The sequence below is a fragment of the Acinetobacter sp. CFCC 10889 genome, assembly GCF_003268395.1.
In the GTDB taxonomy this organism is placed as follows: Bacteria; Pseudomonadota; Gammaproteobacteria; order Pseudomonadales; family Moraxellaceae; genus Acinetobacter.
In genome coordinates, this window is record NZ_LQXQ01000006.1 from 1 (window position 1) to 57,671 (window position 57,671).

General features: G+C 36.4%; 60 protein-coding genes (1 of these 60 running past the window's edge). 34 read left to right on the forward strand and 26 right to left on the reverse strand.

Annotated features, from left to right (window positions below):
• From AVJ19_RS03210 to AVJ19_RS22755, 8 genes are all read left to right on the forward strand, one after another.
• The coding region (locus AVJ19_RS03210) for a hypothetical protein (RefSeq protein ID WP_213067186.1) at nucleotides 1-412 on the forward strand (412 nt) is incomplete at its 5' end.
• Nucleotides 413-580: 168 nt separating this feature from the next.
• A complete protein-coding gene (locus tag AVJ19_RS03215) occupies nucleotides 581-934 on the forward strand; it encodes a YnfA family protein (RefSeq protein ID WP_111858373.1) in 354 nt (117 codons plus the stop codon).
• 357 nt (nucleotides 935-1,291) lie between these two features.
• Nucleotides 1,292-3,280 (forward strand): transketolase, encoded by a 1,989-nt coding sequence (tkt, locus tag AVJ19_RS03220; RefSeq protein WP_111858374.1) that lies wholly within the window; start codon nucleotides 1,292-1,294, stop codon nucleotides 3,278-3,280.
• A gap of 391 nt (nucleotides 3,281-3,671) precedes the next feature.
• A complete protein-coding gene (locus AVJ19_RS03225) occupies nucleotides 3,672-4,196 on the forward strand; it encodes a hypothetical protein (protein ID WP_111858375.1) in 525 nt (174 codons plus the stop codon).
• 171 nt (nucleotides 4,197-4,367) lie between these two features.
• Nucleotides 4,368-4,583, forward strand: coding sequence for a hypothetical protein (locus tag AVJ19_RS03230; RefSeq protein ID WP_068976156.1), 216 nt, complete (start codon nucleotides 4,368-4,370; stop codon nucleotides 4,581-4,583).
• 96 nt (nucleotides 4,584-4,679) lie between these two features.
• Nucleotides 4,680-5,132, forward strand: a complete 453-nt coding sequence (locus AVJ19_RS03235) for a DUF3916 domain-containing protein (RefSeq protein ID WP_228203273.1) — start codon at nucleotides 4,680-4,682, stop codon at nucleotides 5,130-5,132.
• Between the two features lie 114 nt (nucleotides 5,133-5,246).
• Complete coding sequence (locus AVJ19_RS22750) at nucleotides 5,247-5,522, forward strand: hypothetical protein (protein ID WP_322873938.1); 276 nt, start codon at nucleotides 5,247-5,249, stop codon at nucleotides 5,520-5,522.
• Nucleotides 5,512-5,736: a hypothetical protein gene (locus tag AVJ19_RS22755; protein WP_322873939.1), complete on the forward strand. Its 225-nt coding sequence runs from the start codon at nucleotides 5,512-5,514 to the stop codon at nucleotides 5,734-5,736. Before AVJ19_RS22750 ends, AVJ19_RS22755 begins: the two co-directional genes overlap by 11 nt.
• Before the next feature lie 61 nt (nucleotides 5,737-5,797).
• Here AVJ19_RS22755 and AVJ19_RS03245 read toward each other — a convergent pair whose 3' ends face one another.
• Both AVJ19_RS03245 and AVJ19_RS03250 read right to left on the reverse strand, forming a co-directional pair.
• Nucleotides 5,798-7,069 (reverse strand): mechanosensitive ion channel family protein, encoded by a 1,272-nt coding sequence (locus AVJ19_RS03245; protein WP_111858376.1) that lies wholly within the window; start codon nucleotides 7,067-7,069, stop codon nucleotides 5,798-5,800.
• Nucleotides 7,070-7,230: 161 nt separating this feature from the next.
• Nucleotides 7,231-7,641, reverse strand: a complete 411-nt coding sequence (locus AVJ19_RS03250) for an OsmC family protein (RefSeq protein ID WP_111858377.1) — start codon at nucleotides 7,639-7,641, stop codon at nucleotides 7,231-7,233.
• Nucleotides 7,642-7,955: 314 nt separating this feature from the next.
• On the opposite strand from AVJ19_RS03250, the gene AVJ19_RS03255 reads away from it, so the two are divergent.
• The 4 genes from AVJ19_RS03255 (at nucleotide 7,956) to AVJ19_RS03270 (ending at nucleotide 11,586) form a co-directional block, all read left to right on the forward strand.
• Nucleotides 7,956-8,540: a YceI family protein gene (locus AVJ19_RS03255; protein WP_111858378.1), complete on the forward strand. Its 585-nt coding sequence runs from the start codon at nucleotides 7,956-7,958 to the stop codon at nucleotides 8,538-8,540.
• A 365-nt stretch (nucleotides 8,541-8,905) separates the two neighbouring features.
• On the forward strand, nucleotides 8,906-9,955 hold the full coding sequence (locus tag AVJ19_RS03260) for a hypothetical protein (protein WP_111858379.1): 1,050 nt from the start codon (nucleotides 8,906-8,908) through the stop codon (nucleotides 9,953-9,955).
• Nucleotides 9,956-10,245: 290 nt separating this feature from the next.
• Entirely contained in the window at nucleotides 10,246-10,623 is a 378-nt protein-coding gene (locus AVJ19_RS03265; protein WP_213067187.1) for a hypothetical protein, read from the forward strand.
• A gap of 492 nt (nucleotides 10,624-11,115) precedes the next feature.
• Complete coding sequence (locus AVJ19_RS03270) at nucleotides 11,116-11,586, forward strand: Lrp/AsnC family transcriptional regulator (protein WP_065993943.1); 471 nt, start codon at nucleotides 11,116-11,118, stop codon at nucleotides 11,584-11,586.
• Nucleotides 11,587-11,657: 71 nt separating this feature from the next.
• On the opposite strand, the gene AVJ19_RS03275 is transcribed toward AVJ19_RS03270, so the two are convergent.
• On the reverse strand, nucleotides 11,658-12,563 hold the full coding sequence (locus AVJ19_RS03275) for a LysR substrate-binding domain-containing protein (RefSeq protein ID WP_162626528.1): 906 nt from the start codon (nucleotides 12,561-12,563) through the stop codon (nucleotides 11,658-11,660).
• 81 nt (nucleotides 12,564-12,644) lie between these two features.
• On the opposite strand from AVJ19_RS03275, the gene trpB reads away from it, so the two are divergent.
• Both trpB and trpA read left to right on the forward strand, forming a co-directional pair.
• On the forward strand, nucleotides 12,645-13,853 hold the full coding sequence (gene trpB / locus AVJ19_RS03280) for a tryptophan synthase subunit beta (protein ID WP_111858381.1): 1,209 nt from the start codon (nucleotides 12,645-12,647) through the stop codon (nucleotides 13,851-13,853).
• Between the two features lies 1 nt (nucleotide 13,854).
• Nucleotides 13,855-14,634 (forward strand): tryptophan synthase subunit alpha, encoded by a 780-nt coding sequence (trpA, locus tag AVJ19_RS03285; RefSeq protein WP_111858382.1) that lies wholly within the window; start codon nucleotides 13,855-13,857, stop codon nucleotides 14,632-14,634.
• 111 nt (nucleotides 14,635-14,745) lie between these two features.
• Here the strand turns inward: trpA and AVJ19_RS03290 are convergent, their stop codons facing one another.
• The 5 genes from AVJ19_RS03290 to purT form a co-directional block, all read right to left on the reverse strand.
• Complete coding sequence (locus tag AVJ19_RS03290; protein WP_111858383.1) at nucleotides 14,746-17,874, reverse strand: efflux RND transporter permease subunit; 3,129 nt, start codon at nucleotides 17,872-17,874, stop codon at nucleotides 14,746-14,748.
• A gap of 1 nt (nucleotide 17,875) precedes the next feature.
• Nucleotides 17,876-19,072, reverse strand: a complete 1,197-nt coding sequence (locus AVJ19_RS03295; protein ID WP_111858384.1) for an efflux RND transporter periplasmic adaptor subunit — start codon at nucleotides 19,070-19,072, stop codon at nucleotides 17,876-17,878.
• A gap of 168 nt (nucleotides 19,073-19,240) precedes the next feature.
• The gene (gene dapC, locus AVJ19_RS03300; protein WP_111858385.1) at nucleotides 19,241-20,410 is read right to left on the reverse strand and encodes a succinyldiaminopimelate transaminase; all 1,170 of its coding nucleotides are present in this window, start codon (nucleotides 20,408-20,410) and stop codon (nucleotides 19,241-19,243) included.
• A 49-nt stretch (nucleotides 20,411-20,459) separates the two neighbouring features.
• On the reverse strand, nucleotides 20,460-23,126 hold the full coding sequence (gene glnD, locus AVJ19_RS03305) for a [protein-PII] uridylyltransferase (RefSeq protein ID WP_111858386.1): 2,667 nt from the start codon (nucleotides 23,124-23,126) through the stop codon (nucleotides 20,460-20,462).
• A gap of 31 nt (nucleotides 23,127-23,157) precedes the next feature.
• The gene (gene purT, locus AVJ19_RS03310; RefSeq protein WP_162626529.1) at nucleotides 23,158-24,372 is read right to left on the reverse strand and encodes a formate-dependent phosphoribosylglycinamide formyltransferase; all 1,215 of its coding nucleotides are present in this window, start codon (nucleotides 24,370-24,372) and stop codon (nucleotides 23,158-23,160) included.
• Between the two features lie 203 nt (nucleotides 24,373-24,575).
• On the opposite strand from purT, the gene AVJ19_RS03315 reads away from it, so the two are divergent.
• Nucleotides 24,576-25,109 (forward strand): GNAT family N-acetyltransferase, encoded by a 534-nt coding sequence (locus AVJ19_RS03315; RefSeq protein ID WP_228203274.1) that lies wholly within the window; start codon nucleotides 24,576-24,578, stop codon nucleotides 25,107-25,109.
• A 9-nt stretch (nucleotides 25,110-25,118) separates the two neighbouring features.
• Nucleotides 25,119-25,364: a hypothetical protein gene (locus AVJ19_RS03320; protein WP_111858389.1), complete on the forward strand. Its 246-nt coding sequence runs from the start codon at nucleotides 25,119-25,121 to the stop codon at nucleotides 25,362-25,364.
• A 49-nt stretch (nucleotides 25,365-25,413) separates the two neighbouring features.
• Here the strand turns inward: AVJ19_RS03320 and AVJ19_RS03325 are convergent, their stop codons facing one another.
• From AVJ19_RS03325 to AVJ19_RS03335, 3 genes are all read right to left on the reverse strand, one after another.
• Entirely contained in the window at nucleotides 25,414-25,884 is a 471-nt protein-coding gene (locus AVJ19_RS03325) for a hypothetical protein (RefSeq protein WP_228203275.1), read from the reverse strand.
• A gap of 152 nt (nucleotides 25,885-26,036) precedes the next feature.
• Nucleotides 26,037-26,957, reverse strand: coding sequence for an ornithine carbamoyltransferase (gene argF / locus AVJ19_RS03330; protein ID WP_111858391.1), 921 nt, complete (start codon nucleotides 26,955-26,957; stop codon nucleotides 26,037-26,039).
• 127 nt (nucleotides 26,958-27,084) lie between these two features.
• Nucleotides 27,085-27,741 carry a TetR/AcrR family transcriptional regulator gene (locus tag AVJ19_RS03335; RefSeq protein WP_111858392.1) on the reverse strand — a complete coding sequence of 219 codons (657 nt, stop codon included), beginning with the start codon at nucleotides 27,739-27,741 and terminating at the stop codon, nucleotides 27,085-27,087.
• A 237-nt stretch (nucleotides 27,742-27,978) separates the two neighbouring features.
• Between AVJ19_RS03335 and prpB the strand changes: the two genes are divergently transcribed.
• Both prpB and prpC read left to right on the forward strand, forming a co-directional pair.
• Nucleotides 27,979-28,863, forward strand: a complete 885-nt coding sequence (gene prpB / locus AVJ19_RS03340; protein ID WP_111858393.1) for a methylisocitrate lyase — start codon at nucleotides 27,979-27,981, stop codon at nucleotides 28,861-28,863.
• Between the two features lie 3 nt (nucleotides 28,864-28,866).
• Nucleotides 28,867-30,003 (forward strand): 2-methylcitrate synthase, encoded by a 1,137-nt coding sequence (prpC, locus tag AVJ19_RS03345; protein WP_087550153.1) that lies wholly within the window; start codon nucleotides 28,867-28,869, stop codon nucleotides 30,001-30,003.
• A 293-nt stretch (nucleotides 30,004-30,296) separates the two neighbouring features.
• On the opposite strand, the gene accC is transcribed toward prpC, so the two are convergent.
• Genes accC through aroQ form a run of 3 tightly spaced genes read right to left on the reverse strand, consistent with a single transcriptional unit; the run spans nucleotide 30,297 to nucleotide 32,571 of the window.
• Nucleotides 30,297-31,661, reverse strand: a complete 1,365-nt coding sequence (gene accC / locus AVJ19_RS03350) for an acetyl-CoA carboxylase biotin carboxylase subunit (protein WP_111858394.1) — start codon at nucleotides 31,659-31,661, stop codon at nucleotides 30,297-30,299.
• Nucleotides 31,662-31,677: 16 nt separating this feature from the next.
• Nucleotides 31,678-32,097, reverse strand: a complete 420-nt coding sequence (gene accB, locus AVJ19_RS03355; protein WP_111858395.1) for an acetyl-CoA carboxylase biotin carboxyl carrier protein — start codon at nucleotides 32,095-32,097, stop codon at nucleotides 31,678-31,680.
• Nucleotides 32,098-32,115: 18 nt separating this feature from the next.
• Nucleotides 32,116-32,571, reverse strand: coding sequence for a type II 3-dehydroquinate dehydratase (gene aroQ, locus AVJ19_RS03360; protein ID WP_111858396.1), 456 nt, complete (start codon nucleotides 32,569-32,571; stop codon nucleotides 32,116-32,118).
• Nucleotides 32,572-33,535: 964 nt separating this feature from the next.
• Between aroQ and AVJ19_RS03365 the strand changes: the two genes are divergently transcribed.
• Both AVJ19_RS03365 and AVJ19_RS03370 read left to right on the forward strand, forming a co-directional pair.
• The gene (locus tag AVJ19_RS03365; protein WP_111858397.1) at nucleotides 33,536-33,874 is read left to right on the forward strand and encodes a hypothetical protein; all 339 of its coding nucleotides are present in this window, start codon (nucleotides 33,536-33,538) and stop codon (nucleotides 33,872-33,874) included.
• 61 nt (nucleotides 33,875-33,935) lie between these two features.
• A complete protein-coding gene (locus tag AVJ19_RS03370) occupies nucleotides 33,936-34,322 on the forward strand; it encodes a hypothetical protein (protein WP_228203276.1) in 387 nt (128 codons plus the stop codon).
• Between the two features lie 145 nt (nucleotides 34,323-34,467).
• Here AVJ19_RS03370 and AVJ19_RS03375 read toward each other — a convergent pair whose 3' ends face one another.
• The 6 genes from AVJ19_RS03375 to AVJ19_RS03400 form a co-directional block, all read right to left on the reverse strand.
• Nucleotides 34,468-36,540, reverse strand: a complete 2,073-nt coding sequence (locus tag AVJ19_RS03375) for a TonB-dependent receptor plug domain-containing protein (RefSeq protein ID WP_111858398.1) — start codon at nucleotides 36,538-36,540, stop codon at nucleotides 34,468-34,470.
• Between the two features lie 208 nt (nucleotides 36,541-36,748).
• Nucleotides 36,749-37,285: a DUF2058 domain-containing protein gene (locus tag AVJ19_RS03380; protein WP_111858399.1), complete on the reverse strand. Its 537-nt coding sequence runs from the start codon at nucleotides 37,283-37,285 to the stop codon at nucleotides 36,749-36,751.
• Between the two features lie 15 nt (nucleotides 37,286-37,300).
• Complete coding sequence (locus AVJ19_RS03385; RefSeq protein WP_111858400.1) at nucleotides 37,301-37,975, reverse strand: YoaK family protein; 675 nt, start codon at nucleotides 37,973-37,975, stop codon at nucleotides 37,301-37,303.
• A 46-nt stretch (nucleotides 37,976-38,021) separates the two neighbouring features.
• Nucleotides 38,022-39,218 (reverse strand): serine/threonine transporter SstT, encoded by a 1,197-nt coding sequence (gene sstT, locus AVJ19_RS03390; RefSeq protein ID WP_111858401.1) that lies wholly within the window; start codon nucleotides 39,216-39,218, stop codon nucleotides 38,022-38,024.
• Between the two features lie 176 nt (nucleotides 39,219-39,394).
• Nucleotides 39,395-41,128, reverse strand: a complete 1,734-nt coding sequence (locus tag AVJ19_RS03395; RefSeq protein ID WP_111858402.1) for a SulP family inorganic anion transporter — start codon at nucleotides 41,126-41,128, stop codon at nucleotides 39,395-39,397.
• A 150-nt stretch (nucleotides 41,129-41,278) separates the two neighbouring features.
• The gene (locus AVJ19_RS03400) at nucleotides 41,279-41,587 is read right to left on the reverse strand and encodes an ArsR/SmtB family transcription factor (RefSeq protein WP_111858403.1); all 309 of its coding nucleotides are present in this window, start codon (nucleotides 41,585-41,587) and stop codon (nucleotides 41,279-41,281) included.
• Between the two features lie 403 nt (nucleotides 41,588-41,990).
• Here AVJ19_RS03400 and AVJ19_RS03405 point away from each other — a divergent pair, with 403 nt between their 5' ends.
• From AVJ19_RS03405 to AVJ19_RS03435, 7 genes are all read left to right on the forward strand, one after another.
• Nucleotides 41,991-43,427, forward strand: a complete 1,437-nt coding sequence (locus AVJ19_RS03405) for a tetratricopeptide repeat protein (protein ID WP_111858404.1) — start codon at nucleotides 41,991-41,993, stop codon at nucleotides 43,425-43,427.
• Between the two features lie 194 nt (nucleotides 43,428-43,621).
• On the forward strand, nucleotides 43,622-44,167 hold the full coding sequence (locus tag AVJ19_RS03410; RefSeq protein WP_228203277.1) for a 2'-5' RNA ligase family protein: 546 nt from the start codon (nucleotides 43,622-43,624) through the stop codon (nucleotides 44,165-44,167).
• A complete protein-coding gene (gene cobU / locus AVJ19_RS03415; protein WP_111858405.1) occupies nucleotides 44,164-44,709 on the forward strand; it encodes a bifunctional adenosylcobinamide kinase/adenosylcobinamide-phosphate guanylyltransferase in 546 nt (181 codons plus the stop codon). Before AVJ19_RS03410 ends, cobU begins: the two co-directional genes overlap by 4 nt.
• Entirely contained in the window at nucleotides 44,706-45,758 is a 1,053-nt protein-coding gene (cobT, locus tag AVJ19_RS03420; protein WP_111858406.1) for a nicotinate-nucleotide--dimethylbenzimidazole phosphoribosyltransferase, read from the forward strand. The genes cobU and cobT overlap by 4 nt, the downstream gene beginning before the upstream one ends.
• A gap of 54 nt (nucleotides 45,759-45,812) precedes the next feature.
• Nucleotides 45,813-46,460: a histidine phosphatase family protein gene (locus tag AVJ19_RS03425; protein WP_111858407.1), complete on the forward strand. Its 648-nt coding sequence runs from the start codon at nucleotides 45,813-45,815 to the stop codon at nucleotides 46,458-46,460.
• Nucleotide 46,461: 1 nt separating this feature from the next.
• Nucleotides 46,462-47,202 carry an adenosylcobinamide-GDP ribazoletransferase gene (locus AVJ19_RS03430; protein ID WP_111858408.1) on the forward strand — a complete coding sequence of 247 codons (741 nt, stop codon included), beginning with the start codon at nucleotides 46,462-46,464 and terminating at the stop codon, nucleotides 47,200-47,202.
• 74 nt (nucleotides 47,203-47,276) lie between these two features.
• Nucleotides 47,277-47,618, forward strand: a complete 342-nt coding sequence (locus AVJ19_RS03435) for a DUF5713 family protein (protein ID WP_111858409.1) — start codon at nucleotides 47,277-47,279, stop codon at nucleotides 47,616-47,618.
• Nucleotides 47,619-47,688: 70 nt separating this feature from the next.
• Here AVJ19_RS03435 and AVJ19_RS03440 read toward each other — a convergent pair whose 3' ends face one another.
• Both AVJ19_RS03440 and AVJ19_RS03445 read right to left on the reverse strand, forming a co-directional pair.
• Entirely contained in the window at nucleotides 47,689-48,384 is a 696-nt protein-coding gene (locus tag AVJ19_RS03440) for an LrgB family protein (RefSeq protein WP_111858410.1), read from the reverse strand.
• Nucleotides 48,375-48,833: a CidA/LrgA family protein gene (locus AVJ19_RS03445; RefSeq protein ID WP_111858411.1), complete on the reverse strand. Its 459-nt coding sequence runs from the start codon at nucleotides 48,831-48,833 to the stop codon at nucleotides 48,375-48,377. Before AVJ19_RS03445 ends, AVJ19_RS03440 begins: the two co-directional genes overlap by 10 nt.
• A 99-nt stretch (nucleotides 48,834-48,932) precedes the next feature.
• Here AVJ19_RS03445 and AVJ19_RS03450 point away from each other — a divergent pair, with 99 nt between their 5' ends.
• Nucleotides 48,933-49,832 (forward strand): LysR family transcriptional regulator, encoded by a 900-nt coding sequence (locus AVJ19_RS03450; RefSeq protein ID WP_111858412.1) that lies wholly within the window; start codon nucleotides 48,933-48,935, stop codon nucleotides 49,830-49,832.
• Nucleotides 49,833-49,837: 5 nt separating this feature from the next.
• Here AVJ19_RS03450 and AVJ19_RS03455 read toward each other — a convergent pair whose 3' ends face one another.
• The gene (locus AVJ19_RS03455; RefSeq protein WP_111858413.1) at nucleotides 49,838-50,308 is read right to left on the reverse strand and encodes a hypothetical protein; all 471 of its coding nucleotides are present in this window, start codon (nucleotides 50,306-50,308) and stop codon (nucleotides 49,838-49,840) included.
• A 14-nt stretch (nucleotides 50,309-50,322) separates the two neighbouring features.
• Entirely contained in the window at nucleotides 50,323-51,072 is a 750-nt protein-coding gene (locus AVJ19_RS03460) for a hypothetical protein (protein ID WP_111858414.1), read from the reverse strand.
• Nucleotides 51,073-51,453: 381 nt separating this feature from the next.
• Between AVJ19_RS03460 and AVJ19_RS03465 the strand changes: the two genes are divergently transcribed.
• Genes AVJ19_RS03465 through AVJ19_RS03475 form a run of 3 tightly spaced genes read left to right on the forward strand, consistent with a single transcriptional unit; the run spans nucleotide 51,454 to nucleotide 55,240 of the window.
• Nucleotides 51,454-52,860: an MBOAT family O-acyltransferase gene (locus AVJ19_RS03465; protein WP_228203278.1), complete on the forward strand. Its 1,407-nt coding sequence runs from the start codon at nucleotides 51,454-51,456 to the stop codon at nucleotides 52,858-52,860.
• Nucleotides 52,847-53,932, forward strand: coding sequence for a DUF459 domain-containing protein (locus AVJ19_RS03470; protein WP_111858415.1), 1,086 nt, complete (start codon nucleotides 52,847-52,849; stop codon nucleotides 53,930-53,932). The genes AVJ19_RS03465 and AVJ19_RS03470 overlap by 14 nt, the downstream gene beginning before the upstream one ends.
• A 36-nt stretch (nucleotides 53,933-53,968) precedes the next feature.
• On the forward strand, nucleotides 53,969-55,240 hold the full coding sequence (locus AVJ19_RS03475; RefSeq protein ID WP_111858416.1) for a GDSL-type esterase/lipase family protein: 1,272 nt from the start codon (nucleotides 53,969-53,971) through the stop codon (nucleotides 55,238-55,240).
• A 90-nt stretch (nucleotides 55,241-55,330) separates the two neighbouring features.
• Here AVJ19_RS03475 and AVJ19_RS22855 read toward each other — a convergent pair whose 3' ends face one another.
• Nucleotides 55,331-55,447, reverse strand: coding sequence for a hypothetical protein (locus tag AVJ19_RS22855; protein WP_416240565.1), 117 nt, complete (start codon nucleotides 55,445-55,447; stop codon nucleotides 55,331-55,333).
• Between the two features lie 288 nt (nucleotides 55,448-55,735).
• Here AVJ19_RS22855 and AVJ19_RS03480 point away from each other — a divergent pair, with 288 nt between their 5' ends.
• From AVJ19_RS03480 to AVJ19_RS03490, 3 genes are read left to right on the forward strand one after another with little or no spacing between them, the layout of a single operon-like run.
• Nucleotides 55,736-56,149, forward strand: a complete 414-nt coding sequence (locus AVJ19_RS03480; protein WP_111858417.1) for a YeeE/YedE family protein — start codon at nucleotides 55,736-55,738, stop codon at nucleotides 56,147-56,149.
• A 2-nt stretch (nucleotides 56,150-56,151) separates the two neighbouring features.
• On the forward strand, nucleotides 56,152-56,565 hold the full coding sequence (locus AVJ19_RS03485; protein WP_111858418.1) for a DUF6691 family protein: 414 nt from the start codon (nucleotides 56,152-56,154) through the stop codon (nucleotides 56,563-56,565).
• A gap of 1 nt (nucleotide 56,566) precedes the next feature.
• Nucleotides 56,567-57,436, forward strand: a complete 870-nt coding sequence (locus AVJ19_RS03490) for an MBL fold metallo-hydrolase (RefSeq protein WP_111858449.1) — start codon at nucleotides 56,567-56,569, stop codon at nucleotides 57,434-57,436.
• Between the two features lie 20 nt (nucleotides 57,437-57,456).
• On the opposite strand, the gene AVJ19_RS03495 is transcribed toward AVJ19_RS03490, so the two are convergent.
• Nucleotides 57,457-57,671, reverse strand: partial view of a PLP-dependent aminotransferase family protein gene (locus tag AVJ19_RS03495; RefSeq protein ID WP_111858419.1) — the final stretch only. The gene runs 1,225 nt beyond the window's last position; the window shows 215 of its 1,440 coding nt (coding positions 1,226-1,440); its start codon lies beyond the right edge, outside the window; the stop codon is at nucleotides 57,457-57,459.

Sequence of the window (57,671 nt, forward strand, 5' to 3'; positions counted from 1 at the left end):
TGAACCTGAACCTGAACCTGAACCTGAACCTGAACCTGAACCTGAACCTGAACCTGAACCTGAACCTGAACCAAGTATTGTAGTGCAAACTGTCACTACGGCAGTGGAAAAAACGCAGGTGCAAAAAGCAGTATCAGCATCTCAGAATTATAAAGCGACAACAGATTTTCACTTTTTTGGGGTACGTGTATTTATTGCACGCTTACATCAACGTCTAAATTTAGAGGATTTGGAAACGGGGTTGCGTTGTTCATTGGATTTAAGTCAGGGAACTTTACAAAGCGACTGGATATATCAGACCTTGTCCGAAGGCTATTACTTTGAACATTTGTCGATGGAATTGTATATAGGTGAGCAGAGCATTCGTTTGAAACAACGACAGCATGGTGTGATATTAGAGCTTTGTTATTAAATAAAATAGTTGCCTAGATCAGTATGATTTAATTTCAGCAATGACATGAATTTAAAAATGAAAATGTGAATTATTTACAATAAGCAGCAAGTCATGCTCTAATGTAAAAGCTTGCCTATTCATTTCAATGGCAATGGTTTGTACAGGTATGTCTTGAGGAGTACAAGAATGGGAATAGAATTCAGTAAAATTGTTGGGACATTTTTCTTATTTTTTGTTACTGCAATTGCTGAAATTTTAGGATGCTATTTCCCATACTTGATTTTAAATCAAGGAAAAAGTCAGTGGTTATGGTTACCAACGGCTTTAAGTCTTGCTGTTTTTGTATGGTTATTGACATTACACCCTGCGGCATCTGGTCGAATTTATGCTGCCTATGGCGGAATTTATATTTTCACTGCATTGTTATGGTTAAGGTTTGTGGATCAAGTGAGTTTGAGTCGTTGGGATGTGATGGGGGGAATCGTTGTTTTATGCGGTGCAGCCTTGATTATTCTTCAGCCAAATGGTTTGGTGCGCTAATTTTGCTATTTTAATTAAATTTTCATAGAACATTAGCATGATAGAATCTAAATCAAAGATGACTTTTAGTTTTTGTATCGTGCTTTGTTGATTTTAAGCAATTGTTTTGACGTAAATATCATTTTTATATCAATTTTTAAGATATTAAAACTTATTTTTATTGATTTAAATTCTAATGAGTTTGATATATTTACATTGTAATAAGATTGACTTGCATATTTTTTGTTCTTTTACGTAAGGAATAGATAAATATAGCATTGTAAGCTTTACGCCTTACGCTTTTTTTAAGACAATAGACAGTAGTTTTGAATTTCTATTCATCTTTTTATTTTCCTCACATTTATTGGACTTTGATCTATGACAACCCCGCTGAATGAACGTCGTATTGCCAATGCAATTCGTGTATTGGCTATGGATGCTGTGCAAAAAGCAAATTCTGGACATCCAGGTGCACCAATGGGGATGGCGGATATCGCAGATGTGGTATGGCGTGAGTTTTTAAACCACAACCCAACAAATCCACAATGGGCGAACCGTGACCGTTTTGTACTTTCAAATGGTCATGGCTCAATGCTTCAATATGCATTATTACATTTGACAGGTTATGATCTTTCAATCGAAGATTTAAAATCTTTCCGTCAATTACATTCTAAAACGCCAGGTCACCCAGAATTGGGCTATGCACCTGGGATCGAAACAACCACAGGTCCATTGGGTCAGGGTATTGCCAATGCAGTTGGTTTTGCACTTGCTGAAAAAACTTTAGCTGCTCAATTCAACAAAGAAGACATCAAAGTTGTAGATCATTTCACTTACTGTTTCTTGGGTGATGGTTGCTTAATGGAAGGTGTTTCTCATGAAGCATGTTCATTGGCAGGGACTTTGGGTCTAGGTAAACTTGTTGCTTATTATGATGACAATGGCATTTCGATTGACGGTGAAGTAGAAGGTTGGTTCTCTGACGATACAGAACAACGTTTCTTAGCGTATGGTTGGCAAGTGCTTAAAGTTGATGGTCACGATGCTGATGCAATTCGTGCTGCAACTGTTGAAGCAAAAGCTGAAACTACTAAACCAACATTGATCATGTGTAAAACTGTGATCGGTTTAGGTTCACCAAATAAACAAGGTAAAGAAGATTGTCACGGTGCGCCACTGGGTAATGATGAAATTGCATTAACCCGTGAAGCTTTAGGCTGGACAGAAGAAGCGTTTGTAATTCCTGAAGATGTCTATACGTCTTGGGATGCTAAAGCAAAAGGTACTGCTTCTGAAGCAGCTTGGAATGAAACTTTTGCTGCTTATGCTACAAAATATCCAACTGAAGCGGCTGAACTTAAACGCCGTTTAGATGGTGATTTACCTGCTGATTTTGCTGCAAAAGCAGATGCTTATATTGCGGAAGTGAATGCAAAAGGCGAAACCATCGCAACACGTAAAGCAAGTCAAAATGCAATCCAAGCGTTTGCGCCGTTATTGCCTGAAATTCTAGGTGGTTCTGCTGACTTAGCAGGTTCAAACCTGACACTTTGGAAAGGCGCAAAAGGCGTTGAGTCTGATGCTGCGGGTAATTATGTACATTATGGTGTACGTGAATTTGGTATGACTGCGATTGCCAATGGTGTCGCTTTACACGGTGGCTTCATTCCTTATGTTGCAACATTCCTGATGTTTATGGAATATGCGCGTAACGCAGTTCGTATGTCTGCATTGATGAAACAACGTGTGATTCATGTGTATACCCATGACTCAATCGGTCTGGGTGAAGATGGTCCTACACACCAACCTGTAGAGCAAATTGCATCTTTACGTGGTACTCCAAATTTAAATACTTGGCGTCCATGTGACACTGTAGAAGCGTCTATTTCTTGGAAATCTGCTTTAGAACGTAAAGAAGGTCCTACGGCGCTTATTTTCTCTCGTCAAAACTTGGCTTTCCAAACACGTACAGAAGCACAAATTGCTGATGTTGCGAAAGGTGGTTATGTATTGGCTGAAGAAAAAGGCGAGTTGAAAGCGATCATCATTGCAACAGGTTCAGAAGTGGGCTTGGCAATGGAAGCGTATGCGCAACTTGAAGGTGTACGTGTTGTGTCTATGCCATGTGCTGAAGAATTTGTAAAACAGGATGCTGCTTATCGTGAAGCTGTTCTTCCGTCAAACATTCGTGCGCGTGTTGCGGTTGAAGCTGCACATGTAGATTATTGGTGGAAATTTGTAGGTCTTGATGGTCGTGTGATTGGTATGACGACTTATGGCGAATCTGCACCTGCGAAAGATTTGTATCAACACTTTGGTATTACCACTGAAGCCGTTGTTGCAGCAGTAAAAGAATTAACAGCTTAATTTAAATCATTAGATTTTCTGTTTAAAAAACGCTCCAATTTTGGAGTAATGCTGATCAGTTAAGGATTTTTTGAATCCTCCCCTTGCGGAACATGTTCCTCACCTTTTCCAAAGGAGGGAGCTTTTCATTACTAAAAATCATTTTAGTTACAAGAAGTTCCCCTCTTTTTCAAAGATGGGTAGCTAGGCTACGCAAGAGGGGAGATTTTAGGAATTTTTCAAATAATTTTGTTTAACTGACTGGCATTACCAATTTTGGAGCGTTTTTTGGCAAAAAGTTTAAAAGTATCGTTATTTGACTTTGGCTTGAAAAGAAATACAAATGGTTACCATGCTTTGCTTCAGCGCAGTTTATATTTTATGAGAACAAAAAATAAAAAAGGACAGTCTTATGGTTCGTATAAAGTCATTTATGATCAGTGCTTTGATTGGATTGAATGCATTGACCCAAGTGCAAGCTTTTGAAAAGACAATCAAAGTTCAGTGGGATGATAAAGGAAAATTTGAGCAAACACTTTTATCAAAGGTCGCTATAGGGCATTGGACTTATGTAGAGCTTGAATATCCTGAAAAATATCAGAAAGCCAGTGATAAAATGTTGATCAATATGAATGATAAAAGGGCGATTTTAAATTTGAGCCTGAATTGCATAGAACCTGATGAGAAAAGTAAATTTGTCATAGAAGATCATCGTGGGCTTGATCGGTTAAATGCAGCGCAGAATGATCTTGATATTGTTTTGGATGGTCAGAGTTATGGAAATCCATTTTTGCAAAGTGCTGTAGAATTTGAAAAATTTAAACAAGCTATATTAAGTGCAAAAAAAATCCAATTCAACGCAGATGCTTATGGTGCCCCATATCATTTTGTAAATCAGAATGCTGATTTATTGTTGACCCCTGTGACTTGCTCATGAGTTTTAAATCAGTGAATTTAAATTTATAAAATTGTTTTAATTTAAAAGCTTATATGATGATACTGAAATAGAGAGGAAAGAGCTGGCAGTTTTTATTAAAAGGTATATAGTGTCCTGCGTCATTTCGTTTTCATGAGATATGATGGATTAAATTCCATAAGTGAGGAAAATATGAGCCTTTATGAGCAAATTAGTGACGAAATCACTTTAATGGATGCAGGTGAGCAAAAGTGGATTGGACAAGATTTACCACTTGAATCAATGGTTGCTGTAGAGTTGTTACTTCAGGATTTTCAAGAAGACAAGTTGATTAAAATTCGTCGTAAGAACCATGAAAAGCAAACTGGTTTAAAGCAAATTGACCGAATCTTGGTTGAGAAGTTGTAAGTTTAATTTGGTTAAGATAAAGCTCCGAAAAGGAGCTTTTATTTTATTGGATAAGAAATAACAATTTTGATGTTTTGTACCAACAACAGGGTAATGATGATTAGAAAATTAGCACTATCAGATAAAAAAGAGCGTGGTATAAATAGAAAACTTAGGAATTTACAAAAATGGAGTGAGGGATTTAAAAATTATTTTCCTGATCTGACAGATTGTAATCAACGATATCTCAATTGGAAAATTCCTGTCCCCAATCAAATGATACAAGGTAAACATGCGCAGAAAGATGTTCAGGTGCAATGTATCCAGCTGATGTTGAATGCTTGTGATTATTTAATTCAGGCAAAGTCAAGCCAAACAGGATTTTGTAAAGTGTGCTGTTTAATTGTACTTCCTGATCTATTTGCAAGTGAAATTTGTATATATTTGGATGAGGATTATTTTCATTCACATACACGTACAGGGGGCTATGTTGATTCAGCTTATGCATTTAAAGAACCGACAAGTTTGGCACAACTCTATCAGTTTTTTTATCCCCAGTTGTATGTATGAACATGGGATTCATTTTGAGTATCGTGTAGATTTTGATAGTTCTGAAATGTTGTACTGCGAGCATTGGTTTTATTGTGAAAAATAACAGGATTTAAATTAAATTTTGGGATTAATATGATAAGTTTTAATTCAAGTGAACATCAGAGCGTTCTACAAAATATTAAAAATCTGTATTTTAAAAATAAAAATCTAAAAGACAGACTGTGGCAATGTGCTGAGTACGACTTTGTATATACTTTTTTAAAAGAAGAAAATGATGCTTTTCTAAAACGATTTGAAAATTATGAGCTTAGAATAAAGAACTATATTCAAAGTGTTATTCTGGGTAGATTTGAACTTAACTTAGATCTCGTTTCAGAAAAAATTGTCAGGAAGAATTTTGGCGTTTGATGTGCATTGCAGCATGTTTGATGGCTTAGGAAAGCAGGAAACGAAAGGATTTGTTGATGCTTGTGATACACCACCCCCTGAGTTTTGGATTTGTTATGAGGATGAACTTTTATTGTCTTTTATCCCTGACGAATTTATAGCGATTGTGAATAAAGCAATGGATGTATCGATGAGTGAATCATTGGAATGGTATTCAGATGTAATTGAAATTTAATCATTTCATATGCGATTTTAAATTCCATCGCACCCAACCGAGTGCAATGAAATATTCACCTTTAAGATGATAAATGTTGATCATGATTCATAACATGATTTTGCTGAAACATCGCTTGCAGATCAGAGCCAGATGGTGCTTGATAAATTTTCAAACCAAATTCAGGTAAGATCGCCATCAGATGATCAAAAATATCAGATTGAATCATCTCATAATCACCCCAAATCGTGGTATTGGCAAATGCATAAACTTCCAAAGGTAAACCCTCACTGGTCGGTTGCATTTGACGAACCATGACCGTTTGCGTTTGTGAAATACCTGAATGTTGTTTCAAATAGGCAGTGACATAAGCACGAAAGGTTCCAATATTGGTTAAACGGCGCTGATTAAAAGCAGCATTATTTAAAAACTGCTGATTAAACGCTTTTAACTCATTTTGCTTTTCATCCAAATAAGCATCAAGCAATAAAAAAGATTTGAGTTTCTTTTGTTCCTGAGCACTTAAAAAATGCACACTATTTTGATCAATAAAAATAGAGCGCTTGATACGTCTCGCACCTAACTGCTTCATTCCACGCCAATTTTTAAACGTGTCTGTGACCAATTTATTGGTGGGAATGGTGGTAAAAGTCTTGTCAAAATTCTGTACAGTAATGGTATGCAGCGACATGTCAATCACATCACCGTCAGCATTGAGCGAAGGCATTTCGATCCAATCACCTATGCGTACCATGTCATAAGATGAAATTTGAACAGAAGCAACCAAAGATAAAATGGTATTTTGGAATACCAGCATCAATACCGCAGCCATTGCACCAAAGCCTGCGAGTAAACTGAATACATCTTTTTTCAGGAATGTACCTAAAATCAATAAGCCACAAACGATATAAATGATCAGTTTAACTAACTGTAAATATCCCTTGATGGGCTTGTTTCGTGACTTTGGATTTTTTTGATAAACTAAATTGAAAATACTTAGACATTCACTGATCGCCAGTGCAATCGTGACAAAAATAAACGCTTGTCCCAACATTTGTACGACTGAAAGCACTTTTGCCGATAAATGTGGAACGGTGACAATACCATTAATAATGACAATAGCAGGTACAATATTGGCAACTCGCCGAATGACACTATGCTGTGCCAAAATATCACTATTGGCGAATTTTAACCTTTCAATCAGTTTTCGGATGCCACGCACCACGATTTGTTTAGCAATAAAATTTGCCAATAAAGCAAACAAAATCAGAATACTGAGTGATGTCAGCATCTCCAACCAAGGATATTGATCCGACCAATCTTGAATGTTTTGGATAAAAGCAAACTTTTCCAAACGTTAAAACCTCTAAATTGTTTGACTCAGATTATTTTATTGATTTGTAATGACAATATCTTGAAGAATAACGATTTCACTACATTGTTTGCACAGAAATGTTCTATCTGAAATACACTGCTTATTGGTTAAAATGACCATAAGCAGCAAGTATCATGTTTTTATTCAACAGTCAGTTCAGACTGTATTTGAATATTTGAGGTTAAAAGTTTGTGGACAGGACAGCTTTCAGCCACTTTAAGTAATCGCTTATGCTGATCTTCGTTAAAGTCACCTTTTAAAGTGATTTTTCTCACTATTGTATTTTGTCCTGCTTCAGGATTTCCATTGGGATTGAGGGCTAAATCGACTTGTACATGTTCGATTTTAATGCCTTTATGATCCGCATACATTTGTAAAGTCACTGTTGTACAAGCACCTAAAGCGGACAGTAATATTTGCATTGGATTGGGTGCTGTGTCTTGACCACCTTTATTTGTCGGTTCATCCACATACCACGTATGACCTTGTGGATCAGTGAGTGTGACACGGTAGGGTGTTGTTGTGCTTTGTGCTTGTGCAGAATGAATCATGTAATATTCAACAATTAAAAATAGATAGAATATTCATACGCCTTTGCATCATATCTGGTGTTGTGTTTTTGTATCTCTGTATTATTTAAAGTTTTTCTTTGATAGTGCTAGTTAGAATATTTTTATTTTAATGTTAATTTAAATTATTGAAATATAATATTAAAAATTATATTTTAAGAATAAGTGTTTTTCAAAAGAAAAGTCACAGAATGCGTTGATCGTTCTATTCATGCAACATATCGTATTATCCATAACAGTGCATAAAATTCTAAAACGTATAAACTAGCAATTATTGAAAACGAGAGATTAACATCATGAACTTTAAAGCATTCACATTAGGTTTAGCAATTGCATCAGTTACGGCAGTTTCAGTAGCAAAACCTGTAGACTATAAAATTGATCCAACACATACAGCGACTGTATTTAACTGGAATCACTTTGGTTTTTCTACACCATCTGCAAACTTCAGTGATATTCAAGGGACAATTTCTGTAGATAATGCAAAACCTGCAAATTCTTCAGTGAATGTGACGATTCCATTGGCAAGTTTAAATACTAACGTAAAAGCGTTGGATGATCATTTAAAAACAGCTGATTTTTTTGATGCAGCAAAATATCCTAACATCACTTTTAAAAGTACCAAAGTTCAAGCTTTAGGCAATAGTAAATACAAAATCACAGGGAATTTAACTGTAAAAGATGTGACTAAGCCTGTGGTATTGGATGCGGTTTTAAATAAACAAGGCGAGCATCCAATGACGAAAGCTCAGTCCATTGGTTTTAATGCAACGACTTCATTTGACCGCTCAGCATTTGGTGTGGGTGGATACGTGCCAAATGTTGGTGATAAAATCACTGTAAACATTACCACTGAAGCTTCTGTAGCTGCTGATAAGTAATAAATTCAAAAACTTGTGCTGAAATTAATTTTATTCAGCACAAGTTTTTTGTCGTGTATGCTGCGCTAAAAGGTGAGTATTTTACCTATTTTTACTATAAAATAAGAATAATTGTAAGTTTATTACGCCAAGATTACGCCAGAAATGAAGATCCCAAAACCACGTAAAAGAGGTAACTCTTTCTTTGATAGATTTGACCAGCATACGATTTAGAACATACTAAATAAAATACGATTGAAATTTTATGAGTTCGGTAAAAGAGTGGAGCTATAGTGGATTATATGTAAAAAAATGTAACAAATATCTTGTAATTAAATATACTAAAATTATTATGCATTAAAAGTTATTAATCAAAAGTTATTAAGATGAAAAATATACAAAAAATCTCACTCATCGCTTTATCTATAGCTTTGTTTGGTTGTGGAGGCGGTGGGTCATCTGGTGATAGTTCTGATAATAAAGTACCTGTAAAAGATACTATTCAAAATAATTCATTTGATGATTACGTTAAATTTAATTGGGGTTCAGTACAATTTAAAAATACATTTGTTGAAATAACCAAATATCAAAGAAATGCGAATATTGAATATGCTGATTATGTAAAATTAGATGATGAAACCAAATTATTTGATGATCGAGTTCAGCTAGGGCGTGATGGTCTTTATGTGATAGATAAAAATAAATACCCTCTAGGCTATAGACACTCTTTTATCAATTCGGTATCTCAAGATGGAAGTTCTATAAATCGGAGTATTTATAATACTAGCAATTTAAAGAAAGTCAGAGAAGAAGAAAAAGGGAAATGGATTGATCTAAAAGGGAAGAAAATCAGTGATCACACAGTTATCACATGGAATGCAATATATGAAACATTCCCAAATCATTCATTATTTAATCCTGAAAAAATTGGTACTCAATTTAAAAGCTTTCTAGCATTGACAAAAACTACACAATTCCCAGTAGGTTCAAAATGTTTTATTTCTGAAAGTAAAACTTATTCAGAACCTTTTTATATAATGACAAATATTAATACTACATCTTATGTTAATGGGCAAAATGTTAAAACTTTTGATGAATATGTAAAAGCGCTTGGAAATGACAAGGTGTTTGATAATTGGGGTGGAACATCATGGGTTTATTCTAAAAATGAAGCCAATGATTCTAAATATATTGCAGTAGAAGTGGCTGCGAAGATTAATAATCAATTAGCTACGGGTTATTGGAGTAAAAATCCGAATAAGACATCTGAAGCTCTGATTCAAGAATATAAAGAATTATTAAATCAACCTTATGTTAGTGCAGAGGATAAAGTATTTTGGAATGCTTGGATCAAGGCGATTCAAAACGAATGTACTTATTACAACCCAGTTGCTGCTGCTACAATTCAAAGTTTAGTCAATCAAACAATGAAATAAAAATGCTAGGTATCTAATTTAGATACTTCACAATTTTCAAGTTTTGCCATAGTTTTTGGCTAATCAGCGATATGAGTGTTTGATTAAAATCATATCGACCTTGATTTGGTTATAGCATATTTCTGCTATAGTAGGGAGTTGTAGTAATCCATACAGTTTTAATTACATTTAATATACCTACTCAACTAATGAGTGGGTATTTTTTTGTTTGCGTAATGTTAGTTCTATTGTTGAAAAATAATCAAGTTTAAGTTAAAACTAATGAGGTTTTAAGCTGTAGAGAATTAGTAATGAAAATTATAATTTTAATGATCATATCTATGTTTATGGTTGGTTGTGTAAGTGATGTGGTGAACTTGGCGACAAATAAACGAGATAAAACATATAATGATGTGATGCAATCAAAAGTAGGGATGTCTGAATTCGATTTAATAAGTTCTTGGGGTGCACCTGATAAGAGTTATACATTTACAAATGGTTCAAAGATAATAAGTTATGAAGCATCATGGGATGTAGGAATGGGTTCAGCGTATTGTATACAAAAGTTAATTATTGAGAATGCAAAAGTTACAAAGTGGGGAATAGAGGGAGATTGCCTCAATCAATCTACTAGGACAGGTGATAAGTTACCAAGCAATACTCCAATTCCTAAACCAACATTAAACTAAAAAGCGCATTTTTTAAAGCTCAGAAAGTTGAGTTTTTATTACGTATTGTTTGACATATTTTTAATTAAATAATTAAAAATATGATTTAATTGTTATGTTTTTATGTTAATGTGATTTTAGTCTCATTATGACTTTATACCCACTATAAACCCCAATATAGTGGTTTTTTATAGATGAATATGAAATAAATTAGACCATTACAGCATAATTTCAAATGACAAGATATACTTATCAGAGACTTCAATTGGCACAGAAAGATGAAAATTTGACACATGCAATGATTGTTTATGATGTACAGGCTGTTTTATTACGATGGTTTAGATAGAAGTCTTTGAAATTGAAAAAAATTACTAAAAAAATCATAAAATAAGAAAAAAATTCTCAAAAGTATTCATATATACTGAAGATCACGATGAATTTTAAATCAATCAAAATGTGTATTCGATTTTAAAATACATCTGGTTGAATGTTATATATGAACTGGAGTTGAACATGGAACTTGATCGTTACGATAAGCAAATTTTAGAAATTTTGACTCACGAAGATATTAACTTAAATGAGTTGTCTGAGCGTATCAATTTATCAGTTAGTTCTGTGCATCGCCGCATTAAGCATTTGATCGAAACAGATATCATGACCAATTTAAAACGTGACATTAATTACGAGAAACTAGGTTTTAAATTACATGTGATTTTGCAAGTATCGCTCAGTAAACATGATACAGATACCTTTGCAAAATTTTTAGAAGAATTAGAAAACATTCCAGAAGTGATCAATGCCTTTTTAGTGACAGGGCAGTCAGCTGACTTTTTAGTTGAAGTCGTGGCTAAAGACATGGAAAACTATAGTGAAATTTTACTAAAACGCATTGGTAAAATTGAGTTTGTGGTTGCACTGCATTCAAGTTTTGTAATCAAAGAATATAATGTTTTTAACTGTAGCGGTTTGTTGAGTCGTGTTTAATTTTTAAAATTACTTTGATTTTGCTAAATATTGGATTTTTATACAAATGGGCAACTTAAATTGGAAACAGTTTAAGTTGCACTTTGTGTGATTAACCACTTTTGAAGTATTTGAATATTCTTATCTTTTATTGATTTTTTGAGATAGCATAAAGAAAATAATAATCCACATTCAATAAAGCCAAATGGAGCGACTAAGCGTCCACTCAAAAGTTCTTTTTCTACTAAACTTTGTGGTGCAATCGCAATACCAAGATCAGATGCAGCAGCTTCAATCATCAAGTTGAGATGTTCAAAATGCCTTTGCTGTTTGATTTGAGGGATGTCGAGTTGATGTTGTGTTGCCCACAGTTGCCAAGCTTGTTGATTGGATTGGGTATGCAAAAGGGTATGCTGAAAGATATCAAAAATACGTTGTAATTTTAAGGCACGTTGTGGTGTACACACAGGTCCAACCTGATCTTGAAACAGTGTGATATTTTGAATATTTTCAGGAAATTGATCCAATTGTGTATGACTTAAAATCAAAGCATTAATTTGACCTTTTTCTAGTAATTTTAGATCATTACTGGTCATTAGTTTGATGGGAATTTCAGCATATTGTGCTTCAAAGTTTTCGAGTTTAGGAATTAGCCAATGTGCCATAAAGCTACTCGGTGCAGCTAGAGTTAAACTTTGTTGGGTCGGTTGTTGGCGAATCTGTTCAAGGCATTGATCTAATCCATTAAAAAGTTGTACGCAACTGCTAAATAAAGCCTGACCCTCCATAGTCAGTGTTGCACCATGTGCATGACGAATCAGTAATTTTTTACCTACCCAAGCTTCAAGTTGTTTAATCTGATGGCTCACTGCACTATGCGTCACACATAACTCATCTGCCGCAACACTAAAACTACTATTACGTGCTACAGCTTCAAACATACGTATGGAGTTAAGAGGGGGGAGTTGGTATTTAGGCATGGTGTTAGTTTTTTTCACATGGTGATCTGAGTTTATATCAATTTTAAAATTCTACAAAACCCATAAAATAAAAAATGATAAAGAAATAGGATGGTTATGATGACAGATTTATATACAGGTGATGGACCTGACGAGCTTGGGCGTTTTGGGCAGTTTGGTGGTAAATATATGCCTGAAAGCTTGATGTTGGCAATTAATCAGCTTGAAGCGGCATTTAATGAAGTTAAGCATGATCCTGCATTTTGGGCTGAATACCAACAATTGCTCAATGATTTTGTCGGTCGTCCAAGTCCATTATTTTATGCAAAAAATCTAACAGCACTGTGTGGTGGTGCAAAAATTTATTTAAAGCGTGAAGATCTAAATCACACTGGTGCACATAAGATCAATAACTGTATTGGACAGATTTTATTGGCACGGAAAATGGGTAAAACCCGCATCATTGCTGAAACAGGTGCAGGACAGCACGGTGTTGCAACAGCGACCGTATGTGCACTATTTAACATGAAATGTATTATTTTTATGGGTGAAACTGATGTGCAACGTCAACAGATGAATGTTGAACGGATGAAATTGCTTGGCGCAGAAGTTCACAGTGTGCAAAAGGGTAATGCAACTCTAAAAGATGCAATGAATGAAGCCTTGCAAGACTGGATTCGTCATGTCGATAGTACCTATTATTTATTGGGTACAGGTGCAGGGCCACATCCTTATCCAATGATGGTACGTGAGTTCCAAAAAATTATTGGTAAAGAAGCACGTGAGCAAATTTTACTGAAAGAACAAAAACTTCCCGATGCTTTGGTGGCATGTATTGGTGGCGGTTCTAATGCAATTGGTTTGATGCATGCATTTTTAAAAGATAAAAATGTGCAATGTTTTGGTGTGGAAGCAGGTGGGAAAGGTTTGGATACTGCTTATCATGCTGCTTCACTGTCAGGTGGAAAACCTGGTGTTTTACATGGAAATTTAACCTACTTATTACAAAATGAAGATGGTCAAATTATCGAAGCCCATTCTGTTTCAGCAGGTTTGGACTACCCCGGTGTTGGTCCTGAACATGCATTATTAAAGGAAACAGGACGTGTTAATTATGTGAGTGCAACGGATCAAGAAGCGGTAGATGCCTTTAAATTATTGACGCAAAAGGAAGGTATCATCCCAGCATTAGAAAGCTCTCATGCTATTGCTTTTGCATGTAAATTGGCAAAAACCATGCGTCCAGAGCAAGTGATTATTGTCAACTTGAGTGGTCGCGGTGATAAAGATATGCATAGCGTGAAAAATTACAAGAATGAGGCAATATAAAATGAATCGTTTAGATATTCGTTTAGCTGAATTGAAGCAGCAACAACGCAGTGGTTTGGTGTGTTATTTCACTGCAGGTGCACCTGATGAGCAAAGTAATGTGGCATTGCTGAGCCAAATCGGGCAAGCAGGTGCAGATATTATTGAATTAGGTATGCCATTTTCAGATCCAGTTGCCGATGGTGAAGTGATTGAAGCTGCACATCATCAGGCGATTGCTCAAGGACATACACTGGCTAAAACTTTGCAATTGGTCAGAGAAATTCGCAAGCAGGATGAGCAAACCCCCATTGTTTTGATGGGCTATGTAAATCCTATTTTACAATATGGTTTTCAACAGTTTTTACAAGATGCTACAGGGCTGATTGATGGGCTATTGATTGTTGACCTACCTTATGAATATCAACGTGAATATTTACATGATATAGAACAGAATAAGATTCATTTTATTTGCTTAACTTCACCCTCAACACCTGAACAGCGTTTGGCTTTGATTGCTAAAAATGCGCAAGGTTTTTTGTATCATGTCGCAGAAAATGGAGTGACAGGGATGCAGCGCAAGCAGCAAAACTTGGATGAAAAAATTATTCAGTTGAAGCAATATTTTGATATACCCATAGGTATTGGTTTTGGGATTAAAACTGAACAAGATATTGCAGCACTCAATCATAAAGCAGATTTGGTGATTGTCGGCACAACATTGGTAGACTGTTTGGTAAAATCAGGTGTGGCTGCAACTTTGCAAAAAGTGCAGGATTTTGCAAAGGTTTTAAGAGCTTAGATTGAAAATAATTAGAAATTATTTTTGTTAATATTTCAATTATATAAAGTATAAAAATGCCTTCTTAAAAAATGAAGAAGGCATTTTTTATTGAAATAAAGTCAATATACATCAGACTTTAGACTTCTTAAAGCTTCTCATAATACGGTAAATGTCATCAATAAAGGTATAGACTACAGGAATGACCAAAAGTGACAAGAAGGTACTGGTAATCAGCCCGCCAATCACGGAAATAGCCATTGGTGCACGGAAACTTGGATCTGTACCAATGCCGAGAGCAATCGGTAACATACCTGCACCCATTGCCAATGTTGTCATGATGATTGGACGAGCACGTTTATGACAAGCATCTAATAGGGCGTTAAAACGAGAATAATTTTTTTCATTTCGGGCAATAATGGCATAATCAACCAATAGAATTGAATTTTTACTGGCAATACCCATCAGCATAATCAGACCAATTAAACTTGGCATGGAGAAGCTGCTTTTTGCTAAAAGTAATAGCACAAATGCGCCACCTAAAGATAAAGGGAGTGCCACCAAGATGGTGATAGGTTGTAAAAAATCTTTAAATAACAGCACCAAAACCACATAAATACACAGCACACCTGTCAGCATGGCTAAGCCAAAACTTGCAAATAATTCTTGCATAACTTCTGCATCACCAATATCTGTACGTTTCACAGTCGGGGGCAGATTTTGCATAGTGGGGAGTTGATCTACTTTTGCAGTAATGTCACCTAAAGGTTGATTATTCAATTCAATATTAAAATTAATATTGCGCATGCGGTTAAACCGGTCAATTTGAGATGGACCACTTTCGATATTAATGTCAGCGATGGTTCCAAGCATGACAGGACCATGACTGCCTTTGACCATGAGACGTTTAATTAAGTCTTGGTCTTGGCGTGCCTCCAAACTGAGTTTGATCACCACAGGAATTTGTCGTTGTGATAAGTTCATTTTTGCAAGGTTTTGGTCAAAATCACCTGCCGTCGCAATCCGTAAAGTTTCTGCAATGTCTTGTGTGGTTACACCAAGATCAGCTGCTTTGGCAAAATCAGGACGAATCACCAATTCAGGACGTACTAAAGCTGCGCTTGAAGTAATACTGCCAATATTAGGGATGGTGCGTAATTCTCGTTCTAGTTTTAATGCAGTTGCCATGAGGCTTTCAGAATCATCACCTGAAAGTGCCAATTGGTATTGGCTGTTATTTCCTGCCAAACCGACTTGTATACGTGCACCGGGAAGTGGTGCGAGACGTTGTCGGATTTGATCTTCAATGTCTTGTAGACTCGCAGTACGATCACTGCGTGCAGTCGTTTGAATAGTTAAAGTCGCTTTACGTGGTTCAGAAGATGCACCTCCTGAAAATGGATCTGTACCTGCAGCACCGCCACCAATGGTGGTATAAATACTTTTAATTTCAGGATGATCTTTGATTAACTGTCGTGCATATTCCGCAGTTTTTAAGGTTTCGTTAAACTGAGTACCGGGTGTTAACTCTAAACGGACTTGGGTTTGTCCTGTGTCTGGTGGTGGTACAAAACCTGTTGGTAGTAGTGGAATGAGGGAAATAGAGCCAATAAAAAATAAAATAGCAGCAGATAATGTGAGCCAACGGTGATTTAAACACCATGTGACCATCTGCATATAGCCTTGCATAACTCGACCATCTTTTTTTCGATCTTTTGTAAGTGCAGCCTGACCTTGATCAGCAAGTGAGTCTTCTGGTGCAGTATCATGATTTTCAATTTTACCCACCCAAGGCTTTAAAATATAAGCTGACATCATGGGGGTCAGTAAACGTGCCACTAAAAGTGATGCGAAAATGGCTAAGGCGGCAGTCCATCCAAATTGCACGAAGAAGCGTCCTGCAATTCCACTCATAAAAGCAGTGGGTAAGAATACTGCAATCAGGGTAAATGTTGTGGCAATGACGGCTAAACCAATTTCATCGGCAGCTTCCATTGCCGCTTCATACGGTGTTTTACCCATCCTGAGATGCCGTATGATATTTTCAATTTCAACAATTGCATCATCGACCAAGATCCCGACCACCAAAGACATCGCCAATAATGTGACAGTATTTAAAGTAAAGCCAAAATAGTACATACCGATTAATGCAGGCAAAATCGACAAGGGTAGTGCAGTCGCAGCAATAATGGTTGCTCGCCAATCCCGTAAAAAGAGCCATACCACTAAAATGGCTAAAATTGCGCCTTCATAGAGTAAGGACATTGAACCTTTATAGTTGTCTTCAACAGGCGTAACAAAGTTAAATGCTTCCGTAATTTTAATATCAGGATGTGCTGCTTTTAGTTTATCTAAGGCTTCAATCACGCCTTTTTCAACATCAACTTCACTTGCACCTTTGCTGCGGGTAATTTCAAAACCAATCACAGGCTGACCATTGAGCAAAGCAGCCGAACGCCGTTCTGCAACACTGTCTTTTATGGTTGCTACTTGGTCTAAACGGATATGTCGACCATCATTCAGGGCAATGTCCATGGCTGCGATTTCATCCGCAGTTTTTACAGTAGCGATCGTGCGGATGGATTGTTCACTGCCACCAATTTTGGTTTGACCACCCGAAGCATCCTGTTGGGTCAGGCGTAATTGTCGAGTAATTTCGGTGGCTGTGGCATTCAGTGCTAATAATTTTTCAGGTTGAATTTCAACATCCACTTGGCGTGTTACGCCGCCCACACGTGCCACAGCACCCACACCTTTGACTTGCAGCATGGTTCGGGTAATGTCATAGTCCACAAACCATGACAGAGCTTCTTCATCCATACGTGGTGACTGAATGGTATAGGTTAAAATCGGTGAACCTGATAAATTGATTTTACTGACAATCGGGTCACGTACATCGGTGGGTAAGTCAGAACGGACTTGTGAGACTGCATTACGTACATCATCGACAGCTTCTTGCAACGGTTTTTCGAGCTGAAACTCTGCGGTGATGACCACAACACCATCTTGGATATTGGCATATTGGTTTTTTAAGCCTTGAATGGTTGCAATCGAATTTTCAATTTTACGTGCAACTTCAGTCTCAAGTTGAGGTGGTGCTGCACCGGGTAGACTTGCAGTGACAGTCACCATTGGCAGTTCAATGTCTGGGAATTGTTGTATTTTCATCCAATGAAAACACATAAATCCTGCCAACCCCAACATAATAAACAATAAAATCGCAGGAATTGGATTTCGGATGGACCATGCAGAAAAATTCATATTAATTCTCCTGCTGAGTCTTCAGTTGCTTACTCAGCGGTGTTTCAGGAATATTTGCTGAAACTTTGACTAAGTCACCATCTGCGAGAAAACCTGTTCCTGAAGATACCAATTTGACATTTTCAGGTAGATCTAAAATTTCAACCAAATCATTTTGGCGATGTCCAACGCTGACTTTTTGTTGTTTTACACGATTATTTTGCTGCACGATAAAGACATAAGAAAAACCATCACGTAATAACAAAGCCGACTGTGGAATGGTTAGCGCAGATTGTTCACCAAGTTCAAATTCACCTTTAACGAACATGCCCATACGCACTGCTTGCGTCAGAGGTAAATCTACATACACTAAACCATAACGGGTTTGTGGATCGATCACAGGTGCGATCATGCGTACTGTGCCTATCACTGCATCTTGATTTGGATCAGGAGAAATAATTTTCGCCGTCATGCCTTGTTTGAGTTTATATAAATCGGTTGTGGTGATTTCTGCACGCCATTCAAGACGATGATCACGAATAAGACGGAAAAGTTCTTGTCCTGTTTGTGCCAATGAACCTACTGTTGCTGAACGTGCTGAAATCACACCATTGTCAGGTGCAATAACACGAGTTTGTGCTAAACGTAGTTCATTACTTTTAATTTGTGCATCTGATGCTTCTAAACGAGCTTGTGCTGTGGCTTGAGAGGTTTGATATTGGGTGGATTCTTGGGCTGAAATTGCCCCAGTATTGCGCAGTTGTTGAATACGTTTATTATTAATCACCGCATCATTGAGTACAGCTTGAGCCTCTTTATAATTGGCTTTTGCAGTGGCTAATTCTGCACGAATGGTATCACTATTAATTTCAGCCAGCACTTGACCACGTTTTACTTGATCACCAACATTGACATACACTTTGGTGAGGCGTTGTCCCGAAAGTTCACTACCAATGACAACCTCTTGCCAAGCGGCAATATTACCATTGGCAGTGAGTTTTTGTTGCCAGTTTTGGTGTTGAGGTTGAATCACTGTGACTGTTAATGCGGCTTTGGGCTGAGTCTGTTCAGCAGTTTGTGGTGAAACCGTTTGTTCTGATTTTTTATCTTGAGTTTGCCAAAACCAAATGATGGCTAAAATAATCAGAATAAGAACAGCTAAAATAAGCCAATGTTTACGGCTAAAACCTTGATGAGAAGAAGGTTCTGAATGATTCATTGTGTTTCTTATCAGCGTTATTTACATTTTAGCAGTATAGACATATTTTTAAAAAATGTTGATCTATCATATTCACCTTTTAAAAATAAAAATCCCCGAAATATCGAGGATTTTTAAATACTGATCATTTTAGTATGTAATAGTGATAGTGAGGCTAAATTATCACAATTACAAAATGGCTTTTAAACGTTGAATGACCTGTTCACATTGTGTAATGTCTGCAACCAATGCCATACGTACATGATTTTCACCCGGATTGCCTTGCTCGGTATCACGAGATAAATACCGTCCTGGTAATACTTTGATGTGGGCTTTTTCCATCAATAATTTGGCAAACTTTTCATCATTATCGACTTTTAGCCAATAGTAAAAGCCCGCATCAGGTTTTTGTAATGGCAGTAGATGAGCTAACTCATTTTGAAATAATTCAAATTTAGCACGGTACAATTTACGATTTTCTTCAACATGCGCTTCATCATCCCATGCAGCGATGGATGCCAATTGGTGTTGTACTGGCAATGCCGCACCATGATAAGTACGGAATTTTAAATAAGGTTGTAGTAAGTTGGCATCACCAGCAACAAAACCTGAACGCATACCCGGCAAGTTTGAACGTTTTGACAGTGAATGGAATACGATACAGTTTTTGTAATCATCACGTCCGATTTCAGCACAGACTTCAAGCAAACCTACAGGGGCTTCATCGAACCATAATTCTGAATAACACTCATCCGATGCGATGACAAAATTATATTGATCAGACAAAGCAATTAATTTTTTAAACTGTTCTTTTGATAATACAGCACCTGTTGGGTTGCCTGGTGTGCAAACAAATAATAGCGCAGTTTTTTCCCACACTTCGGCAGGCACAGCATCAAAGTCGCCTAAATAACCATTTTCCTCAGTACAATTGATGAAATAAGGTGTTGCACCTGCAAGTAAGGTTGCACCTTCATAAATTTGATAAAACGGATTTGGCATTACCACATAAGGTGCTTCGTCACGATTAATCAAGGCTTGTACAAAAGAGAAAATCCCTTCACGCGTTCCTGAAACAGGTAAGATCTGAGATTCTGCACTGATGGCATTGAGTTTAAAACGGCGTGTTAACCAATTGGCAATGCTTTGACGTAATTCAGGCAAACCTTTGCTGTTTGGATAAGTTGAAAGATGTTGAAAATTATCAATAATGGCTTGCTTCACAAACTCAGGTGCAGGGTGCTTTGGTTCGCCAATCGAGAGTGGAATCAAAGGTAGTGCTGCGGGTTGTACATCCTTAAATAACTGATTAAGTTTTTCAAATGGATAAGGATGTAATAAAGACAAGCTTGAGTTCATGAAACAATTACCATGATGTAAAAATAAAAATAAGTGACCACACTAAATATTAGTGTGGGTGTGCGACTTGATGCGATGCTTCATCCAAAGCTGCCTTTAACTGTGAAGCAAACAATTCAGATTCTTCTGCATTTAAAGGTGAGCCATCTTTTTTGGTGACAAAGAAAATATCTTCTGCACGTTCCCCAAGTGTTGCAATTCGAGCAGAGTGAATGTCCAAACCTTGCATCATAAATAGACCACCAACTTTAGCCAGTAGACCGGGTTGGTCTAAGGTTGCAATTTCAACCATATTTTGTTGTAAAGCTTCATTTAAACTCACATCTACCGTATTTTCAATGTCGAAGTGGCGCAATTGGCGTGGGATACGGCGTTGCATCACCCCCGGATATTTGTCTGATTGATTTAATGCTTTGACCAAGGCTTCTTTGACGGTTTCTTCACGATCAGGATCTGTTAATAATGTTCCGAAACGGTCTAAAACCACATAAGTATCAAGGCTAAATGCTTTAGTTGCAGTGATAATACGTGCATCTTGGACATCTAAATTCATACGATCAAGCACAGCGACTGTGGTTGCAAATAAGTTCGGTTGATCACGGGTATAAATAAACAGTTGTACGGCATCTTGTGCTGCTTTTCGGTGCGCACGTAAGAGCACTAATGGTGCAGGGTTGTCGCCATGCTGCAAAATGGCGCGGGTATGCCATGCAATTTCATCGGCTGATTCTTTAAGGAAATATTCATCTCCAAGTTCTTGCCAGACCTTTTCAACATCATCTAAAGAAAACTCATCGACTAAAATTTCACTGGCTGCGAATTTGGTATCTTCGATTAACATCTGATAGTCAACAGGACGACCTAAACCTGAACGAATGACATCACGGGCATGGGTGTACAGTTGACGCATGAGTGATGAACGCCATGTATTCCAAAGTTTTGGATTGGTGGCGTTAATGTCAGCAACGGTGAGTGTATACAGATAATCCAAATGCTCCATATCGCCAATTTTTTCAGCAAATTCTTTCACGACATCTGGATCGGAAATATCTTTTTTCTGTGCTGTGATCGACATGAGTAAATGATTTTGAATCAGATATGCTACGAGGTTACATTCACGTTCAGTAAAACCATGTGCACGACAGAATTCGATTGCATCGACTGCGCCAAGTTCACTATGATCACCACCACGACCTTTCGCAATGTCATGGAAAATTGCAGCAAGGAATACAATATCACGACGGTTTAAACGTTGGAATACTGAACTGACTACAGGATAATCTTTGGCAAACTCAGGTTCTTTAAAGCGATTTAAATTACGAATCAGCAATAATGTATGGGCATCAACTGTATAAATGTGGAATAAATCGTACTGCATCAAGCCCATAATTTGCCCAAATGCAGGAATATAATTGCCCAAAACCCCATAACGTTTCATCGCTACCATCGTGTCATATAAACGATAAGGTGAACGGATGATTGCCATAAATAAAGCCTGATGAGCTGGATTATGACGATAATTATGGTCGATGCGTTTAGCCGCTAAGGTCAGCAAACGCAAAGTTCGGGCACGAATCCCTTGAATCTCTGGACGATTTGCCAAAAGATAGAAAATTTCTAAAATGGCACTTGGATTTTCCGAAAATATCTTGTGATGTTGTACCGCAAGTTTGCCATCGACCAATTTGAAATGTTCATTGATTATCTCAATATTACGTTCATAGTTCGGTAAACGTGGCGTAATCACTGATTCATTAAAATAGGCAAGTAACATTTCATTTAAAGTAGAGACTTGTTGCGCAGTTCGATAATAACGTTTCATGAACTGTTCAATTGGGTAATTAATATGTTTACCTTCTTCTTTTTGATAACCGAAAATTCCCGCTATTTCACGTTGATAATCAAACAATAAGCGGTTTTCATCACGTTTTGTTAAACGGTGTAAATGATGACGAATTTCCCATAGAAAATTTTCAGACTCTTCTAAAACACCAAGTTCAAATTCTGAAATGAACCCAAGATGAACAAGGTCGTAGATACGATTGACACGGAAATGACGTTTCGCAATCCAACCGATTTGGTTAATGTCACGAATTCCACCGGGTGCATTTTTGATATCAGGTTCTAAATTACTTTCAGTATTATTATGTTGAGCATAACGACGAGCTTGCTCATCCATTTTTGCATCAAAGAACGTTTTATCGGTCCAAGTTTGTGAAACTACACGGCGTGGCCATTTGATTAGATGTTGATTGCCTGTAATTAAACGTGCTTCGATCAATGCTGTCGCTACAGTTAGATCATTGGCGGCTTGTTCAAAACAACTTTGAATGGTACGGACACTGACGCCCGGTTTAAAATTACCAACATCCCATAAAGATGAAATAAAACTAGATACGGTTTGTTCTTGTTCAGCTGTTAAATCATTTTCTGACAAGATCATGATATCGACATCAGAATAAGGCAGCATTTCACGGCGACCATAGCCACCGACTGCAAAAAGACTGAGATCGGTTTGATCGAGCCCTATGTGCTGCCATAAAAAAATCAGTGCTTCATCAATCAAATTTGAACGGGCATGAATAATCTGTCGAATCGGTTGACCTTGATCAAACGCCTCCTGCAACTGTTGTTCTACATCGGTACGCCATTGATTAATTGCTTGAATATCATGAAGACTACTGACGTAATTCAACAGAGGAGAGGTGTTGATCATAAATTATTGTCCGTAAATTTTTTCTAAAACATTAGTGCAGTTGAACGGTGACTTTTGAAGCAGCTTCAAAAGCCAACTCACGTGCCTGTTCTGTTGTTTCAGCACGTGCTGTTGCTACACCCATACGACGACGTTTAAAACCTTCAGGTTTACCAAACAGTCTTAAATCTGTATTTGGATTTTCTAATGCAAGATTTAAGCCAGAAAATTCTAAATTTTTCGCATCGACCCCAGCATAAATCACAGCACTTGCTGCAACGCTATGACGTTCTGTATTTACAGGTAAACCTAAAATTGCACGTGCATGTAATTCAAATTCACTTTGGAATTGTGAAGCAAGTGTCACTAAACCGGTGTCATGTGGGCGAGGTGATACTTCACTAAACCATACTTTGTCACCTTTGACAAATAGTTCTACCCCAAAAATACCACAACCGCCCAGTGCAACAGTGACTTTATGTGCAATACGTTTGGCTTCAGCCAGTGCAGCTTCCGTCATCGGTTGTGGCTGCCAGCTTTCGACATAGTCACCAGCATCTTGACGATGACCAATCGCATCACAGAAATGGGTTTCAACCACACCCGTTTGTGCATTTTTAGCACGCACTGTTAATAAGGTAATTTCAAAATCAAAATCAATTTGTGATTCAACAATGACTTTACCTTGATTGACTCGACCACCTGTTTGCGCATATTCCCAAGCAGCATCAACTTCGGCAAATTCTTTAACACGAGACTGACCTTTGCCTGATGAAGACATCACAGGTTTTACAAAGTTTGGATAACCAATGTCATCACATGCAGCACGGAAACTTTCTAGTGAATCTGCAAAACGATAAGCTGATGTTGGCAAACCAAGTTCTTCAGCAGCCAAACGACGGATACCTTCACGGTTCATGGTGAGATTGACTGCTTTGGCAGAAGGAATCACAGTGGCGATATTTTGTTCTTCGATCTCAACCAATACTTGTGTGGCAATCGCTTCAATTTCAGGCACGATTAAGTTTGGTTTTACTTTCTCGATGAGTTGTTTTAATTCTTCAGGGTCTGCCATATTTAAGGCATAAGCAAAATGTGCAACTTGCATCGCAGGGGCATTTTCATAACGATCTGCTGCGTGTACTTCGACACCTAAGCGTTGTAATGAAATAACGACTTCTTTGCCCAGTTCTCCTGAACCTAAAAGGAGTACTTTAAAAGCAGAAGATTGGAGTGGAGTGCCAATTGTTACGCTCATGCGATTCATCCATGCTTAAGAATAAGTAGGCTTTAGCATAGCAGAACTGAGCGCTGTGTTCAGTCTTGATGATAAAAAACTGGTAGATTGTTGGACAATGGCATTGATTTGCAATGAGAAGTATTCATATACATGAAACTTTTGCTAAAACTGTTGAATATAGATCAGCGATTTAAGATAGTATTTTCTAAAAATAAACATTTCACTTCAAAATGACTATGACAAGCATGATTTTAAAATATCGTATAGCAACTCAAGCTGATCTCACTGATTTGGTTCATTTGATCAATGCGGCATATCGTCAAAAAAATGAAAATACATGGACAACCGAAGCTGAATTTGTTGTAGGTGAAAGAATTTCATGTAATCAGCTTGAACAACAACTTGAAAATAATCACTTTCATTTGCTAGTAGCAGAGTTTGAGCATCAGATCGTGGCATGTATTGCTTTGACTTTTGATGCTTTAGCAGTGGAAATCGGGACTTTTGCGATTGCACCTGATTGGCAAAATCAAGGTTTTGGTAAGTTAGTTTTAGCTTATGCAGAAACTTATGCACTATCGATTCAAGCGGATTTGGAAGTCTATGTGATGTGGGTATTGAATGTTCGTACAGAATTAATTGAATTCTATACAAGGCGTGGCTATGTGCAAACAGGAGTGGTGGAAGATTATCCTTTAGATGCCAATGTGGGAATTCCGCAAGTGGATTTGCATTTGGTGGAGATGAGGAAAGTGATTCAATGAGCTTTGAACATGTATTCAATTTATAGTGGTACAGAACCATTTGAAAAATATGAACTTGAATTTCAATTTGAAATAGAACAAGAAATGTATGCGCAATTATTTATTCATAACCCGCTTCTAAAAGAGGATGATTGTATTCGAGTAGAATTTTATATAGATGAAGAGGAGCGAACATTGACATTTTTCAATGCTGAAATAGACCTCATTAACCATATTTTTTTTAAAGTATATTCAATTAGATCCACTTTTTTTTAAATGTGGCTAAATCTACTGATTTAACAGAAAAGCTTACATTATTTTAATCTCAAAACTGACACGCTGAATTTTTTAATTCAACTGAATATTGTTTTTGATCCGTAGATAATTTCATACGGACTTCATAAGGATTCACACGTTGAAATTGATGTTCAAATAGATGATCACAGTTTTTGATTAAATTATCAGTAAAAAGCTTTTTAACGTCATGTGTACTCATATCTTGGCTAAACTGTTTAAAATCAGGAGAAGTAATAATTCCTTCAATTTCAATGCGATTAGGATATAAGCGTAATTTTTCAATCAAAGTATTTTGATCAATCTGCAAAGGTAAAGTACGAGAGTCTTCATCACTTAAATAACTTAGAGCGTCTGTTAATCTTTGCGTGTTTTTGATTTTATAATTGATATCTACGATTTTTTGTTGAACTAAATAATCATCAAGCTCAGTCGCTTGAACCATGTTAAAAAATGAACCTATTAAAAGGCTAGAACTGAGTAAAAGTGTTGTAAATTTCATGATGAAGTCTTATTCATAATATGGTTTTATTATATGCAATATTGTCGTGAATACTAGTGTGAAAAATTAAGTTTACAGAATGATAATTTTTGAAAATTTCAAAATAAAAAGGCTTTGATCTACAAAGCCTTTTAAAATATTAAAACTCAAAGTTAATCTTTTTTCAGATTTTCATTTATCAAAAATTCAACCAATGCTTTTTGTGCATGAAGACGGTTTTCTGCTTCATCCCAAACCACAGCATTTTTGTGATCAAGCATATTTTCAGAGATTTCTTCACCACGATGTGCAGGTAAACAATGCATAAATAAACAATCAGGATGCGCAAGATCCATCAATTTTTCATTCACTTGATAATCAGCAAAGGCTTTTTCACGGATTTTTTGCTCTTCTTCTTGCCCCATGCTTGCCCAAACATCAGTCACGATGAGGTCAGCATTTACTGCAGCATCTTCAGCAGAACTGACAAGTTCCACACAATGACCAAATTCAGATAAAAACTCATCTTTTGGTTCATAGCCTTTAGGTGAAGCGATTTTTAATTTAAAGCCCCACATGTGCGCAGCTTCCATATAGGAATTACACATATTGTTGCCATCACCGATCCAAGCCACAGTTTTACCTTCGATTGAACCACGGTGCTCAACAAAAGTTTGCACGTCAGCTAACAGTTGGCAAGGGTGATGATCATCAGTTAAGGCATTGATCACAGGAACTTTTGAGTATTCAGCAAAACGTTCAACAATGTCATGACCAAAAGTACGGATCATCACAATGTCTAACATACTTGAGATCACACGTGCCGAATCTTCGATTGGCTCACCACGACCGAGTTGAGTATCACGAGAGGATAAGAAAATCGCACTACCACCAAACTGGCTCATACCTGCTTCAAAAGAAACACGAGTACGGGTACTCGACTTTTCAAAAATCATGCCCATGACTTTACCAACAAAGGGTTGGAATGTTTCATTGTTATGCTGTTTTCGCTTCAGTTCCTGCGCACGATCAATGATGCGGTTCAATTCAGCAGTAGATAAGTCACGTAATGTTAGAAAATGTCGTAGAGCCATGGTTACTCCACAATAATTGTATAGCCAAAACACAAATAGCGAATGACCAACAATTCATTGTTGGTTGATTAAAAAAAACGGAGAATAATTTTCTAATATACTATAAGTAAGTTGAAATGCAAAAAAACTAGACTTTTTGATGACCTTTTAGAAAATGATCAACACAATATTCGATGTATTTGGTTACTTCTTGTTCAGGTTGGTTGATTTCAAGCCCCATTAAAATACGCCATTCATAATCTCTTAAGATTCCAAAATACATCATGGCAGAACTTAAAGGTTGAGGGCAGCTTAATTTTCCTTGTAAATGAGACTGTTCTAAAGCTTTGGCAATGGTGAGCTGAATAAAATGCGCACCTTTTTCATGGATATATAATGCCAACTCAGGATTTTTCTGAGTTTGTTCAAAAATTAGACGAATAAAAGCCACATTTTCAGGCTTTTTTAAATGTAAATAAAAATTAATCAGGGTTTGCGTTAAATAGCTACGCAAGTCATCTCGTTCAGAATTATAACAAGCGCAAATATCTTTAAAGAATAATTCACGACGATAATCACAAATCGCAGTAAATAATCCTTCTTTATTACCAAAATATTTATAAATAGAAGTTTTAGAGCCACCCGCATGATTCACGATATCATCAAGCGATACTGCATCATAACCATGTTCCAAAAATAAATCATTTGCACTCAATAAAAGCGCTAAACGCCGTTCTTGCCCTCGGCGAGTTTGGGGTTGTTCACCACAACCCACAGCTTCAATTTCTGTGAAATGTTTTTGCATAGAAAATAATCAAAATACGGACTCTTTGTAGGGATTATAGCAAATAAGTCAAGAAATTTCTGTTGATAAATATCAGTATTATTTTGTCATGAAATACTACAATTAAAATAATGAATGTTAATTCATTATTTCTTTGACTAAAGTTTTAGAGCTTTTCACCTAAAAAGTCATGGCAGAGTAAATTTTTATGGATATACTCAAACCTCGATAAATAAAGAGACCACTGTGGAAAGGAATATGACACAAGAAACGTCTGCAGGCTTAAGATTTAGACAAGCACTGGAAGTGGAAAAACCATTACAAATTATCGGTACAGTCAACGCTTATGCAGCGATGATGGCGAAACAAGTCGGTTACAAAGCGATTTATCTTTCGGGTGCTGGTGTTGCCAACTATTCATACGGTTTACCTGATTTGGGCATGACCAGCTTAGACAACGTATTGGAAGATGTTCGTCGTATTACCGAACGTGTAGACACACCATTATTGGTTGACATTGACACAGGTTGGGGCGGTGCATTCAATATCGCACGTACTGTGAAACAGATGATTGCCGCAGGCGCAGCCGCTGTGCATATCGAAGACCAAGTGGCACAAAAACGTTGTGGTCACCGTCCAAACAAAGAAATCGTTTCTCAACAAGAAATGGTTGATCGTATCAAAGCTGCGGTTGATGCCAAAACCGATTCTAATTTTGTGGTGATGGCACGTACTGATGCTCTACAAAAAGAAGGTTTGCAAGCAGTCATCGACCGTGCATGTGCATGTGTAGAAGCGGGTGCAGATGCGATCTTTGCTGAAGCGATGACAGACATTACCATGTACAAAACTGTGTGTGATGCAGTGGGTGTACCAGTTCTTGCAAATATCACAGAGTTTGGCGATACGCCATATTACACGACTCAGGAATTGGGCGAGCAAGGTATTTCAATGGTGCTATATCCATTGTCTGCAACCCGTGCAATGCAAAAAGCAGCACTCGAAGTATTCCGTTCAATTCGTGAAAATGGTACACAAGTCAATGTACTTGACACTATGCAACAACGTAAAGAACTTTACGAATTCCTTGATTATCATACTTTTGAAAATACATTAGACAAATTATTCACTGAAGGAAAATAAAAAATGGCTGAAGGCAAAGTACTCACTGGCGCAGGATTGCGTGGACAAGTGGCAGGGAAAACGGCTTTATCAACTGTTGGTAAAAGTGGCGCAGGCTTAACTTACCGTGGTTATGATGTGCAAGATTTGGCTGAAAACTGCCAATTTGAAGAAGTTGCATACTTAATCTTCTTTGGTGAACTACCAACGACTGAACAACTTGCTGCCTATAAAGCAAAACTCAAATCACTTCGCCAATTGCCACAAGCATTGAAAGAAGTACTTGAGCGTATTCCTGCGGATTCACACCCAATGGATGTGATGCGTACAGGTGTTTCAATGTTGGGTAACATTGAAACTGAGAAATCATTCGATGAACAACAAGATGTTGCAGACCGTATTTTAGCGACTTTACCTGCAATCATTTGCTACTGGTACCGTTACAGCCATGATGGCGTGCGTATCGAAGAAAACACAGATGATGATTCTATCGGTGCTCAATTCCTTCACCTTCTTCGTGGTGAAAAGCCAAATGAATTGCATGAGCAAGTGATGAATGTATCGTTGATTCTTTATGCTGAGCACGAATTCAACGCATCGACATTCACTGCGCGTGTATGTGCTTCAACATTATCAGATATGCATTCATGTATCACAGGTGCTATTGGTTCACTTCGTGGTCCATTACATGGCGGTGCAAACGAAGCTGCGATGGAAATGATCGAAAACTGGACATCTCCAGAAGAAGCTGAACGTGAAATGCTGGGTAAATTGGAACGTAAAGAAAAGATCATGGGCTTCGGTCATGCGATCTACAAAGACAACGATCCACGTAACGGCATCATCAAAATCTGGTCTGAAAAATTAGCAAAAGATGTAGGTGATACCGTACTTTATCCAGTATCAGTACGTTGTGAAGAAGTGATGTGGCGTGAGAAGAAATTGTTCTGTAATGCAGACTTCTTTCATGCTTCTGCATATCACTTCATGGATATTGCAACCAAATTGTTCACGCCAATCTTTGTGATGAGCCGTGTGACAGGTTGGGCAGCGCATGTGATGGAACAGCGTGCAGATAACCGTATTATTCGTCCAAGTGCGGATTATACTGGTCCTGAACTGCGTAAAGTTGTGCCAATCGCTGAGCGTTCAGCAGCTTAAGCTATTGTTTAAACGATAAAAGGCTGTCTCACTGTTGTGGTGAGGCAGCTTTTTTATTGAATATAGAATTTCAATCATTTGAATGTCATTCAATGAATTCTAAATGTAAAAATTAGGAGATTTTTCCTTGGGCTGCTATTTTGAATATATTGTGAGCCGTTTTTTTATGGTAGAAATACTTTGTTAGATTGAAATGAAACTCTAAAGATTAAGCTGATATATTATGATCAAAAGTACATAGAAAAAGAGGCTATCTTTTAAAGTAGCCTCTTTTGATGGTTTAGTCGACACTATTAAGCATCTTTTTCATGACCTTGTACTTGTTTGAGCAAGTGTTTTTCAAGGTAATGAATATCCATTGCTTGAGCACAGAAATTTTTGTCTTGTAAGATCAAATCTTTATGTAATGGAATATTAGTTTTGATTCCTGTCAAAATCATTTCATCCAATGCTTGTTTCATGCGGGCAATCGCAGTCTCACGATCTTTACCATGAGAAATCAGTTTGGCAATCATTGAATCATAGTATGGTGGAATGCTATAACCTTGATAAATATGAGAGTCTAAACGAATTCCTGCACCACCTGGCGCATAAAAATTCTCGATTTTACCCGGTGATGGTAAGAATGTTGAAGGATCTTCAGCGTTGATACGACACTCGATAGCATGACCTTTGACTTCAATATCTTCTTGTTGAAGATTTAATCCAAGACCCGCAGCAATACGAAGTTGTTGTTCAATAATGTCGATGCCTGTCACTTGTTCAGAAACAGGATGTTCAACTTGAACACGAGTATTCATTTCAATAAAAAAGAATTCACCTTCTTCAAAAAGAAACTCAAAAGTTCCCGCACCACGATATTGCATAAGTTTACAAGCATTTACACACGCTTCTAAAATGTGTGCACGTGCTTCTTCTGGCAAGCCGGGAGCGGGCGCTTCTTCAAGAACTTTTTGATGGCGACGTTGTAGTGAACAGTCACGGTCATATAAATGTACAGCATGACCATTACCATCTGCTAAAACTTGTACTTCTACATGGCGAGGTTTCTGTAAGAAACGTTCCATATAGACTGTATCATCACCGAACCACATTTCAGCATCACGTTGTGCTGCTTGCACAGATTCAAGCAAAGTATCCACACGTTCAACGATACGCATACCACGACCACCGCCACCTGAAGCAGCTTTTACGATCAATGGAAAGCCAATTTCTTTGGCTTCAGCTAAAGCATTGGTTGGTGTAACTGCATGTGCAGAACCTGGTACAGTTGGCACACCTGCTTTACGCATCGCCATAATTGCGGATACTTTATTCCCCATAAGGCGAATGTGTTCAGGGCGTGGACCAATGAAAATAAAACCAGAACTTTCTACAATTTCTGCGAATTCAGCATTTTCAGATAAGAAACCATAACCCGGATGGATAGCATCAGCCCCCGTGATTTCTGCTGCTGTAATAATCGCAGGAATATTTAAGTAGCTTTCGCTGCTTGCACCCGGACCGATACATACAGCTTCATCAACAAAGCGTAAATGCATTAAATCTTTATCGGCATCTGAGTAAATACCAACAGTTTTGATTCCTAAAGTTTTACAAGCACGAGTGATGCGTAAAGCAATCTCACCTCGGTTTGCAATTAAAACTTTTTGCAACATATCAACCCCCTTGCGATTACGCGCGGTAGCGGAATAAAGGTTGACCGAATTGGATCACATCACCGTTTTTCACTAAAATTTCTTCAACCACACCACTTTGTGTTGCTTCGATTGGGTTCATGATTTTCATTGCTTCGATGATGCCTAAAGTTTCACCTGCAGAAATCGTTTGACCAACATTGACAAATGGAGCTTCACCTGGGTTTGGTGCAGCGTAAAACACGCCAACCATTGGAGAAGTTTCTACTGCACCACGAGAGGCAGCTTTAACTACAGGTGCTTCAACGGCAGGAGCAGCTGCAACAGTCGCTACGCCAGCAACAACAGGATTACGACGCGTTAAAGCAATCGATTGATCACCTTCTTTAACTTCGATAGCTTGAAGGTCAGATTCGATCATCAAATCGATGAGCTTTTTGATTTTGCGAATATCCATGGATTCGTATTCCTAATGTTATGAATGAGTTGAAGATTGAATTTTGTCGATCGCATAGTTCAAAGCAAAAGAATAGCCTTTTGCACCAAGACCACAGATCACGCCAATGGCTTTATCAGATAAATAAGAGTGATGTCGAAATGCTTCTCGTGCATGCACATTTGACAAATGAACTTCTATAAAAGGAATTGCGACACCCAGTAATGCATCACGTACAGCAACAGATGTATGGGTCAGGGCAGCAGGATTAATAATGATGAATTGAACACCATCTTGTTGCGCTTGATGAATGCGGTCAACGACAGCACCTTCCCAATTACTTTGAAAAGTTTCTAATTGAATATTGGACTGCTGCGCTTGAGCGATGAGTTGTTGATTAATATCTTCTAAAGTAAGGTGACCATAGACTTCTGGTTCGCGCTTTCCTAGCAAGTTTAAGTTTGGTCCGTGAATGACCAAAATGGTCGAACTCATTGAGCCTACTCCAGTTATAAAGTTGCAAAAAATCTTTGCAAGATGTCTGCAAAGTTTGCGTATTATGGCATAATTTTCTACATGTATTTTATAATTTGTTTTAATTTGGTGCAGAAATAACATACCGACTATGGGCTATATATTGAGAATATTGTCGCTAAATGACAATGTTAAAAAATGACAAATTTTCTAGTTTTTTACAGTGACATTAGTTTAAACCGAATTGACCAAAACTGTTGATTTGATTTGTGTAACAATAGCGTACAAAAATTGCTATTTAAAAAAAATATGACTTATTTATCAAAAAATACACATCAAAAATTATTCAATGTGCTGATTTTTTCAACTTTTAATTGATGCTAATTTTTAGCTCTATGTTGTGTATAAATCCTTATGGATAAAGTATCGTCATTTAAAAATCCAAATCTCAATGAAAAATAATTTATATTGCATGATTGTGTGGTAATTTGTTTTTAATAATAAAAAACAATGATTTATCTTTTGTTTTCTTTGCCTTTTGTTTGCTTTGTTTTGAGTTTTAAACATAAGGTGTCGGGGAAATAATAGAACTTTGCCATTTATCTGATGATATATTTATTTAAAGAATAGGGCAGTTTTAGCAGTCACTTTATTTTAAGATAAAATGTGATATATCAAAATGAGTCTAAAAATCGTGCTTATGTACAATCTGTGATGTGGTTTCCATATTATTGAAACGTTGCCTTTTATGAAATTGACCAATGTGCTCATGCTTTGTGTGGCAAATAAACAGCTTGCAAGGAATTTAAAAAAACTTGCATTGGCAAAACATTTATATTGTGTGTGAAAGCTGTTTTAAAGTATATCGAGGGTGTTGTTTTAATCAGCAAAACATTGCGCTAAAGTGGATAAAGTGCAGACAAACATTGTACATCAACGATGAAATGCATAGAATTTAACAAGACTTTTTGGGTGTGAATGCATTATGTTGCAAGATTTTATTGAAGAGCAAAAATTGGTTTGTGAAGAGTTTGATTCACGTTATGTGAAAGTCAATGAAACTGATGTGGTTGCCATCGCAAAACATACATTGACTCAAGAGCCAATCGTAGGATTACGTAAAGCGCCTGATGAAAATAATGTCGCTTGGTTTATTTATGGTGGTGAGATTGCAGCAGATCAGGATGATTTTGAGCTAGTGACTGTAAAAGAGTTAGAAGATATTTTCCCAGATGCGATTCCATATTTGGCATTAGAGCAAGGTTTTCGTTTTATGATTGATGCGGATGAATATGAAGATGTTTGGAAAGCTGATGCATTTTAATAGAATAAAAAATAAATATTTATTTCAGTTTTTGCCACACGTTATTTTGTTTGGGGGAATATTGTTTACGAATGTGGCATATACACAAGAAACGCCAACTTTAGACAATCAATCATTAACACAAGAACAATACAATCACTTGATAACGCATTTTACTGATCAGGTGAATGCGACAAAAAAAATATTGGATGAATCTGAAAATGCAGATGCTACAGCACAAAAGCAAGCGTTTTGTAGCAGGTTGGCGGCATATCAGCACATTGCGACTTTGTCAAAAAACAATATTCAGTTAGAAACTGCAAGTGTTATGTTAATGATTGCCAATCAGTTTTTAGATCGACAAAAGCAGTCATTGCTTGAGTCGGGAATGACTGAACAGGTATTTTGTGCTACAACACATTCAAAATTGTCAGAAAATGACATGAAAATGGCGGAAAATGATAAATAGTTCAAAGTCATTTTTAGCGATAATAAGTCATGTTAAAACAAAGCAATAAAGATTTTCCCTGGTCTTATTGTGCCGTGTTTTGCACATCAACGTCCAAGTTGATGAATTAAACCCGCCCTCAAAGGCGGGTTTTTCTATTCTACGTTTAAAATTTCTTTTCCAAACTTAACATAACATAAGGAATAGATTGATTACTGCGTGCTTGATAGATTGCACCTGTATTTTGATCTGTCAATTTTTCTTTATAGTCTGTGCTTAATAAATTTCGTCCCGTCAAAATCGTTGCCCATCCATCACGGAAGCGTTTGGTAATACTAAGATCAATATCAAAACGTTGGTTACTGGTACGATCATAAGGCTGATTTTCTAAAGCACGAGTAAATTCAGGTACAAAGTTTAGATTAATACTGCTTGCTAACTGCCAAGGCTGATAATTATAAGAAATGCCTGTACTTGCTGTATATGGAGCAACATCACTGACTAAACGGTCTTGATGATTGCTATCCTCAACTTTGGCACGAACGGTTGAGAGTTGTGCATTAAGCATGAAGGAATGACCTTGTTCAGTTTGCTTGAGTGCATAACGCCCAGCAAGTTCTACACCATATGTAGTGGCATTGCTTTGGTTAAAGGGACGTTCAACATAGCGACCATTTTCAAGCACAATGCTTTTTTCAATATAATCCTCAATATCACGATGATAAGCTGTAAGATTTACGCCACCTGCCGATGTGTTATAACCTAAAGTTGTTTCAATCGCCGTAATTTGTTCAGGTTTTAGATTTGGATTGCCACCACGGTCAGGATTGTTTAATGTTCCTGCATCGCTATCTGTAGATATGGTAATTGTCGGGCTTAAACGATTACTATTAGGGCTACGAAAAGCTTGGCTAATATTGGTTTGTAATGACCACTGTTTCGTAAAATCAAAACGGTGGGCAAGTACGGGACTAAAATGTTGATCATGATATTCAACTAGACCAGAACGTTCTAACCATTCTTGACGAGCACCTAAAGTTAGTGTTTGGCGATCAGTAAAACGCCAACTGCCTTCAGTATAGAGCGCATAGCGTTGTTCATCTAAAGTTTCGGTGACATTGCTTTTAAGTTCACTTGAACGCGCGTCAACACCAAATTTAATTTGTTTGGTTGCATCAAATTTGCGTACAGCATCATAGCCTAAGCCATATTCATTGACTGTTTCATCAATATAAGAATTTTCTTGGCGTGAACGTGTTGATTCCGTTTCATTTTGTTTTTCAAGTGAAAAGCGAACTTTGTCAGAGTCACCTTGATCTTTACGTTCATAACGAGTGTTGAAGCGAATACTATCATTTTCATCTTTTTGAATTTGTTCGCCACGTGTGCCATCACTTTCATTTTTACGATAGAAAATTTCACCTACAAGTTTTTGTTTTGCATCAATTTGATATTCTAAACGAGGGGAGAACATGGTTGATGTACGCTCAATTTCTCGTTTTTGCTCTCGCTCTTGATCATAAGTTTGTGTTTTTGAAATGGAAGTTGTGTCATTCCACATTTGATTTGCAGATAGGCTATACAGCCAAGCGTTTTCTCGTCCATCTATTTGCACAGAGACATTTTTACGATCTTCTTCATTTTGACCTGATTGGGCTACGCCATAACTTGCGCGGATTGTCCCGCCAATTGGTGCGCCTTTGAGAGGTTCTTTTAAAATGATATTAATTACTGCTGAGGATGCTACAGCACCATGTGCGATACTCGGCTGTTTGGTAATTTCAATTTTTTCGATCATATCAGGGGTGAGGGTATCCACAATCGACATACCGCCACGTGGTCCACCTTGTACAGGTTCACCATTGATCAAAAAAATAGGAGCACCGCCACCACGAAAACGCATACCTGATGCACCACCACCGCCACGAGGACCTTGACCTTGGGCAGGCATTTGGAAACCTGCTGCTCGGCGTAAGGTATCATTTACGGATTGATCACCGTATTTCAACATTTCATCACGCGTGACAATGGTTTTTGCAATTGCGCTAATATCAGGATCTTTCGGGGTTGCTTTGGCTTGTAAAGTGACGGTTTCTAGGGTTTGAATTTGTTCAGTATCTGCATTAGGCGTTGTTATAATTTGAGAGTCTGCCCATGTTGTAGAATGAATACAGAGTAATGCAAGACTGAGTGTGCTGAATGGTAATTTTGGAGCAAAAGCAAACTGTGTAGAAAGCATGAAATGAGTTTCAACTTATGTAATTTTGCGTAGCTTAACTGAGAATTATGTAGAAAATTTGTGGAAGATTGAATTTTGAAAAATAATTTTTAACTTTGATTGAATGTTGTTATTGGACATATATGTTGATTTTAAAATCAATAAAGCCAGCAAATAAATCATTCACTGGCAATAAATCTCTCATTAAAATAAGTTTTTAAATACTCATTTACCACATCAAATCATCAGGAATCACATAAGCTGCGTATGGATCTTCTTCATCAGTAGTTTGTTGATTATTCTCAGAATTATTCACAATAATAAAGCCTGTCATTTTCTCATTAATACGATCAGCCAAAGCTTTTGGTAAAAGTGCATAGCTGTTATTTTCTTTAGCAACAACTAAGCTTCCTGCCACTAAAGCATTGTAAATTTGTTGATTGATATATAATTTTTTGATTTTATTTTCATCAATAAACTGATAACTGACTTCACCATCAGTGTCTTTGATTTTATGTTGTCCAATCATTTGAATAATTGCAGCAACTAAGGCTTTTTCATCCAAAATGCGTTGCTTTTCTTGGTTTAAGGCTTGGTCTTTGGCAATTTTTTCTTGTTTGTCTTGCTCGATTTTAGCCTTGATTTCAGCGTCATTATTTTGACCTGTACGCTGTTCATGCTGTGCTTGTTTCGACAACTTTTTTGCCTTCTTGTTATCGACTAAGCCCGCTTTTAATAACTGAGCTGCTAAAGCATTTTTAACCATGTGAACAACCTACCTTCACTTTGCAAGATAATGAATACGAAAATAAATAAACCAATAAATGCAGCTTAAACTAAAACTGAGTAGTGCAGGCATTAGAAAGGTATTTAATTTTAAATAAGGATAGACCCCTGTGGCAATTATTCCACCTAAGATAAATCCAAATAAAATGAGTAAATGTAAAATAATACGTTTTTTTTCAACGTGTAGTCCACGAAATAAATAGCCTAAGGCAAGCCCTAAATCTGTTAAAACTCCAGATAAATGCGTGGTACGAATAATTGCGCCTTGATAATGGCTGACCATGGCATTTTGGATGCCCATTGCTGCACATGCCCAAAGCAATCCATAACGTGGATAATCTTGAATAAAATACCAACTGAGAATAATAAATGCAGTCATTAAACTCAATGGTAATCCATAACGACGACCCATTTGAAAATGGCTGTTGCCTAAAATAAAACCACTATAACTTGAGCCAAGCACATAACTAAGAATGACTAAAATCAAGAAAATGATATTGGATAGATCGCCTTGAATGATGCTAATCGCTAGCATACTGGCATTACCTGTCATGTGTGAAACGGATTGATGCAGTAAAGTAATCAAGCCAATGACATTGATCATGCCTGCATTCAGCGCAAGCATGAAAGCACCAAGTTGAATCCAAAGAGGGAGCTGTTGAAAAGGCATGGAACTAACTGAATCAAATCAAGATTTGATTCAGTATAGAACGAGATTATTTTTTAGCAAGGTCTACAGCAGCAGTAAATAATACATCGGTAGATGAGTTTAGAGCAGTTTCAGTCGAATCTTGCAATACACTGATGACCATACCAATCGCAACCACTTGCATGGCGATTTCACTTGGAATACCAAATAAACCACATGCTACAGGAATCAGTAAGAGCGAACCACCAGCAACACCCGATGCACCACATGCTGTCACCACCGCAACCACAGATAAAATCGCCATAGTGACAAGATCAACATGAATACCTAAAGTATTCACTGTCGCTAAAGTGAGTACGGTAATAGTCACAGCTGCGCCTGCCATGTTAATGGTTGCACCTAGAGGGATGGCAACGCTTGCAGTTGCTTCATCTACACCTAAACGTTTAGCAAGATCTAGATTTACAGGAATATTTGCTGCAGAACTACGCGTGAAAAAAGCAGTAATGCCACTTTCTTTTAGGCATTTAAATACTAAAGGATAAGGGTTGCGACGCATCACAATTGCCACAAGTAATGGATTAATGACCAATGCCACAAAGAACATACATGCCACTAAAACAGCAATTAAATGAGCATAATTCTCTAAAGTTTCTAAGCCAGCTTGAGCAAAAGTTGCTACGACCAAACCGAAAATACCAATCGGTGCGAGGCTAATCACAATGCGAATAATTGAATTGATCGCATTTGCAGCATCAGTGATAACTTGTTTAGTGGTATCAGAACCATGACGTAAAGCAGCACCTAAACCGACTGCCCAAGCCAAAATCCCAATAAAGTTGGCTTCAGAAAGTGCCGTGACAGGATTGGTAATAAAGCTAAGGAGTAAATTTTTTAATACCTCAGCAACGCTCCCAGGTGGTTGTAAAGCAACTTCACTGGCACTGGTAAACATTAATGTGCTTGGGAACATGATACTTGCAAAAACAGAACTGAATGCTGCCAATAGCATACCGACTGCATAGAGCATCAAAATAGGTTTTAATTGACGGTTACTTTGTCCAACTTTAAAATTGGCAATGGATGACATCACTAAAACAAAGACTAAAATCGGGGCAACCGACTTTAATGCTTTAATGAAAACATCACCTAAAATGCTGACGTATCCAGCAGAAGTAGGAAAAAGATATGCAACTATAAAACCAAGTATGATGGCAATAAGAATACGTGTGACTAAACTTAAACGTGCTAGGGCAGCGAACATATTAAAACCTGAGTTGCCTTAAACTGGACTAAAATCAATAAACAAGCCGACTATTCTATACCTAAAAGCACTTAGAGAATGAAACAATTTCACATAAAATATAAAGTACTAAAAAATATATAAATTTTTCAAAAATAAAGAAATTCCAGCAGTTTATTGATTCACCAAAATAAAAATTAAACAGAATGAAAGGTTTGTGCATCAAGCTCATGCATTGCTTGATAATGGGTTAGATAGATGTTTCCACTCAGTTCATCCAATAATTTTGACACTTTCAAACGATCCATGACAGGGCCTTTGACTTCAGATAAATGTAGCTGAATGTCAAGTTTGGCAAGTTCAGCATTAATGTCTTCAAGTGCTTCCAAAGCACTCAGGTCAATATTACTGATACTGGAGCAATTGATCACAACATGATGTAAATGTTGATTTTTACTGACTTCAGAAATGATAAACTCTTTCAGTGTATTGGCATTTAAAAATGTTAAATTCTCATCAATACGAATTGAAATAATATTGGCACTCGTCACTACTTCGTGCCGAGAAATGTTGCGAAAATGTTGTGTACCTTCAACTAGTCCAATTACCGCAATATGTGGGCGACTGATCCGCCAAAGCAATAATATAAAGGTTGATACGATCCCGATCATTAAACCTGTTGAAATATCAATACATAACACGCCTAAAAAAGTGACCCACATAGCGATACCATCCGCTTTAGAATAACGCCACGCTTCAATAAATGGTTTAAAATCTACCAATTTCCAAATTGACACGATAATAGTTGCTGCAAGTACAGCCAATGGAAGTTCCTTAAAAACACCAGTAAAATATAAACTCACAACAACAATCAAAATGGAGGAAAAAACACCTGCCATCGGAGTTTTTGCACCTGCATCAGCATTGACCACTGTACGTGATAAACTGCCTGTAACAGGAAAAGATGAGCTAAAACCAGCACTTAAATTGGCTAGACCTAAAGCAACCAACTCTTGGTTACTATTTAACTCACTTCTTTTTTGAAATGCAGTGGCTTGGGCAATCGAAATAGATTCAACAAAACTGACCATCGTGATCATGGCAGCACCAGGGAGGAGTTGAATGACTAAATCCCAAGACCAAAATGGCATTGATAAAGGAGGAAACCCTGAGGGAATTTCGCCCACAGTTTTGATACCAAACTGATCAATATGTAAAAATTGCACCAGTGCGATTGAAAAAAAGACTAAAAAGAGTGGTAATGATTTATTGATAAAAATAATGGTGTTTTTATTTAGTTTTGATAACGAAAAACCAATAAATTTAGGTGTATAAATCAATAATAAAATGGCACAGCCACCAAAAATTAAACTGGGGAAATGAAGCAGAGAAATATATTCTGCAGCAGAAATAATAAACTCAACCACATTGCCTGATTTTAACGGTAAATTGACTAAAAACTTAAATTGACTTAGAGCAATCAACACAGCAGAAGCAATAATAAAGCTCTTAATCACAGGATGGCTAATTAAACGAATCAAAAAACCAAAACGAAAAATACCCAATAAAGTTGATAAAATTCCCACCAAAACTGCCAATAAACATGCAGCTTGAATATAAACAGGTGAACCAACTTCATACAAAGGTTGTAAGGTTGCAAAGGTCATCATTGAGATCAGTGCAACAGGACCGATCGACAGTGTTGGGCTACCACCAATAATTGCATACACGATCATCGGTAAAATGCTGGCATATAGACCTGTAATTGGTGGTAAACCTGCGACCATTGCATATGCCATACCTTGTGGTACAAGCATTGCAATGACAATCAGTGCAGCAAGTAAGTCAGCTTTGAAAAACGGGGCATTATAGTGTTGCAGCCACTGCCATGCAGGGAGGATGGAACTCAATTTAGACTGAGGCTTAGGCATAAAAACTCTATATCACATTTTTATATATATTATGCAGAAAAAATGCTAAGAATTATAGTCCGATTTTGCAATGTCATCTGAAATCAACTTTGAATGTTATTTTCATTTTATTCAAAGTTGCTAAGGGGGATTAAAAGTATACTTGAACAATTATTTTGGGCAGTACAGGTCATAAAGAGTATTTAAAACAAGGCTCAGCTTTGGATCTTTAATCGAATAATAAATTTGTTTACCATCACGCCGTGTACTGACGACATCACTTTTACGCAGCATCATCAGTTGTTGTGACAACGTTGGTTGGGTAATTTTAGTTTGTTCTTCAATTTGAGAAACATTGAGTTCTTGTTGTACTAAATGACATAAAATCAATAAACGATCAGTATTTGCTAAAGATTTTAAAATTGAAACCACATCAGTGGCAGATGCTCGCATTGCATCAATTTGAAAACTCTGACTCATGAAGATCAGAAACTCCTAACATTGCCTAATGTGAATAACCGAAAAATGCACATCGTACATAGATCAGACCATTCTATTTCAAACGTTATCCTAACACGAATACCTTGATATTTATTTCTGATTAATCCTCAGTTTTTTTTATAAGGTATATTATTTTTATGTAATTCTTATAAGAAGATATAGATATAAAAATTTAAGATAAGTTTCAGTGCTTTAAGTTTTGAAATAGCGCATTTAATCGTTCTTTAAAATAGCCTAAGCAATATTAAAATCAGCAAAAGGATTATTTGCAAATAAGTTAAAAATGGCTAAAATAATTTAAGAATTTAATTCCAATATTCAGTAATTAAAATTAAAAAACTATAAATACAATTTATATGTTTGTTTAGCCAGATAAAATACTATGCTGATACAGTCTAAACGCACCTTGCTTATTTCGTTCTTCGTTATTATTTGTTTGATTTTAGATAGCATTTTTTATACGCAAATACACCCAGAGAGTGGAAATAAGCCACTGGAGTTTATTTATTTTTTAGCCCTACAGGGTGACAAAGAAGCTCAATTTACTTTGGCAAAAAGGATTGAAGATGCAGCACGCAATGACATTAATTTATCAGTGCAACAAACACTACCCAAAAAATTATTGGATTTTACGTATCAATTTGTTTTTATTCATCAAATAAATCACGAAAATGCTTTTGATCAGTTCTTTCAACCGATCTATAGCAGTCAATCTGAAGCTTTAAAATGGTATAAAACATCAGCAGAACAAGGGCATGCCGCTGCACAAGAGATCTTAGCTGAATATTATTATAATGATGGTCGAGGACCTCAGTTCAAAAAGGCATTTCATTGGATTTCAAAATTAGCCCCCAAAGGAGATGTTTTTGCTCAATCTCAATTGGGGTGGATGTATTTTTCAGGTTTAGGTGTGGAGCAAAATTATAAATTGGCGCACCAGTGGTTTTTAAAAGCAGGTTTACAAGGGAATCGTAGTGCAGCAGCATATTTGGCTTGGATGTATTTACATGCACAAGGCGTACAAGGCAATAATGCAGAAGCTTTTAAATGGTATGAAAAGGCGGCACAGTATGGTGACGAAGAAGCCCAAATGATGACCATTGCGATGTATACACTCGGTGTAGGCACAGAAAAAAATATTGAAAAATCTGAATTTTGGAAAAATAAAGTCAAACAAGCCACAAATCGAGATTTTGATTATTATTATGAACGAAATGATTATGAAAAGAGATTATTATATTTAGCAGAGACTAATGATAAAAACAAAGATCAGTATCTTAGTAATGAATATTCTCAAAAATATAATCAAGCACTGAAATATAAAAATGAAAGAAATGGCGATCTGCAACGTGCCTTTGAAATTTTTAATGATTTATTGACACGTAATGATCCGAGTGTGCAATATCAGCTTGCAGAAATGTATCAAAAAGGCATAGGAACTGAGCGAAATATCAATAAAGCGCTTGAACTTTATAAAATGGCAGCTGCACAAAATTATATTTTAGCATTATTACGTTTAGGAGATCTTTATTTTGAAGGAAATCAAGACTTAGCCCAAGACTATGCACAAGCTTTATTTTGGTATCAAAAAATAGAGGCTTTAGGGCAGCAACATGCCAATATGCGGTTAGGTGAAATATATATGAATGGTTTGGGTGTTAATAAAAACCCTGAAAAAGCTTTTCAATATTACTTATATTTAGCTGAACAAGGCAGTCAAGAAGCCATAAAAATCGTTATATATTGTTATGAGTCGGGCATTGGTACAACTAAAAATTTAAAAAAAGCGCAAGAAATGAAAGCAAAGCTTAGAATTTAAACAAACATGAAGATGATTCAGTTGTAACTTGAAGAATCCTCAATCAGAGCGTGCCGTAATGGTTTAAATTTATGTTCTAATAGCTCTATTCATTTATGTAAAAAACATCGTGCTTCTACAACCATTATCACAGGTTATCCCAACACTTTCCCATGATTATGCAGAATGGCATCAGGGGGAGGGAGGATTATGCATTGTGGTATATCGAAATTACAGAGCCAAGATTATTAGAATATTTAAATCATTTACGCACATATTTTTCCAATTTTTTGTTTCAACCAAATATTCGTCAGTTTCATATTACTTTATTTGTTTGTGGATTTTTAACGGAAAACCAGCCGTTATTCAATGATGATTTTTCAATAGTTCAATTCAAACAACAAATCCAACAAGTCATGCAGCAGCAATTACAAAGTTTTAAAATATCAACGGGAAATATCCAAAGTTTTGATAGTGCATTATTTGTTGAAATTTTTGATTATGAAAATAGCCTAAGCAAATTTAGAAAATTATTTGCAAAAAACCATTGCGAAATTGCTGCACTACAATATTTACCTCATATTACTCTTGGACTTTATAATCAAGCATACAATGCCTCTCAAATTTTTCAGGCGATTGATAGTATTCAACAAGAGTACTTTGAAATTAATATTGAGTATTTAACATTTGGGTATTACAAAGCCAAAATGATCCAAGGGCAGTTATTTACTTATCAACATATTTACTTAGGTTCATTATGATTCAACTGATTTTAGGTGGTGCACGTTCGGGAAAAAGTCGTTTGGCGGAACAATTTGCTCAGGCATCCACTTTGGCTGTGACTTATATTGCAACGGCGCAGGCGTGGGATGTAGAAATGCAATCACGCATCGAGCATCATCAAAATCAGCGACCTATAGATTGGACAGTAATTGAAGAACCGCTTTATCTGGCAGATGTATTAAAAAAAATAGACCAGCCCAATCATGTCATTTTAGTAGATTGTTTAACTTTATGGATGACCAATCTATTGTTAAAACAAGATGAAAATTCACTCGATACTGAAAGTGATAATGTGCAGATACAAGAGTGCGAAAAGTTATTAAAAATATTACCGACATTACAAGCACAGATTATTTTAGTGAGTAATGAAACAGGACTCGGTGTTGTGCCGATGGGTGAAATTAGCCGTAAATTTGTAGATGAATCAGGTCGTCTACATCAGCAACTTGGAAAAATTGCTGATCAAGTGATTTTCTGTGTTGCAGGTTTTCCAATGTATTTGAAAGGAGAGAAAAAATGAATTGGTGGTTAGATGCATGTAAAAGCCCAAATATTGTGGCAAAACAACAGGCTGAACAACGTCAATTGCAATTAACTAAACCAACAGGCTCACTTTCAACTTTAGAAAATGTTGCTGTGCAATTGGCAAGTTTGCAAGGTCAAGCTAAACCGAATGTTGATTTTCCTTGGATTTGTATTTTTGCAGGCGATCATGGGGTGATGGAGGAAAATATTTCTGCTTATCCGCAAGCTGTGACTCGACAAATGTTACAAAATTTCACCACAGGTGGCGCATGTATTAGCGTGATTGCCAAAGAGTATAATGCAAAACTACAAGTGATTGACTGTGGTTCGGTTGGCGAAGCCTATGAATATCAAGGTGTAGAACGACATTGTATCGCTGAGGGAACAGCAAATTTTGCTAAAACAGTCGCAATGACTGAAGCTCAATGCCAAGCAGCGATGCAACTTGGAAAAAATAGTGTAGATCAAGCTTTTGCACAGAATGCTTCGATTTATGTCGCAGGTGAAATGGGCATTGGAAATACCTGTTCTGCATCTGCTGTTGCGTGTTTTTTACTTGGTGAAGCTGCTGAAAAATTAACGGGTGTCGGTACAGGCATTCGTGCTGAACAATTAGAACATAAGAAAAATATTATTAATCAAGCCATCGAACTACATCAAAATTATGTGAATAAAGATGCTTTTAAAGCCCTTTGTGCAGTGGGTGGTTTAGAAATTGCAGCGATGGCAGGTGCATATATTCGTTGTGCACAAATTGGTTTACCTGTTGTAGTGGATGGGTTTATCAGTAGTATTTCGGCTTTGATCGCTGTGCGTTTAAATCCTGAAGTTCGTGAATGGATGCTGTTTGGGCATCAATCTGCTGAATATGGACATCAACGTTTATTGCAAGAATTAAATGCTGAACCCTTATTAAAACTGAATTTACGCTTAGGTGAGGGTAGTGGTGCAGGTGCATCTTTGGGTGTGATTAAACTGGCATGTAGTTTACATAACAATATGGCAACTTTTGCAGAAGCTGCGGTGATTGGTGAAAAAGTTTAATACTTTAAGTCAATACATTGCTATTTAAATCATAAAGTTATATAGAGTTATGAAATGAAATTGAAGATTGATCTACTTCGGCATGGTGAAACTACTTTGAGCCATACACTAAGAGGTTCAACCGATGATGCCTTAACTGAACAAGGTCAAATGCAAATGCAGACGGCGATTCAGGATTTTTTAGATCAATCTTCACAGCCAGTTCCTTGGCAGGCAATTTATAGTTCACCGCTACAGCGTTGTCAGTCATTTGCTGAAAATTTAAGTGAAAAATATGCGAAAAAATTGCTTATCGAGCCTGATTTACAAGAAATACATTTTGGTGATTGGGAGGCAAAACCCACCCAATGGATCTATGAAAATTTTCCAGAACAATTGAATCAGTTTTGGCAAACACCTACCCAATATGCGCCACCCAATGCAGAAACAATGCAGCAGTTTCATATGAGAATTTGCCATGCACTCGAAAATATACAACACAACATGCAACAGCAACATTGGCAACGGGTTTTGTTGGTCACGCACGGTGGTGTGATTAAATTATTAAAATGTCTTGCTGCACAAAAGAGTTTAGATGAGCTTTTAACGATGTCAGCAGAACTGGGTACATTACATCGTTTTGAATTGGATGTTGAACAACAAAAAATACATTATTTATCAAACGATTTACGATTAAGTAATTTAAAAACTGAAGAATTTTAAAATGACTCCATTTTTCATCGCATTGCAGTTTTTAACAACTTTTCCAATTCAGTTAAAAACGATGCCAAGCCCTCAGCAAAATGGACAATCTTTGCTATTTTATCCAGTTGTGGGTCTCTTGATTGGCGCTATTTTATTGGCGATTGCAACATTTTTACACAGCTTGCCGATCATTTTATTGGCTTCAATTCTTTTATGTACATGGATTTGGTTGACAGGCGGTTTACATTTAGATGGTTTAGCGGATACTGCGGATGCATGGGTGGGTGGCTTTGGTGACAAAGAGCGAACCTTAACGATCATGAAAGACCCAAGTTGTGGTCCGATTGGTGTTTTAAGTTTAGTCATCATTTGTTTATTAAAGTGGTCTGCAATTTATGTGCTACTTCAACAAAAAATGCCACTTGCGTTGTTCATATTTCCAGTGCTTGGACGTATTGCACCTCTGATTTTATTTCTTACAACGCCTTATGTTCGAAAAAATGGTTTAGGTTCAGCATTGACGGAATTTATTCCCAAAAAATCAGCTATTTTTCTCATTATTATTTGTTTGATTTTTCCTGTTATTTTTTCATGGATTTGTATTTTTAGCAGCCTTATCTTTATATTCAGTCTATATTATTTACGATATAAATTTATGCAACGTATTTCAGGTATTACTGGGGATACTGTTGGAGCAAGCATTGAAATTTTAGAAACAGTGACTTTGTTTTGTTTTGTGATTTTAAGTTTTTATTTTTAATTTTATAGCATATCCTCATTTTATCTTGACCTTAGTACTGTGCAAGATCTTTAAAAATAAACCATGAGGTCAGCATGACAATTCAAAATACAAAAATTTTAAACCATCACTTTTTAGCTGATATGTATGAAGATTCTTATTTTCCGCCACATTTAGTTGATCAAGTGAAGCAAATTTTATTGGATTTATGCGTAGAAATTGAAACGACGAAACCTAAAAATCTTGATGAATTATATCTCTTAACACATACTGCGACTGAAAAAATTAACGATTTGCAAACCGCTTTTGATGAAGCAGGGAGTGAGATTGAAACAGTAGCACGTGATAGTATTGGTATGGATTTTGATTTTATTGCCAAAGCTTATGATTATCATGATGCGGATGGGGAAAAATTGATCTCACCCCGAGATTGGTAAATTTTTGATCTTATAAATCTTAATTGCCAATCATTAAATACCATGAATGATTGGCAATTCATTTTCTAAATTAAATCGCATAATATAAAATTATCTGTACTAAATATGGTCCTAAAATCACCATAAAAATACCTGCGAGTACCATAGTTAAACTTGCAATAACCCCTTCTTGCTGATCACGCATATAGGCTTTACTTGTACCAAAACCATGCGCTGCATTTCCAAGCGATGCTCCCATAGCAAAGTGAGATTTCAAGTGAATCATCTTTAAAATAACATCACCAAAACACATTCCGATCAGACCTGTAATAATGGTAAATAAAATAACTAATTCCACCGAACCGCCAATATGTCCTGCAAGTTCCATGGCAAAAGGTGTAGAGATCGAACGTGCCATCAAGCTATATGTCGTACTATGATCAAAATGAAAGAATTTTGCTAAATAAAAAGCACTGAGCATCCCAGCAAACATACCCAAGAATACACCCATTGAAATAGATAAAACGTGTTCTTGAATAACTTTACGATATTCATAAATAGGAATCGCAAAAGCCACAGTTGCAGGTCCTAGCATCCACACGATCCATTGACTGTCCGCCATATAGGTGTCATAAGTCGTATGAGAACCAAGCAAAATAGCGATAATCATCACAGGAACAAGAATTGCAGGTGAAAAAACCAAGTAAGGCAATTTACGGTGCACTCTTTTCACTAAAATATAGGCAAGTAATGTTCCAACAAAACAGAGAATGGAAATTAAAGACATTTATGTTTCTCCTGATGATGTTGTGATAGTCGTTGTTTGATTTTATTTTCAAGTTTAAAACCAAAATGTACGCTATAGGCAGTGCAGACCATGACACAAACTGTTCCTATAAACACAGCAACAAGCAGTTGCCAACCTTCAGTCAGAAATAAGTCTTTGTATTTGATCAACCCAATAAAACATGGAATAAAAAATAACACCAATTCTGCCAAAATAAAGTCAGCACCTGTTTTAATCCAATCTAACTTTAAAATGCCACTCAATAAGCTCAGCAATAAAATCATTAGACCGATGACAGCCGCAGAAATGGGTATGTTCAAAACATGCTTAATCATTCCGCCGATTGCTAGAAATACCAATAACAAAAGAATTTGCAAAAATACTTTGCTGATCAATATAAACTTTGCAGATAAGTTAAATTTAGAGGACAAGTAATGTAAATAGGACATGAAATACGGCTTATTTCGAGCAGATGCATTATTTTATTTCTAATCTTTATGTTAAATTATGAATAATTAAATTAATATTATTCTTAAAAGGAATAATTTGTGGATTTAAAAAATTTAAAAATTTTTCGTACGGTTGTAGAAGTGCAAAGTTTTTCTCTAGCAGCAGAAAAATTATGTATGACTCAACCGACGATCAGCAAAGCCATTGCCAATTTAGAACATGAATTACAATCAGCACTCTTTAAAAAGGGGGAGGCAGGGCGTAAACGTGAGGTACATTTAACTTATACAGGTGAATTAATCTACCAACATGCGGTGACGATTTTAGAAGAACAACAAAAAATTTATGACACCATTCAACAAGTACAATATCTGAAAAAAGGTAAATTGACCATCGGTTTACCACCTTTGGGTTCTGTGTTATTTAGTCCATTAATTGCATTATTTCATCAACAATATCCTGAAATTGAACTTAGATTTTTAGAAGTTGGTGCAAATGGTGTAGAGGAAGCGATCGCTGCAAAAACGGTAGATGTTGGTATTTTACTGGGTAATCTAAGACCCAATTTTTCAGCGATTCCAGTATTAGACTCACCTTTGTGTTTATTATCAGCCAAAAATTCAAAGTGGAAAAATCGACAAAATGTAGATTTTATTGAACTAAAAGAGGAGTCATTTTTACTATATGCTGACTCATTTACCTTAAATAATGTGATAATCGCAGCAGCACAAACGGCGGGTTTTGAACCACATGTTGTGTGTAAAAGTGGGCAATGGGACTTTATTTCAAAAATGGTTGAGTTCGATATGGGCTTGGCACTATTACCTAAAATTTATTGTGATCAGTTGGATCAAGCACATTATAATACGGCGCTTTTGACACAGCCCAATTTAAATTGGACTCTTAGTATGGCATGGAATAGATCAGTCACGATGAGTCCCGCAACACATGCTTGGTTGGATATTATTGACCATCATCGCGATAAAATTCACTTTTAAATTTTTCACAGAAAATCACCTACTATAATTGTATTATCAGGGCATTGAGTTGGTTTGTTTAATTTGTATTGAATTGAATCATTTGCTAAAGCCAAGCCTGCTACACCGAAACTTGTATTCAATAAAATTTCTTTTTTCGATTTGTTATCTCGCACCCCTATTATTTGATGATTTGAATCATAAATTGCGGTTTGGTTTTTATTAAAAATGAATAAAAAATCTTTTTTTGTGTCAGGTATATTTGCAATTAAACACTGATTTTTAATAGATAAAATCATTTCTTGTTCTTTTTCTTGTAAAAGGATTATAGGTTTAAGATGAATAGCATTTTGATCAGCAATGAAAGGTAGTTGTCTATTCATCTGTAATTCTTTTTCTTTAGTCTGTTTATGCAAATTATCGTCAGTTTTTATATTACAAGCACTTATGAGGGTGACTACAAATAGATTAAATACTAATAGAGGTCTAAATTTCATTTTTAATTTCCTTTTTATTTATTATTCAATTGAATCATCAACTTTAATCCTAAAGCATTCAAAAGAGCAGTTCTAGCATGTGGATGTCGTTTGGTTTCCTGCTGAATTAAATCTTGAAAACGTGTTTTGAAACCCTCTTTAGGGTAATGCTTTAAAATTTCAGTATGATAATGTTGTGAAATATATTCAGGTTGAGTACCAATCACATCATAGGCAGTTGCTTGCTGTAAAAGTAAAGTTTCTTTTGCCAAAGTAGGATCATTTTCATCTAAATGACCATTCATATGTAGACAGATCGCATCTGAAATTTGTTGCGTTTTATGGGTAGGATAATGATGTCGATGACAAATACTTTCTGAACGTAAGGCACTTTCAAATGTAAAGCATTGGCAGTTTTGATATTCAGCTTTTGGATTTGCCAAAGCCACATCATGTAATAAACTGGCTATTAAAAAATTCTCCTCATCAAATTGCCATTGTTTGATATTTGCAATAGCCACACCCCAAAAATAACACCGCCATGAATGTAAAATCGTTTTTTGGCAATGGGTTTGTTCTAATTCAAAAAGGGCATCTTTGATGATCGCAGTGTCAGGAATGTTTATTTGCTCTCGTGTCAAATGATTCACAGTTGATGCTTTGGTAAATCTTGATTTTACAAAATGAGAAGTCGCAGGAAGCATCACTTTTTGCATCAAAGTCATTTTATCTTTAAAACTTAATTTGCCTTGCGTTAAGGTCATCCAAGCACGATCACCAAGCATTTTTATTCCTTTTATTAAAATTAGAGTAATTGCTCTAATTTATTGTGCATGGAAATATTCAAAAATGCAATTTAAAAATAGATGAGTATTTAAGAGAAAAATTCTATATTTTTAACGCAAATTTTGATGATCGGATTTTTTTTGTATGCAAAATGTACAAATAGAATATATTTTGTCAAACAATTTGATTTAATAAATTTAATTGTTTGATTTTATTGATTATTTTTTTGTTTTAAAAGTGTAATGCAAGTGCTATATTTGCGCCGTTATCGCAGTGCAGTAGCTGAAATGTTTTCGTTTTTGTCCATCGAGTTTTGTCTGTTTTTCATTGCCTTTTTTTGTATTTATTGGTCATTTCGTTTTAGCCCGAAAATACAAAATATGATTTTGATCCTGTTTAGTTATACGGTGATTTATCTGATGGCAGGTGAATTACCTGTATTGATTTTATTTGGATTTACCAGTGCGGTTTTTCTGATCAGTGTTTTGATGGAGCGCTATACACAGCATAAAAAGAAATTATTATTACTTGGTATTGTGCTGACTATTGCACAATTATCTTTATTTAAGTTTTATGACTTTTTCAAAGCGCAAATCACGCTTGCATTTGATAGCTTAAATTTAGACAGTTCTGGTCTGGTGGCAAATCTGATTTTACCTTTAGGGATTTCGTATTATTCATTTCAAGCAATTAGCTATTTGGTTAGTCGTTACCGTGAAGAAGTTGGAGTACCGCGCTTTAATTTTAGCGATTTACTCATGCACTTTTCATTTTTTGCCACCATTACCGCAGGACCGATTGCACGTGCGCAAAGTGCCAAAGGCTTAACGGATATTCAAGGACACGCCTGTGGTATGAGTGAGCAAATTCGTTCATCACAGCGCCGTCATATTTTATTTCCAAGTTTGGCATTTTTATTAATCGCTTTGGCATTGGTGAAAAAATGGTGGATTGCAGGATGGTTGGCTGATAATTGGGTCAATCCAGTCTTTGCAAATCCGATGCAATATCATAGTTTAGAAGTGCTCGCTGCGATTTACGGTTATACCTTACAACTATTTTTAGACTTTTCGGGCTATAGCGAAATGATGATCGCTTTTGGTCTACTACTTGGCTTTAAATTGCCTGTCAATTTTAGAGCGCCATTACTTGCGCATAATATTCGTGATTTTTGGGACAAATGGCATATTAGTTTGTCGACATGGATTCGTGATTATATTTATATTCCGTTGGGTGGGAGTCGTGGCGGTTTTGTACGTACCCAATTTAATTTATTGTTGGCGATGGTACTTTCAGGTGTTTGGCATGGCTCAGGTTGGAATTTCTTTTTATGGGGGCTTTTTCACGGTTTAGCTTTGGTACTGCTCAATGTTGCAGACAAACTTTATGAAAAAGTATTTAAAGTTTCAGCGAAAGAAGCCCGTGATGCATTGTACAAATCGAGTTGGATCGGCAAAGTCTTAGGTGTATTTGTGACGATTAACTTTGTTTGTTTTTGCTTTGTGTTTTTCCGTGCGAAAACTTTTGAAGAAGCGATACAAGTTTTTCAAGCGTTATTTACTAATTATATCAATGTGCAATGGTCAAATAATCCATTGTATTTATTAACTTTATTAACAGTTTCTTGGATTGCATATCCATTTATCAAGCGTCTATTTTCAATACAAAAAATGCGTTTTGAGATATTACCGAAATATGCACTTTTTGTACCTTTACTGATTGTTTTTATTGTCATTGTAATTTGTGCCCCATCAGGCATTCCTGGGTTTATTTATGCCAACTTCTAATTCAAATGAAATAACAGATTTAAACGTTGATTATCAACAGGCTACAGCACAGGATCACATTGAAAATGATCACTGGCAGGGTGTGCTTTATACAGTATTATTTTTAGTGATAACAGCGGTTTTAGGCATATGGATTATGCAAAATTCAGTGAATGCCTATTATCAGCAAACTTATCATCAAGATAGTCCACTCAAGTTTTTTGATGAATATCCAATTTGGCAAAAAGGCGGTGAATTGGGCACCTTGTTTTATGCTGAACACGATGTCGCAAAAAACTCAATTCAGCAAAATAATCAATATATTGTCGATATCTTCAATCATGATTATGCTTATACCGCAGCGTATAAACAGCAATTGGCTGAAAAAGCCAAGCAAGAAAAAATTCGTTTAGCCAAAGAAGCAGCAGCACGTGAGCATCAAAATTTACTGAATCAATTTAGCTTAACGAAAAATGATCAAGTATTTTTTGCAGGTGATTCTTTGATGCAAGGGGTTGCACCATTTGTACAAAAGCATTTACTGGAAAATTATGAAATTAAAACAGTGAATCTTAGTAAACAAAGTACAGGATTATCTTATCCAAGCTTTTTTGATTGGCCAAAAACCATTAAAGATACGATTATAAGCAATCCTGATATTAAAATTTTGGTGGTTTTCTTAGGACCAAATGACCCTTGGGATATGCCAAATCCGAAAGGCGGAACGTATTTAAAATTTAAATCACCTGAATGGGAAGCCATTTATCGTTCACGTATTATCGAGATTATTGATACAGCGAAACAGCATAATGTCAGCGTGATGTGGTTAACGCCACCAAATATGCGTAAACCCCAACTCAATGAACAAATGATTTATTTAAATCAATTGGTTGCAGATCAGGTACAAAAAAGTAAAGCATTCTTCATAGATTCTCGACCTATTTTAGGTAATAAGAACAATGTTTATAGTGATTATTTGGTTAAAGATGGTCAGTCAATTAAAATGCGCAGTGCGGATGGGATTCATTTCTCCGCTGAAGGGCAAAAAGCGATTGCAGATGTGATTAGCCAACATTTAAAAGTGATTCAGTAATCAACATCTAATTAGAGATTCGATTTAGGTAAATTCATGACAATGATTAAAAAAACGCTTGTTGCAAGTATTTTAACAAGCCTTGCAATTGGACAAAGTTTTGCAAGTAATTTAACTAATTTTAATGAGCCAAATACTGCTAAGTTAAATGCAGCGATCCAAAATCGTGATGTACATGTGGTGCAGTTTGGTGACTCGCATACTGCCGCAGATGAAATGACCAATGTTCTACGTCAACAACTGCAAAATGCTTTGGGTAATGGGGGTATGGGTTGGGGTATGCCAATGTATTTTTCGGGTCAGCGTATGGCACGATTTGGTTATGACAACTCAGGTTGGAGTCCTATTTCAAGTCGTACCCAACGTAATGATAATTATACTTTGGGCGGTTTAAATGCTGTACCACAACATGCAGGTGCAACATTAACCATCAAAGCAAAACAGTTTGAACAAGCGCAAAATATTTTAGTCAGTATTCGCCAAGCAGCCAACGATGCAGCATTTACAGGAGTGGATGCTGATGGAAAAAGTTTTACACTAGAAGCACCTATTAAAAACAACCGTTGGCAAACCGTGCGTTTTACAGCAAAACTGCCATTTACCATTACTGCACAGCATAACCAAAACTCAGCTTTAGGTGGATGGTGGGCGAAAAATCAAAATGGTTCAGGTGCGGTTGTATCAGCTTTGGGAATTAATGGAGCGGAGTTGTCTTATTGGAACCGTTGGAGCAATGATTGGCAAAATGAATTGACTGCTGTTGCGCCAAATTTAGTGATTTTGGCGTATGGTACTAACGAAGCATATAATGATAACCTAGATGTTGAACAAGCACGTTCTATTTTAGTTGATAAAATTCAAAAGATTAGAATAAGTTCACCACAAACGGCGGTGATGATCATATCTGCACCTGAAAGTTTAAAGCGTACAGGAGGTGAGTGTGGTAGCCGACCGATTAAATTAAGTGCAGTTCAAAGCATGCAATTAGAAGTCGCTCAATCTATGCATACCTTATATTGGGATTGGCAAAAAGCAATGGGCGGTAGTTGTTCAATGAAATCTTGGATCAATCAAGGTTTAGGGCGAGCAGATGGCGTACATTTCTCAGCATCAGGTTATCAGCGTTTAGGGCGTAGTTTGGCTGCTGATGTGCTCAATCTTTCAGGTGTAAATATAGATCATACTCAACCTACATCAAACACGGAACCGAATAATAACAATTCAACACCACTCACCAATTATGGACAACTTGGCTTTGCACAAATCTGTTTAGAAGGTTCTAATGAGTGTAAAAGCATTGGGCGTTAAGACTTAATGAAACTTGGAAAATATACGTAATTGAATGGAGTATTTTGATTCAATTACGCTATTTTCTATAAAATGCTCACAACAAAGCTTTTATTTAGACAGAATAAATTCCCAAATAATATAGCCAAGCGTAAAGCCAAGTAATGAATACGCAGTAATGATAAAAAATACAAAACTCGCTTTATTATGCTTTCGTAAAAAATTCATAGTAATCAGCCTTTATCAGTTGATGATTTATTGTGACTTATTTAAATTAAAATAAAAGGTATAGAAATGCGTTAAAAAACTATAACAGATGCGTTTTTTTGTATTGATTATATGAGTTTATTGATAATTTTTCAGATAAATAGTACATCTGTATCGGTTTTTGTACATTAAAATAAATCAGGATTCAAACTTTTAGGATTTAATATCTATAAAATTACAAATCAAATGTTGAATATATTTAATAATTATATATTATGAAAACATATAATGTTTATTGAGTGATCAGATATGCATCCCTATCTAAATGCCTTGCTTGGCGGTGCGTTATTAGGCATTGCTGTAGTTGGCTATTTATATGCCAACGGTAGAATTGCAGGAATTAGTGGATTAATTGGACAACTTTTCAATAAAACAGGCTTCTTCCAACGCCCAGCAACATGGTTTTTATTGGGCTTATTTGTGACCCCTTTTGTCTATGGTCTATTTTTCACTCCAAAGATCGAGATCAATGCATCTCCATTGGCAATGATAATTGCAGGCTTATTGGTCGGTTTTGGTACACGCTTAGGTTCTGGATGTACCAGTGGGCATGGGATTTGTGGAATCAGTCGACTGTCTAAACGCTCAATGGTGGCAACAAGTGTGTTTATGCTCGCAGGCTTTATCACCGTTTACGTGATGCGTCATTTATTGGGATGGTAAATATGAAAAATATCTTGGCTTTTATTTTTGGTGGTTTATTTTCAATAGGTTTGATGTGGTCTGGTATGGCAAATCCTGAAAATGTCCTCAGCTTTTTAGACTTATTTGGTGAATGGAATGCCAGTTTGATGTTTGTCATGATTGGTGCAATCAGTGTGGCATTTATTCCATTTCAAAAAGCCATCCGTAAACCTGTGACACTATTTCATGAAAAAATTGAATTACCAACATCAACACAAATTGATAAACGTTTAATTCTTGGTGCATTAATTTTTGGTATAGGCTGGGGAATCGCAGGAATTTGTCCCGCACCTGCATTTACTTTGATTGGTTTAGGGTATTATCAAGCGATCTATTTCATTGCGGCAATGTTCATTGGTGTATGGTTACATCGCAAATTTGATGGAGCAAAATAATATGCAAACAATTGTGGTACAAGATTTTTTTGATGAAAATACCCATACTTTTAGTTATGTTGTTTCAGATCCAATCACATCGCAATGTGCCATTATTGATAGTGTTTTAGACTATGATGCGGCTTCAGCAAGTACCACAACGACGCATGCGGATTTGATTATCGCTTATATTCAAGCCAATAATTTAAAAGTACAATGGATTTTAGAAACCCATGTACATGCTGATCATTTAACTGCTTCACAATATTTAAAAGAAAAATTAGGCGGAAAAGTCGCAATGAGTGCGAAAATCAGTGAGGTACAAAAGACCTTTTCTGATATTTATCACTTTGAAAATACGGAATATTTTAATGTGGCTTTTGATTATTTATTTGCAGCAGATGAGACATTTAAAATTGGGCAACTGGATGCTTATAGTATTGCGACACCCGGACATACGCCTGCCTGCTTAAGTTATGTGATCGAAGATTGTGTTTTTGTCGGTGATACTTTATTTATGCATGACTATGGCACAGCACGTTGTGATTTTCCCAAAGGAAGTGCATCACAACTTTATGATTCTATACAGAAAATATTTTCATTGCCTGAGCATTTTCGACTATTTTTATGTCATGATTATTTACCTCAAACACGAACAGAATATCAGTGTGAAAGCAGTGTAAAAGCACAGAAATTAAAGAATATTCATGTGCATATTGGCATAGAAAAAGCAGATTTTGTACATATGCGAGAGCAACGTGATGCAACTTTAGCTATGCCAAAGCTGATCTTACCCGCAATTCAAATTAATATGGTCGCAGGGCATTTTCCTCAAGCTGAAAGTAATGGTGTGCAGTATTTAAAAATTCCATTTAACTATTTTAAATCCTAGAATATTTTAGGATTTATTGATCATATATCTATGCTGTGCTGCGTTTGAATCTGCTGAATTTTAGTTTGAATACTGTGAATTAAACAATCTAAGCCATGCTGAATCTCTGCTGTCCATGTAAATGAACAATTTAAACGTAAATAATGCTGCTGAGAATTCAGCATGTTAAAGAGCTGACTAGGTGTTACATCTATATTTTGTTGAATAAGATCGTGATAAATATCCATACTGTCTA

What these genes read in the sequence shown, in the direction of transcription:
- AVJ19_RS03400 (WP_111858403.1), bottom strand. Translation starts at nt 41,587, where the DNA reads ATGAGTCAGAGTTTTCAAATTGATGCAATGCGAGCATCTGCCACTGAT.
- aroQ (WP_111858396.1), bottom strand. Translation starts at nt 32,571, where the DNA reads ATGAGTTCGACCATTTTGGTCATTCACGGACCAAACTTAAACTTGCTA.
- AVJ19_RS03490 (WP_111858449.1), top strand. Translation starts at nt 56,567, where the DNA reads ATGCAAACAATTGTGGTACAAGATTTTTTTGATGAAAATACCCATACT.
- prpC (WP_087550153.1), top strand. Translation starts at nt 28,867, where the DNA reads ATGGCTGAAGGCAAAGTACTCACTGGCGCAGGATTGCGTGGACAAGTG.
- accC (WP_111858394.1), bottom strand. Translation starts at nt 31,661, where the DNA reads ATGTTGCAAAAAGTTTTAATTGCAAACCGAGGTGAGATTGCTTTACGC.
- sstT (WP_111858401.1), bottom strand. Translation starts at nt 39,218, where the DNA reads ATGTTCGCTGCCCTAGCACGTTTAAGTTTAGTCACACGTATTCTTATT.
- AVJ19_RS03440 (WP_111858410.1), bottom strand. Translation starts at nt 48,384, where the DNA reads ATGTCTTTAATTTCCATTCTCTGTTTTGTTGGAACATTACTTGCCTAT.
- dapC (WP_111858385.1), bottom strand. Translation starts at nt 20,410, where the DNA reads ATGAACTCAAGCTTGTCTTTATTACATCCTTATCCATTTGAAAAACTT.
- AVJ19_RS03230 (WP_068976156.1), top strand. Translation starts at nt 4,368, where the DNA reads ATGAGCCTTTATGAGCAAATTAGTGACGAAATCACTTTAATGGATGCA.
- AVJ19_RS03255 (WP_111858378.1), top strand. Translation starts at nt 7,956, where the DNA reads ATGAACTTTAAAGCATTCACATTAGGTTTAGCAATTGCATCAGTTACG.
- AVJ19_RS03320 (WP_111858389.1), top strand. Translation starts at nt 25,119, where the DNA reads ATGTATTCAATTTATAGTGGTACAGAACCATTTGAAAAATATGAACTT.
- AVJ19_RS03405 (WP_111858404.1), top strand. Translation starts at nt 41,991, where the DNA reads ATGCTGATACAGTCTAAACGCACCTTGCTTATTTCGTTCTTCGTTATT.
- AVJ19_RS03395 (WP_111858402.1), bottom strand. Translation starts at nt 41,128, where the DNA reads ATGCCTAAGCCTCAGTCTAAATTGAGTTCCATCCTCCCTGCATGGCAG.
- AVJ19_RS03435 (WP_111858409.1), top strand. Translation starts at nt 47,277, where the DNA reads ATGACAATTCAAAATACAAAAATTTTAAACCATCACTTTTTAGCTGAT.
- AVJ19_RS03480 (WP_111858417.1), top strand. Translation starts at nt 55,736, where the DNA reads ATGCATCCCTATCTAAATGCCTTGCTTGGCGGTGCGTTATTAGGCATT.
- AVJ19_RS03315 (WP_228203274.1), top strand. Translation starts at nt 24,576, where the DNA reads ATGACTATGACAAGCATGATTTTAAAATATCGTATAGCAACTCAAGCT.
- AVJ19_RS03290 (WP_111858383.1), bottom strand. Translation starts at nt 17,874, where the DNA reads ATGAATTTTTCTGCATGGTCCATCCGAAATCCAATTCCTGCGATTTTA.
- trpA (WP_111858382.1), top strand. Translation starts at nt 13,855, where the DNA reads ATGAATCGTTTAGATATTCGTTTAGCTGAATTGAAGCAGCAACAACGC.
- AVJ19_RS03295 (WP_111858384.1), bottom strand. Translation starts at nt 19,072, where the DNA reads ATGAATCATTCAGAACCTTCTTCTCATCAAGGTTTTAGCCGTAAACAT.
- AVJ19_RS03380 (WP_111858399.1), bottom strand. Translation starts at nt 37,285, where the DNA reads ATGGTTAAAAATGCTTTAGCAGCTCAGTTATTAAAAGCGGGCTTAGTC.
- AVJ19_RS03225 (WP_111858375.1), top strand. Translation starts at nt 3,672, where the DNA reads ATGGTTCGTATAAAGTCATTTATGATCAGTGCTTTGATTGGATTGAAT.
- cobU (WP_111858405.1), top strand. Translation starts at nt 44,164, where the DNA reads ATGATTCAACTGATTTTAGGTGGTGCACGTTCGGGAAAAAGTCGTTTG.
- AVJ19_RS03430 (WP_111858408.1), top strand. Translation starts at nt 46,462, where the DNA reads ATGACTCCATTTTTCATCGCATTGCAGTTTTTAACAACTTTTCCAATT.
- argF (WP_111858391.1), bottom strand. Translation starts at nt 26,957, where the DNA reads ATGGCTCTACGACATTTTCTAACATTACGTGACTTATCTACTGCTGAA.
- AVJ19_RS22750 (WP_322873938.1), top strand. Translation starts at nt 5,247, where the DNA reads ATGATAAGTTTTAATTCAAGTGAACATCAGAGCGTTCTACAAAATATT.
- AVJ19_RS03475 (WP_111858416.1), top strand. Translation starts at nt 53,969, where the DNA reads ATGACAATGATTAAAAAAACGCTTGTTGCAAGTATTTTAACAAGCCTT.
- accB (WP_111858395.1), bottom strand. Translation starts at nt 32,097, where the DNA reads ATGGATATTCGCAAAATCAAAAAGCTCATCGATTTGATGATCGAATCT.
- AVJ19_RS03385 (WP_111858400.1), bottom strand. Translation starts at nt 37,975, where the DNA reads ATGCCTTTTCAACAGCTCCCTCTTTGGATTCAACTTGGTGCTTTCATG.
- AVJ19_RS03215 (WP_111858373.1), top strand. Translation starts at nt 581, where the DNA reads ATGGGAATAGAATTCAGTAAAATTGTTGGGACATTTTTCTTATTTTTT.
- AVJ19_RS03425 (WP_111858407.1), top strand. Translation starts at nt 45,813, where the DNA reads ATGAAATTGAAGATTGATCTACTTCGGCATGGTGAAACTACTTTGAGC.
- AVJ19_RS03265 (WP_213067187.1), top strand. Translation starts at nt 10,246, where the DNA reads ATGAAAATTATAATTTTAATGATCATATCTATGTTTATGGTTGGTTGT.
- AVJ19_RS03270 (WP_065993943.1), top strand. Translation starts at nt 11,116, where the DNA reads ATGGAACTTGATCGTTACGATAAGCAAATTTTAGAAATTTTGACTCAC.
- AVJ19_RS03465 (WP_228203278.1), top strand. Translation starts at nt 51,454, where the DNA reads ATGATTTTGATCCTGTTTAGTTATACGGTGATTTATCTGATGGCAGGT.
- trpB (WP_111858381.1), top strand. Translation starts at nt 12,645, where the DNA reads ATGACAGATTTATATACAGGTGATGGACCTGACGAGCTTGGGCGTTTT.
- AVJ19_RS03460 (WP_111858414.1), bottom strand. Translation starts at nt 51,072, where the DNA reads ATGCTTGGTGATCGTGCTTGGATGACCTTAACGCAAGGCAAATTAAGT.
- tkt (WP_111858374.1), top strand. Translation starts at nt 1,292, where the DNA reads ATGACAACCCCGCTGAATGAACGTCGTATTGCCAATGCAATTCGTGTA.
- purT (WP_162626529.1), bottom strand. Translation starts at nt 24,372, where the DNA reads ATGAATCGCATGAGCGTAACAATTGGCACTCCACTCCAATCTTCTGCT.
- AVJ19_RS03335 (WP_111858392.1), bottom strand. Translation starts at nt 27,741, where the DNA reads ATGCAAAAACATTTCACAGAAATTGAAGCTGTGGGTTGTGGTGAACAA.
- prpB (WP_111858393.1), top strand. Translation starts at nt 27,979, where the DNA reads ATGACACAAGAAACGTCTGCAGGCTTAAGATTTAGACAAGCACTGGAA.
- glnD (WP_111858386.1), bottom strand. Translation starts at nt 23,126, where the DNA reads ATGATCAACACCTCTCCTCTGTTGAATTACGTCAGTAGTCTTCATGAT.
- AVJ19_RS03250 (WP_111858377.1), bottom strand. Translation starts at nt 7,641, where the DNA reads ATGATTCATTCTGCACAAGCACAAAGCACAACAACACCCTACCGTGTC.
- AVJ19_RS03325 (WP_228203275.1), bottom strand. Translation starts at nt 25,884, where the DNA reads ATGAAATTTACAACACTTTTACTCAGTTCTAGCCTTTTAATAGGTTCA.
- AVJ19_RS03375 (WP_111858398.1), bottom strand. Translation starts at nt 36,540, where the DNA reads ATGCTTTCTACACAGTTTGCTTTTGCTCCAAAATTACCATTCAGCACA.
- AVJ19_RS03260 (WP_111858379.1), top strand. Translation starts at nt 8,906, where the DNA reads ATGAAAAATATACAAAAAATCTCACTCATCGCTTTATCTATAGCTTTG.
- AVJ19_RS03235 (WP_228203273.1), top strand. Translation starts at nt 4,680, where the DNA reads ATGATTAGAAAATTAGCACTATCAGATAAAAAAGAGCGTGGTATAAAT.
- AVJ19_RS03365 (WP_111858397.1), top strand. Translation starts at nt 33,536, where the DNA reads ATGTTGCAAGATTTTATTGAAGAGCAAAAATTGGTTTGTGAAGAGTTT.
- AVJ19_RS03455 (WP_111858413.1), bottom strand. Translation starts at nt 50,308, where the DNA reads ATGAAATTTAGACCTCTATTAGTATTTAATCTATTTGTAGTCACCCTC.
- cobT (WP_111858406.1), top strand. Translation starts at nt 44,706, where the DNA reads ATGAATTGGTGGTTAGATGCATGTAAAAGCCCAAATATTGTGGCAAAA.
- AVJ19_RS03485 (WP_111858418.1), top strand. Translation starts at nt 56,152, where the DNA reads ATGAAAAATATCTTGGCTTTTATTTTTGGTGGTTTATTTTCAATAGGT.
- AVJ19_RS03470 (WP_111858415.1), top strand. Translation starts at nt 52,847, where the DNA reads ATGCCAACTTCTAATTCAAATGAAATAACAGATTTAAACGTTGATTAT.
- AVJ19_RS22855 (WP_416240565.1), bottom strand. Translation starts at nt 55,447, where the DNA reads ATGAATTTTTTACGAAAGCATAATAAAGCGAGTTTTGTATTTTTTATC.
- AVJ19_RS03445 (WP_111858411.1), bottom strand. Translation starts at nt 48,833, where the DNA reads ATGTCCTATTTACATTACTTGTCCTCTAAATTTAACTTATCTGCAAAG.